The sequence below is a fragment of the Subtercola boreus genome (genome assembly GCF_003399625.1).
GTDB classification, from domain to species: Bacteria; Actinomycetota; Actinomycetes; order Actinomycetales; family Microbacteriaceae; genus Subtercola; species Subtercola boreus_C.
This window is the reverse complement of the sequence record NZ_NBXA01000021.1, coordinates 1-55209: the sequence shown is the minus strand read 5'-3', so window position 1 is coordinate 55209 and position 55209 is coordinate 1. Positions and strand designations below refer to the sequence as shown.

The following is a 55209-nucleotide window of genomic DNA, read 5'->3' as shown; positions in this document are numbered from 1 at the left end:
TGTCGACAGGGTGCGCTCCATCAAGCGCGAGGCCGAGCGTTTCGCGGCCGCCGGGATCGACCTCGTGCACGAAGGTCGAGCGCGCTTCGTCGACGACTCGACGCTCGTTCTCGACAGTGGGCGGCGCATCACGGCGACGTCGATCCTGATCTGCGTCGGTGGGCACTCACGGCGGCTCCCGATCGCGGGCAACGAACTCGCCACGGTGCCCGAGGAGGTGTTGACCCTGCCCGACCTGCCGAGGCGGGTCGCCGTCATCGGTGCGGGAAACACGGGGGCGCAGCTCGTCACGGTCTTCAACTCCTTCGGGTCGGAGGTGACCCTGCTCGACGTCGCGCCGCGGGTGCTGATGGCGTCGGACGCGTCGATCTCGGATGTCGTCGCAGCCTCCTTCGCCGAGCAGGGCGTCGACGTGCGAACCGGGATCGATGGCGTCGACAGTCTCGCCCGCACGGCAGAGGGCGCCATCGCGCTCACCTGGCGGGAAGGCGGCCAGACAGCGACGAGGGATGTCGATGTGGTGATCATGGCCACGGGCTGGCCGGCCGACGTCGAAGACCTGGGTCTCGAGAACGCGGGGATCGAGGTGGTGCGGTCCGCCATTCCCGCCGACCAGTACTTCCGCACCGTCGTTCCGCATGTCTTCGCTGTGGGCGACGCGAACGGGCGGGACATGCTCGTTCAGGCCGCGCAGTTCGAGGGTGAGGCCGCGGCGGAGAACGCAGTTCTCGGAGCCAACCGCCGCACCCCCCACCACCTGCTCCCGGCTGGTGGTTTCACCGACCCCGACTACGCCGGAGTCGGGCTCACCGAGGCCGTGGCCCGGGACCGTGACCCCAGCTGCGTCGTGGCCACGGTGCCCTACTCCCTTGTCGACCGTGCGGTGATCGACGACCGCGAGACCGGCTTCCTGAAACTCATCGCGGACCGCCGCCGCGAACTCATCCTCGGTGCCCACGCGGTGGGTGAGAATGCGATCGAGGTGATCCAGTCGGTCACCACGGCCATGGCCGCCGGAGTGGATGTCTCGACCCTCGCAAACGTGCGGTTCGCCTATCCCACCTACAGTGCCGTGATCGGCATGGCGGCCCGGGCCCTCCTCGCCGAGGACCGAGAGGACTGACGGCGTGTTCGGGTGTCGACTCGCACCATGACATCTGTCATGGCGGGCCGTGACATCAGAGCACTTCTGTCAGTCTTCGGCGTGCGGTGTGCTTGAAGGACATTGCTGCGGACTCCGATCCGCCCCTGCCCGAGACGAGAACCCCATGCGGAAACCCCTCAAGATCACCCTGTTGACGATGGGAGTCATTGTGGCGCTCCCTGTTCTCCTGGTCACCACCACCTCTATCGTCAACGTCGTCGCGACGACGTCGGATCTGGCTGCCATCGCCCCCTACGGCGAGCTGGTCCCCGTCGACGGCAGGCAGATGAACATCGTCGACAGCGGCGCGGGAGCGGAGACGATCGTTCTCCTACCGGGTCTCGGAACCGCTGCTCCGGCACTCGACTTCCAGCCGCTCATCTCGGAGCTCGAGAAGAGCTACCGGGTGATCGCCGTGGAGCCGTTCGGCACCGGACTGAGTGACCAGACCGACGTGCCCCGCACGGCAGAGAACATCTCCCGGGAAGTGCATGAGGCTCTGCAGTACCTCGGCGTCGACCGTTATGTGCTCATGGGTCACTCGATCGCCGGCATCTACGCCCTCCGATACAGCACGAGCTACGCGAACGAGCTCGTCGCGTTCGTCGGAATCGACAGCAGCGTGCCCGATCAGCCCGGCTGGGACGAACCGGTCCAGACCGACGGGCTCGTCGCACTCCGCGACCTCGGCATCCTGCGCGCGCTGTCCGCGATCTCCGGTGACACGTACGACGGGATGCCGTACGACGAACACACGAAGGAGCAGATGCGGCTTCTGACCACGAGGAACTCGACAGAGCCGACCCTGCTCGACGAAGCTGACCGGGCTCCCGCCAATTTCGCGTCCGTCAGCGGTGCCACGTTCCCCCCGACCCTTCCCGTGCTGCTGTTCGTCGCCGCAGACGACCGTGACGTCGCCAGCTGGGTCCCGTTGCACGAGCGCCAAGCGGGAAGCGTGGAGCTCGGCGAGGTCATCTCCGTCGACGGCGAGCACTACCTGCACCACACACAGTCCGGCCTGCTCGCACAGGACACCGCGGCGTTCCTGGAAACACTCCCGGTACGCTGACAACCATGACGGAGGTGCGGGCGGGCAGACCTCGGGCTGCGGCGGACCTGCGGCGCATGCGGGGCTCGACAGCGGTCACGCTCTGGGTGCTCGTCCTCATCGGCGGCTTCCTGCAGATCGTGCTCGGGGTCGACGGGGAGCCTGGACTGCGGATGGGCGTGCTGATCGTCACGTCGATCGTCTCCTGCGTCCTGGCCCTCGCCGTCGTGCCGCTCCTGCTGCGAGCATCCGACGGGGCGTCTGCGCGTCACCCGCTGGTCATCGCGTTGCTTGTCGTGGCCGGCCTGGCCTGGGGCATCGCGCTTCTCCCTCCGTTCGCCGGATGGAGGTGGGGCTTCCTCTTCGCGCTCGGAGGTGGGATGCTCGGCTGTCTCGTGTCCCGCTGGTGGAGTGCCGTCGTTCTCGCCGCGGTGCTGGGGTCGATCGCCGTCGGCTTCCTGTCGGCCCCGACGGGGTCGTCGGGCTCTGCGGGCGGGCCGACAACACCGGGCGAGGGGAGTGACGTGGTCATCGTCGGAACGCTCGCCCTCGTGACCGTCATGCCGCTCAGTGCCGTCTGGGTTCTCCGTGTGGTGCTCCGCCTCGAGGATGCCCGACAGACCGCCTCCGAACTCGCCGTCGCAACGGAAAGACTCCGATTCGCCACCGATCTGCACGATATCCAGGGCCATCACCTGCAGGTGATCGCCCTGAAAGGTGAGCTCGCAGAGCGCCGACTCTTCGCCGACCAACCCGAGCTCGCTGCACAGGAACTCGCAGACATCCGCCGGATCGCGCAGACGGCGCTCGATGACACCCGGGCGGTCGTGAACGATTACCGCACCGTCACGGTGGCCGTCGAAGCCCGCAACGCGGCGGCCGTGCTGCGCTCGGCAGGAATCGACTGCGAAGCGCGAATCGATGTGCCCGAGCTTCCTGTTCAGATCGGCGCGGTCTTCGCTCTGGCTATCCGGGAAGCCGCCACGAACATCCTCCGACACAGCAGAGCGACAGAGGCGTCCCTCGATCTCGTGCGGTCGGGGTCTGACGAATACCGGTTGACCGTCTCGAACAACGGCTCCGGCGCGCTCCGCACGGGAGGGACGGGGCTCCGGGGGATCACCGAACGTGTCGCGGTCTGGGGTGGCACGGTGGAGACCAGACGGCGCGGCGACACGTTCACCCTGGTCATCCGGATCCCCCGGGCGTCGGGCCAGCACCCCGTGGAGGCCGACAGTTGATCCGGATCGTGATCGCCGACGACGAAGAACTCATTCGCGGTGCGCTCGTGGCGCTCCTTTCTCTCGAGACGGACATCGAGGTGGTCGCCGACGTGAGCGACGGCCGCGCCGCTGTCGCCGCGGCGACGACACACCGGCCCGAAGTGGTTCTGCTCGACCTGGAGATGCCGCATCTCGACGGAATCGACGCCGCAGAGCAACTGGGTTCGACCACGGCGTGCAGGACCATCATCGTCACCCGCCATGCGCGGCCGGGCACGTTGAAACGCGCCCTGGCCGCTCAGGTCAGCGGTTTCGTGCCGAAATCGACTCCCGCTTCGAAACTCGCCTCCATCATCCGGTCCGTCGCTTCCGGCGAACGCTACATCGACGTGCAGCTTGCGGCCGCAGCGCTCATGGAGGCAGAGAGCCCCCTGACCGATCGCGAGACCGACGTGCTCCGCCTCACCCGAGCCGGTCTTTCCACCAAGGACATAGCGAGAACCCTCACCCTCGCCCACGGAACAGTCCGCAACCATCTCTCCTCGGCGATGGCGAAACTGCACTCCGAATCACGCATCACCGCTGCGACCGTCGCCCACGACAACGGCTGGATCTGACCCCCACACCGCGGAGGGCGTCGGCGGCTGGCGGCGTGCTGCCTCGGGGGAGGGCCCCCGCACGCAGTCGAGCATCAGGAGGTGTAGTAGCCGGCTTCGAGGTCGTCGAGCAGGGTCGGGCCGGTCGGCTCCCAGCCGACGAGCTGGCGGGTGACCGTGTTGGCCGCGGGCTGGTCGCCGCCGAGCAGGGTACCGAACACGCCCAACTGTTCAGGGTCGACCGCTGCAGCAGGCAGCCCCGTCTTCTGCGAGATGACCTCGGCGACGTCGCGCATCGGCACCCCCTCCTCGCCGACGGCGTGCAGCACCGCCCCGGCGGGTGCCTTCCCGAGCGCCAGGAAGAAGAGCCGCCCGGCGTCGCCGATGTGCACAGCCGGCCAGCGGTTCGACCCGTCGCCGACGTACGCTGCCGTGCCCAGCTGACGGTCGAGCCCGACCAGCGCGGCGATCAGGCCGTTGCGGTCTCCTTCGCCGTGGACGGTTCGGGGCATGCGCACGAGAGCCGAGCGGATGCCGTTCTGAGAGAGCGCCAGGACCGCGTCGGCGGTCTTCGCCCGTGCGCCGGCGGGCCCGGCGGGGTCGAGGTGATCGGCCTCGGTCGCGAGGCGTCCTTCGAGAATCGGTGTTCCGGATGCCGCGATGACGGCCTTGCCGCTTCCTGCGAGGGCGGAGTCGAGTTTGGCGATGAGCCGCAGCTCGTTCTCGACGGTCTCATCGAACGCCGCGAAGTCGAGCGTGAAGGCGAGGTGCGCGGTCGCGTCGGCTTTCGCGGCTTCCGACACGATCAGGTCGTGGTCGTCCATGTCGCCGAGTACGGCGCTGGCGCCGAGTGCCCGGATCTTCCCGGCTGAGGCTTCTGATCGGGCTAGACCGGTCACGGTGTGGCCGGCAGCCACGAGTTCGCGGGTCAGTGCGGTGCCGATCCAGCCTGACGCGCCGGTGATGAAGACGTGCATGGTGTTCTCCCTCTGTTACGTGACTGAGTAACATCACCCTACATCTGATGTGACTGAGTTGCATCAGGTATGATGTGGGCATGGGTCGATGGGAACCGGATGCCCGGGGACGGCTTCTGCGCGCCGCCCTGGAGCTCTTCGCCGAGCACGGTTACGAGGCGACGACGACGGCGCAGATCGCGGACCGTGCGGGGCTCACGAAGACGACCCTCTTCCGCCTCTTCGCCGACAAACGGGAGATCGTGTTCCAGGGGCAGGGCGAACTCCTCGCCCTCGTCACGCGGGGTGTCGATGAAGCACTCAACGACGCGAGCGCGTGGGATCGCATGGTCAACGGCGTACTCGTCCTGTCCGGCGCCCACGCTCACGAGCACCGCACGACGGGGCGGATCCTGGATCCGATCCTCGCCCGAAGCCCCGAACTGAACGAGCGGGCCGTCTTCAAGCGCTCCGCAATCACCTCGGCGCTCGAGGGGTCTCTCATCGGTCACGGGATCGACCGGTGGCAGGCGGGGGCATTGGCCGACCTCGGTATCAGGGCCTACTACAGCGGTTACGACCTCTGGGTGGCGGTCGACGACTCATCGACACTGGCCGACCATGTTCTCGCCCAGATCACTGTGCTGCGGGGTGCGGCGGCGCAGGCGCTCGAAGCCGCCGCTCCGCAACCCCACCCCGCAGGCGTTCGCTCAGCCGACGGGTAGCGGCCACCCGGTGTACCCCTCGGCGAGGTAGGCGCGGCCGGACTCCGACGAGACGACCGAGTGCAGTTCGCCCAGCTGGCGGCGGCGGTCGAAGTCGCTGGCGTCGAGGGCGACGTGCAGCATGCTCGTCATCCACCAGGAGTAGTGCTGGGCCTTCCAGATGCGGTCGAGGGCACGCTCGGCGTAGCCGTCGATGAGCCGTTCATCGCCCGAGACGAGCAGTGCGCGGAGGGCGTCGGCAAGCAGCACGACGTCGGCGATCGCGAGGTTCATCCCCTTCGCGCCGGTGGGCGGCACGGTGTGCGCGGCGTCGCCGACGAGGGCGACGCGATCGCGACGGAGTTCGTGGGCGACGAAGCTCCGGAACCGAAGAACGTCGCGTTGGATGATCGGCCCCTCCGTGAGCGTCGTGCCGGGCACGCGCACCTGCAGGGCTTCCCAGATCTCCGCGTCGCCGAGCGTCGCGGGGTCGGTCGCCGGATCGCACTGGAAGTACATGCGCTGCACGTCGGGGCTCCGCTGGCTGATCAGGGCGAAGCCGTGCTCCGAGTTGCTGTAGATGAGTTCGTCTGAGCTCGGGGGGGCCTCGCAGAGGATCCCGAACCAGGCGAACGGATACTCGCGGAAGTAGCCGCCCCCGCGCGAGCCGGTCACGAATGGGCGCACCACGCTCCGCGACCCGTCGGCCCCGACCACGAAGTCGGCCTCGATCCGGAGCGGTGAGCCGTCGGCGTCGAGAGCGAGCACCGCCGGATGCCCGGAGCCGTCATCCTCCACCCCCTCGACGGTCACCCCGAGACGCAGATCCTGTGCCGCTCCGAGCCGAAGAGCCAGCAGATCCTTGAGCACCTCGTGCTGCGGGTAGAGCCAGACGCTCCGGCCCACGAGCGCCGGGAAGTCGATGCGGTGACCCTCGCCGCCGAAGTGCAGCTCGATGCCGTCGTGGCGGTGGCCGACGGTGTCGACGCGGGTGTCGGGGTCGATGGCGCGGAGGAGGTCGGCCGTGTTCTGCTCCAGGATGCCGGCGCGGATGGTGGACTCGATCTGTTCCCTCGACCGGGAGTCGACGACGATCGACTCGATGCCGGCGTCGGCGAGGAGGTGGGAGAGGATGAGGCCGGCCGGCCCGGCCCCGACGATCGCGACACGGGTGCGGACGGTGGTGGTCATGGCGTCTCCTTCGACGGGGGGTGCTGTGGCGGTGGTGCCATTGTGCGATCGATCGGTGGCCGCCGGTCGGTATCTTCCCGATGATCGGGAATTCCTGTCAGGAGTGGTAGCCGAGTGAGCGGGCGATGTCGGCCGACGCTCGGTGCAGTTCGAGCACGGCGAAATCTGTCTCTGCATCGCGTGGCAGCACCACGGAGAGCGCCGCGATGACCCGCCCCGTCTCGTCGCGCACCGGTGCGGCGATGCCGGTGGAGACCTCCTCGATGTAACCCGGGGCGATCGCGTGCCCGAGCTTTCGCACTTCGGCGAGCTTCCGGCGCACCGCATCGGGGTCGGAGAGGGTCGCACGGGTGAGCGGCGCGAGCCGGGAGGAGAGCACCCGTTCCTGCAGGTCGGGCGGCCCGAAAGCCAGCAGCACGAGGCCCGAACTCGAGGCGTGGAGCGGCAGGCGCCCAGCCACGCGCGTGATGTTCGAGCCCGACTCGGGGCTCGACAGGCGCTCGAGGAAGAGCGCCTCATCCTGCTCCAGGATGGCGAGCTGGGTGTGCTCCCGCACCCGCGACTGCACCCGCTCCATGAAGGGCATGGCCGCCTGCCGCAGCCGGAGGGCCTGCGACGAGCGGGTCGACAGTTCCCACAGCCGCATCCCGATCCGAACCCGTCGCTCCTCGTCGCGTTCGAGCAGGCCGGTGGTGACGAGTTCGTTCACGATGCGGTGGGCGGTCGAGCTCGGGAGGCCGGAGCGGCGACCGATCTCCGTGGCGGTCTGCACAGTGCGCGTCGGCGTGAAGGTGTCGAGGATGCGCACCAGACGCTCGGTCGCAGAGTCGCCGGTGGGGGAGTTGGCCATGCTCCATGCTGCCACGGATCGCTCCACCCTCCCATTCATCGGGAGTGCCTCGCTCTCGGGGGGCGCGGTGTCCGACAATGGATGCACGCCGTTCCGCCCCGTCGAAGGAGACACCGTGACAGCAGAAGCCATCGCCCCTCCCGTGAACTCGCTGGCCGCCCCCGACCGGGCATCCCAGCGTGAGATCACCGCCGAGATCGGGGAACTGCACGCCGCCCTCGAGCAACGGGAGCGCTCCGGTGAGGCGATCCCGTCGACGGTCATCGACTTTCCGGCGTACCGGTCGAGCATCCTGCGGCACCCCACCAAGAACCTCAAGCTGGTCGACCCCGAGACGGTCGAACTGCTCTCGCCGGCGTTCGGGCAGCGCGACGTAGGCGCTGTCGAGAGCGATCTCACGATCCAGCACGCGGGCGAACCGCTGGGTGAGCGGCTGACCGTGCGCGGCCGACTCACCGATTCCTGGGGGCGGCCGGTGCCGAACCAGCTGATCGAGATCTGGCAGGCGAATTCGGCCGGCCGCTACATCCACCAGCGAGACCAGCACCCGGCGCCGCTCGATCCGAACTTCACGGGTGCGGGGCGGGCGATCACAGACGACGCGGGGGAGTATGCGTTCACGACCATCAAGCCCGGCCCCTATCCGTGGAAGAACCACGTCAACGCCTGGCGTCCCGCGCACATCCACTTCTCGGTGTTCGGCAGCTCGTTCACACAGCGGCTGGTGACGCAGATGTACTTTCCGGGGGATCCGCTGTTCGCGCTCGACCCGATCTTCAACACCATCTGGCGGCAGAAGGACCGGGACGCGCTGATCGGCGTCTACGACCACGACCTCACCTCCGAGGAGTGGGCGACCGGGTACCGTTTCGACATCGTCGTCGACGGGCCGGATGCCACGTGGTTCGAGAACGAGGGAGAGTGACGATGACTGTTCCCCCGCGCACCCACCGGGCGACCCCGGGCCAGACGGTCGGCCCGTTCTTCGCCTACGGCGTGGAGTTCGACCGGATGCACCAGGTGGTCGATCCCTACGCTCCCGGCGCCGTGCTGCTCGGCGGCACGATCCGTGACGGGGCGGGCGCACCCGTGCCCGATGCCTTCGTGGAGATCTTCGGCGCCGACTCCGATGGCCGGGTGCCCCAGGCGAGGGGCGCGTTCCGGCGCGACGACCACACGTTCACGGGTTTCGGCCGGGCGTTCACGAACGAGGACGGGCGCTACGAGTTCTTCACCCGCAACCCCGGAGCGCCGATCGGCCGCGCGGCGTTCTTCGCGGCGATCGTCTACGCTCGCGGACTGCCCGACCGGTTGCACACCCGCATCTACCTGCCGGATGATTCGGCCGCGCTCGCCGCTGATACCTTCCTCAGCTCGCTCGTACCTGAAGAGCGCGCTACGCTCGTGGCCACGCGAACACCGGAGGGCCATTTGAGTCACGACATCAGCCTGCAGGGCGAGAGGGAGACGGTGTTCCTTGCCTTCTGACGCGCCGGTTCCGGGTGCGTTCGACCGGGGGCTGCTGGCTCCGGTCGCCGTGGGGCAGGACGCGCTCGTCTCCGATGAGGCGGTGCTCGGTGCGCTGGTGGGGGCCGAGCTGGGGCTGGTGCGGGCGTGGGCTGCGGTGGGGGCGCTGCCCCGGGCCGACGCTGACGAGATGGGGGCGGCGTGGGGCGGGCATCCGGATGCCCGGGCGGCGCGCTCCCGGGCTGCCGGCATCGACGCGGCCGAGCTGGCCGAAGCCGCCGTCGCCGGGGGCAATCCGGTGATACCGCTCGTGGGGCTGCTGAAGCAGACCCTGCCCGAACGGCTCCGGCCGTGGGTGCACCGCGGTGCCACCAGCCAGGACATCCTCGACACCGCGCTGATGCTCGTCGCCCGCGACGCCGTCGACGCCGTGCTCGCCTCGCTGGCCGAGGCCGAGCAGCACCTCGCCGCCTTCGCGGCCGAACACCGGGACACGGTGGCGGCGGCACGCACCCTCGCCCAGCACGCGGTGCCGACCACGGTCGGGCTGCGTGCGGCCGGCTGGCTGTCGGGCCTCGGCCGCGCATCCACCCGCCTGAGGCAGCTGACCCTGCCCGCCCAGCTCGGCGGGGCGGCGGGAACGCGCGCCTCCTTCCGAGAACTCGGGGGCGACGCTGCAGCCGCGCTGCCCGCCCACTACGCCGAGGCGCTGGGCCTTGATGATGCCGGCATGGTCTGGCACACCAGCCGCTGGCCGGTCACCGAGCTGGCCGACGCCCTCGTTCAGGCGACCGACGCGCTCGGCAAGCTGGCCGGCGACGTGGTGACCCTCTCGCGCACGGAGATCGGCGAGCTCAGCGCGGGCGAGGGAGGTGGCTCGTCGGCGATGCCGCAGAAGAACAACCCCGTGGCGGCCGTGCTCATCCGTTCGGCGGCTCTTCGCGCTCCGCAGCTCGCCGCGACCCTCCACCTGTGCGCGGCGCTGGCCGAAGACGAGCGGCCCGCAGGGGCGTGGCACGCCGAATGGCCGACCCTCCGCGAGCTGCTGCGGCTCACGCTCGGGGCGAGTGCCCACGCCGCGGTGCTCAGTGCGGCGCTCCGGGTCGACCTGGCGGCGGTGGCCCGCAACCTTGCTCTCACCCACGGCCTCATCCTCGCCGAGCGTCTCTCGATCGTGCTGACGCCGGTGATCGGAGCCGATCGGGTCGCGGGCCTGGTGGCGGCCGCGGGGGCCGGCGGCGACGTGGCCGGGTTGCTCCGGGACATGCCCGAGACGGCCGGCCTCGACATCGACGGGCTGCTCGACCCCGCAGGCTACACCGGAGACGCGGCAGTTGCTGTCGAACGGATGATCGGAGAGGAACACCCATGAGCATCCCCACCCTGGCCCTCAGGGAGTTCGGCGGCGAGCGAGGCGGCGAGCCCGGGCGGCCGCTTCTGGTGCTCGGGCCCTCGCTCGGTACCTCGAGCATCCTCTGGGAGTCGTGCGCTCCGCTCTTCGGAGAACGGTACCGGGTGCTCGCCTGGGACCTGCCGGGTCACGGCCGAGCGCCCGCCGCGACCGGGCCGTTCACCGTGGCTGAGCTCGCCGACGCCCTCGCCGCAACGGTCGCTGCTGTCACAGACGAGCCCTTCTTCTACGCGGGGGTCTCGCTCGGTGGTGCGACCGGCCTCGAACTGCTGCTGCGGCACGGCGCCCGGGTGCGCGCCGCCGCCATCGTGGCCTCGGGCGCGCAGCTCGGCGAGCCGGGCTCGTGGCGGGACAGGGCCGCGAAGGTGCGAGCCGAGAGCACCTCGAGCATCCTCAGCTCTTCAGCTGAGCGCTGGTTCGCTCCCGGTTCGCCGGCCGCGCATCCCGATCTCAGCGGCCGGCTCCTCCATGCCCTGCAGGACGCCGACGACGAATCGTATGCCCTCTGCTGCGAGGCGCTCGCAGCGTACGACGTGCGCGGGCAGCTCGGCGCCATCACGACACCGGTGCTGGCGCTCTGGGGCCGCCACGATGCCGTCGCGCCGGAATCGAAGGCGGCCGAGATCGCGCGAGGTGTCGCTCACGGGCAGACCGGTGTGATCGAGGGCGCCGCGCACCTGCCGCCCGCCGAACAGCCCGAGGCCACCGCGGCGGCGCTGATCGCGTTCTTCGCCAGCCACTCTGAAGGAGTCCCCTCATGACCAGGCCAGCCGGTGACGGCCTCACCGATGCGGAACGTTTCGAGCAGGGCCTGGCGGTGCGGCGCGCGGTACTCTCCGCTGAGCACGTCGAGCGCGCGACGGCAGGCATCACCCCGCTGACCGCCGACTGGCAGGACTTCATCACGCGTGTCGCCTGGGGCGACGTGTGGTCGCGGCCGGGCCTTGACCGCCGGTCGCGGTCGATCGCGGTGCTCAGCTCGCTCATCGCCCACGGTCACCAGGAGGAGCTGGCGATGCACCTGCGGGCGGCCCTCCGCAACGGCCTGACGGTCGAGGAGGTCGGGGAGGTCATCCTGCAGTCCGCCATCTACTCGGGCGTGCCCGCGGCCAACACGGCCTTCCGCATCGCGAGCGGCGTCTTCGCCGAGGACCCTCTGATGACCCCGCCTGAGGGCTGATCCGCGTCCTACACGGGGTCGCGCGCGAGCGAACTGGGATGGCACGTCTTCTTCAGACGGATGTGAGCTTACTTATGCGCATATAAGACATAAGCGTGCTACGGTTTTCTGTGTCGCACCCCCCACGCAGAAATGAGCAACGATGCTTCTCGAGAGAGACCTGATCCAGTCCGTCGGATTCCGAAACGTCTCCGAGGGTGGCCGTGTGACCGGCTTCCAGCTGAGACTCCGGATGCCCTCCTACCGAGGCATGGCGGCATCGCTCATCGACGGGGTCGCGATCAGGATCCCGGGTCTCGTCGACGTTCCCGCCGAGGTTCCGCTCTGGACGCTGGGCGGCCGGACCCACACGCTCGAGCAGCTCTGGCGAAGCGAGGGCCTCCGCTGGCAGCTCGAGGATGCCGCGGTCGTGACCGTGCCGTTCGAGGGCGGGCTGCCGCAGGGCGTGCACGAGGTGTCGATCGAGCTGCGGCTCCGCATGTCGTACGTGCCCGAGGAGCACCAGCCCTCGGTCTACCGAGTGACGAAGCACGTCACCCTGACGCCGGACGGCGGCGGCGCACCGTTCGAGTACGGCGTCTCGCTCTACAGCTTCATGACCGACTTCGGCACCGTGCTCGACCTCGAGACAGCGCTCGCCGCGGTGGCCGACGTCGGGGCGACCGGAGTCGAGATCCTCGGCGAGGGGCACGTCGCGAACTACCCCGAGCCGAGCACCGCCTGGCGCGACGAGTGGTTCCGCCTGCTCGAGAAGTACAGCCTGGCGCCGACGAACTACGGCTCATGGATCGACACCCGGCTGCACTCCAGTGGCCCGCACGCCCACGCGATGACCGCCGAGGAGGGCGCCGCGACCCTGCAGCGCGACCTCCGCCTCGCCAAGGAGCTCGGCTTCCGATTCGTGCGGCCGAAGATCGGTGTCGTGTCGGGCGACCTCATCCCCGACCCCATCTGGACGGAGTCGGTCGAACGCTCCCTCGACCTCGCGCACGAACTCGACGTGATCATCTGCCCCGAGATCCACTCGCCGACGCCGATCAGGCACCCCGTCGTCGACGACTACATCGGTCTCATCCAGCGCACCGGCACGAAGCACTTCGGGCTGCTCATCGACACCGGCATCTTCCAGGACCGGCCGATCCCCCTCGGTCCCGGTGAGACGCGCGAGACCCGCCCGGCGTTCCTCGACGGCATCGGCGTCGACCCGGCGGACTTCGCGGAGGTCGCCGAGTACGTCGTCTTCGTGCAGGCGAAGTTCCACGACATCGATGAGAACCTCCACGACCAGCAGATTCCGTGGCGGCCCGTTCTGCAGTCGCTGAAGGACTCCGGATACACCGGGTACCTGTCGAGCGAATACGAGGGCGTTCGCGAGCCCTGGCGTTCGATCGAACAGGTGCGCCGGCAGCACTCGCTCATGCGCAGCATCACCGACACCCTCGACTAGACCCGACGCCCGACCATCCCGACCACTCAGACCATCCCGACCGAACCAGGAGAACGACAATGCCCAACGGCCTCATCGACGACGCGAGCCTCCGCACGCACCCCGAGGGGTTCGCGCTCTCCCTCACGATCCCCTGGTACCGGAGCCTCTGGCTCTCATCGGTCGGGGCCCTCCGTCTGAACATCGACGGCCGCGACATCCCCGAGGCCGACCTGGGCCTCGAGCTCGACGGCACCCGGTACGCCGTCGCCGACCTCTCCGCCCAGAGCGAGGTGCTCTGGTACCTGCAACAGCACCCGCTGCTGATCGTGCGGAGCGAGCATCCACTCGCCCTCGGCGAACGACACGAGGTCACCGTCTTCGGCGAACTGCGGCTGCCGTACATGCAGATCGCCCCGGGGGAGGCCGGCGGGCCGGGGATGTACGTCCCGAACGTGGTGCGCCAGACGCTCACCCTCGAGGTGCGGGACACGGATGCTCCCCACCCCGCCCTCGTCTCCGACGTGACGCCGCCACCGCCCGCCACCGAGGCCGACCCGTTCACGCTCGGTCTCACGCTCTACTCGGCCAGCGCCGAGTTCCGGGCCGGCTGGTTCGACTTCGAGGGCCTGCTCGACCGCGTCGCCGAGCTCGGGATCGGCCCGGGCATCGAGATCGTCGCCTCGCAGGTGCTGCCCACCTACCCGGCGGTCTCCGACGAGTTCGAGCGCACCTGGCGTGCGGCCTTCGACAAGCACGGGTTCGATGAGAGCTCGTTCGGGGCGAACCTCGACATGGGCCGCCGGCGCGACCGCGACATGACGCCCGACGAGGAGTTCGCGTTCAGCGAGACGCTCTTCCGCGGGGCGAAGCGGCTCGGCTTCCCGTTGGTGCGCATCCAGAGCGCGAAGCCGGACCTCCTCCGCCGACTGCTGCCGATCGCCGAGGAACTCGAACTGAAGCTCGCCTACGAGATCCACGCGCCGATGGGGCCGAACGCGCCCGAGATCCTGAAGGTGCGGGATGTCTATGCCGAACTCGATTCGCCCCTGCTCGGCTTCGTGGCCGACTTCTCGTCGACGATGCACAGCATGTCGCCGACGCTCCTCCGGGCCGTCGAACGGGCCGGCCTCGACACCGATGCCCGCGACCGGCTGCAGGCCATCTGGGCCACCGACGCCTCGATGCGCGAGCGCCAGCAGGAGTTCATCGGCTACCTGAAGGGCCGCGACTTCGATCCCGGTCGCCTCGGATCCTTCGCACACCTGGCGTTCAACATGCACGGCCACGTCGCGCCGTCGGAATGGTCGGACATCATGCCGCAGATCATGCACGTGCACGCCAAGTTCTACGACATCGACGAGAACGGAAACGAGCCCGCGATCGACTACCCGGAGCTCGTGCGGGTGTTCGTCGAGGGCGGCTACCGCGGCTACTGGTCGAGCGAGTGGGAGGGGCACGCGTTCGCCGAGATCGGCGAGGTCGACCCCCTGCTGCTGGTGCGCCGCCAGCACGACCTCATCCGGCGCACGATGCGCTCGCTCCAGCCCGCCTGAGACGAATCCGGGGATCACTCCCCGTGATGCGCGCCCTGCTCGACGATCTGCCCGGCTTCGACGAACAGTGCGCGGAGCCACGCGTGCTCCGGGTCGGTGCTGTGCGCCGGATGCCACCACAGCGCGTTCACGAGGGGCGTCGCCTCGAACGGCAGCGCCACAGCACGCACGCCGCCCGACTTCAGAAGCAGCGGAGCCAGTGCGGACTGGATGAGCCCGACCCGGTTCGTGCCGGCGATGAAGTAGGGCATCGACAGGAAGCTCTCGACCACGACGGCGATCGTCGGCTCGACCCCGAGCTGCTGCACCTGGCGCGCGGCCGAGGTGTAGGCCGAGCGCGACTGGAAGGTCATCACCCAGGGCAGCGCGTCCATGTCGAGCATGGTCAGTTCGTCGCCGACCCGTTCGTTGTCGTCGGCGACGATGGCCATCCAGCTGTCGTGCCACAGGTCGGCGAACGGCAGGTCGGTGAGGTGGCCGTGCGGGATGACCATGCCATCGACTCCGCGCAGGCGGTTGGCCGCATCCTCCACGATCGTGGGATTGTGCAGCATGAAGCGGAACCGCACTCCCGGTGCGCGTTCGGCGGCGAGCTCGGAGACGACCTTGCCGATGGTGACGAACCCGTAGTCCGATCCGTAGATCGAGAACTCCCGCACGGACTCCGTCGGCGCCCAGGTGGCCTGGCTCTCGAACACCCGCCGGGCCGACTCGAGGGTCGTGGACGTGTGCTCGATGAGCCGGAGTGCGAGCGGGGTCAGTTCATAGGCGTTGCCGCGCCGGGCGAGGATCGGGTCGTTGAAGTGCAGCCGCAGGCGGGAGAGCGACGCGCTGAGCGCGGGCTGGCTGAGGTGCAGGCGCTCTGCTGCGCGCGTGACACTCCGCTCGGTGAGCAGCGCGTCGAGGGAGACCAGGAGGTTCAGGTCGAGACGGGAGAGCGGAGAAGGGTCAGGCACGTCGATGTGTTCCTTCGCGAGACAAGGGTTGCCGAAACTCTATCAATGACGGTGATGCGCGGCGCGGTTCCCATCGGTCTTTCAGATAGCGCGGACCCAGCGCGGGGTTATGTCGGGCATAGCAAAGACTTATGTGCATTTTCGACACATGCCTGTGATACTGAGGCAATAGCCCGGTTGCCCCGCGATCGTGCACCCGACAAAGAAGTCAGAAAGGCTCCTCATGACACAGCACCGTCGCTCTCATGCCCAACGGATCGGCCTGTTCGCCGCCCCTCTCGCCGTGGGCGCTCTTGTTCTCTCCGGCTGCTCCAGCACCTCCGGAACCAGCACCGACGGCTCCCAGTCGTTCTCCCTCTCCTACGCGGTCTCGACGGGCGTCGAGAGCCCGTTCGAGACCCTCGCCAAGGCATACATGGCGGCGACGCCCGGGGTGACCATCACCCTGAATGCGGTGCCGAACGACTCGTTCAGCCAGACCACGAGCACGCAGTTCCAGGCCGGCAACGGCTCGGACGTCATCGAGAGCCAGCCCGGCAGCGGTGCCGGCCAGCGCATCATCACGCTGGCGAAGGCCGGTTTCCTCGAGCCGCTCGACGACGGCGCGACCGCCCTCATTCCGAGCGGGAACGAGAGCCTCTTCCAGATCGACGGCAAGACCTACGGCCAGGCGCTCAGCATCTCGTTCGTCGGCAACATCCTGAACCAGACCGCCGCCACCGCCGCCGGCATCACGTCGTTCCCGACCGACTTCACGGGTGTTCTCGCCGACTGCAAGACCGTCGCCGCAAGCGGTGGCAAGTCGATGTTCGTGCTCGCCGGCGCAGCCGGACCCAACACGGGTGCAACGGCATCCTCGATCGCGGCGACCCGCGTCTACGCCGAAGACCCGACCTGGAACCAGGAGCGCACCGACAAGAAGACCACCTTCGCGGGCACCCAGGGCTGGAAGGACACCCTTCAGGCCATCATCGACATGAAAGACGCGGGCTGCTTCCAGAGCGGTGCCGAGGGTGCGGGCTTCGACGCCATCACCAACGGCATCACCACCGGCACGACACTCACCATGTTCGGGCCGAGCGGCGCGGCGGCAGACCTCGCGAAAGCCGGCGCAGGCAACACCTACACGGTCGAGGCATTCCCCCCGGCGACCTCGAGCGACAAGGCCTTCGGCCTGGCCAGCGCGAACTACTCGCTCTCGCTGAACGCGGCGTCGAAGAACAAGGATGCAGCGAAGAAGTTCCTGGACTGGATGGCAGAGCCCGCCCAGTCGAAGACCTTCGCCGATGCGCAGGGCTCGCTGCCGGTGACCGGCCTGGCCGACCTCGACCTCTCGGGCACGAACTACGCGCCTGTCTCCGAGATCGTGAAGAGCGGCTCGTACGTCGCCTTCCCGAACACCGGCTGGCCGAACTCCGCGGTCTACGATGCTCTCGGAACCGGCGTGCAGGGCCTCCTGACCGGCCAGACCACCGTCGACAGCGTGCTCGCGTCGATGGACGCCGCCTGGGACCAGTAACACCCGGGCCACGGAACACCGAAGAAGCCGCAACACGCTCGAACGACCGATGGGTAGGCAATGACTGCAACGATGCACTCAGGCACTGAAGCGAACACCGTGGCGGGGCAGCAGCACCGCACGCCGGGACCGGATCGGAAGACCCGTTCCCGGCGTGCGCGGGGGGTCGTCGGCTTCGGTCACTGGTGGTGGGCTCTCCCGGGTGTGCTCGTCGTGCTCGCCATCCACTACGTCGCCACGGGCGTGGGTGGCTTCTTCGCCTTCACCAACTGGACGGGCATCGGCTCGTTCCAGCTGGTGGGGCTGGCGAACTTCCAGAAGATCCTCGGGGATCCCTCCAAGATCCTGGCGCTCGGCAACACCCTGTTCCTGGCCTTCGGGTCGGTCGTCATCGTCAACATCGTCGGCCTCGCGATCGCGCTGGCGCTGAACCGCACGCTGAAGAGCCGCTACATCCTCCGGGTTCTGTTCTTCATGCCCGTGGTGCTCAGCCCGCTCGCCGTGTCGTACATCTGGAAGTTCATCTTCGACTTCAACGGTCCGATCAACGCGATCCTGAAGTCCGTGGGCCTCGAGTCGTGGCAGAAGAGCTGGCTCGGCGACCCGACCTTCGCCATCTGGGCGGTACTCATCGTCATCGTCTGGCAGCAGACCGGGTTTGCAATGGTCATCTACCTGGCTGGCCTCGCCGGCGTGCCGACGGAGGTCGAGGAAGCCGCCGCAATCGACGGCACCACGCTCTGGCAGCGCTTCTGGCACGTGACCCTCCCGGCCATCCGCCCGGCCGTCGCCATCTCCACCACCCTCGGAATCGTGAACGGGTTGAGGGTGTTCGACCAGATCATGGCCCTGACAAATGGTGGGCCGGCGGGCGCGACAGAGACGCTCGCGACGCAGGTCTACAAGCAGGCGTTCTCGCTGGCGAACTTCGGCTACGGCGCCGCTCTGGCCCTCATTCTCTCGGCGATCATCCTGGTGTTCGCCGTCATCCAACAGCGCGTCACGCGCGGAACGGAGAGCTGACATGTTCCGCTACACCTCCGGCAGCCTGATCCGTGAGATCGGCGTCTGGATCCTCGCGATCGTCTTCCTCCTGCCGTTCTACTTCCTGATCTCAATGGCGCTGAAGCCCGACGCGGAGGTCTACACGACGTCGTCGCTCGCCCTGCCGCTGAACCCCACGTTCAACAACTTCAGTTCCCTCTTCGTGGCCTCGGGGCAGTCGAACATCCTCCTCGGCCTGATGAACAGCATCATCATTACGGCCGGCAGCATCTTCGGCCTCATCATTCTCGGCTCGCTCACCGGGTACGTCATCGCTCGCAGCACCCGGCGCTGGGGGAAGGCCACCTACTACCTCTTTCTCATCGCCATCGTGCTGCCCGCGCAGCTCGGCGCCGTGCCGCTCTACATCGGGGCCCGTACCATCGGCCTCACCGGCTCGGTCTGGGGGATGATCTTCCTCTACACCGGCATGCTTCTGCCGCTCGCGATCTTCCTCTACGCGGGTTTCCTCCGCGGCCTCGGCACGGAGTACGAGGAGGCGGCATCGATCGACGGTGCGAGCCGCTGGCAGGTCTTCTTCCGCATCGTGTTCCCGCTGCTGGCCCCGGCCACCGGTACGGTGGCGATCCTCTGCGGCCTGATCGTCTGGAACGACTTCTTCACGGCCCTCATCTTCCTGGGCGGCTCGGCGAACCAGACGCTGCCGGTGTCGATGTACTACTTCATCGGCTCGCTGGTCTCGAAGTGGAACGTGATCTTCGCCATCGTGATCGTCTCGATGATCCCGATCCTCGCCTTCTACCTCTTCGCCCAGAAGCGCTTCATCCAGGGCTTCGCCGGCGGGTTGAAGGGCTGAGCCGATGACGTCCAACCGCGCCGCCTTCGAGATGTTCTGCGATCTGTTCTACACACAGAAGCGCGTGCGGGCGGCATTCGACTTCCTGGTCTCGCCGGACTACCTCCAACACAACCCGGGGCTGCCCGACGGGCCGGAGCCGGCGATCGTGGGCCTGACGCCCAAGTTCGACGCCTCGCCCGACTCCCGCTTCGACATCCAGCGCATCATCGTCGACGGCGATCTCGCGATGGTGCATGTGCGGGCCTCCGGGCCCGGGCGCGCCGACATGGCGGTGGCCGACATCTACCGCTTCGAGAACAGTCGGATCGTCGAGCACTGGGATGTTCTGCAGCCCGTGCCCGAATCGCCGGTCAGCGCGCATCCGATGTTCTGATCGTTCCCTTCTTCTCTGCTCGACCTCTGCGTACCCACCCACCCAAGGAGACTTCCGTGTACCAACTTGCCCCGAACATCGAGCTGCTCTTCACCGAAGAGGCCGAGTACCCTGGCCGCGTGCGGGCCGCTGCCGCAGCCGGCTTCACTGCCGTCGAGATGTGGGGCCCGACCGGGATCGATGCTCCGGCGAAGCCGAAGGACATTCCGGCGCTGAAGGCGGCGCTCGAGGAGACCGGGCTGCAGCTGACGGCCCAGCTCTCGGAGCCGCGCACCCAGTCCATGATCCCGCCGTTCGATGACAGCCCCTTCTTCAGCCACCTCGACGAGGGTGTCGCCATTGCCCAGCAACTCGGCTGCCCGCGCCTCGTGGTCGGCAGTGGAACCGGCTTCGGCGGCAGCAAGCGCCAGGTGCAGCTCGACAAGCTGATCGACATCTACACCCGGGCGATCGCGCAGATCGACGGATCGGGTATCACGCTGGTGCTCGAGGCCGTGAACGTGCGGGTCGATCATCCCGGTTCCCTGCTGGATCGCACCGCCGAGGCGGCCTACGTCGCGCGCGGCGTCGCCTCCCCGCACTTCGGAATCCTCTACGACCTCTACCACTCGACCGTCGAGGGCGAGACGGCTGCCGAGGCGCTGGCCGAGGCGGGCGACACGGTGAAGTACGTTCAGATCGCCGACGCACCGGGTCGCGGCGAGCCGGGCTCCGGTTCGATCGACTGGACCGCCCGCCTCGGCGACCTCCGGGCGTCGGGCTACGACGGACCCATCGGGCTCGAGTACTACCCCACCCAGGAGACGGTCGCCTCGACGGCGTTCATCCGCGGGCTGGCCGCGAACGCATGACCGGCCGCTTTCCGGCGTCGGTCGACGTCGCCATCGTGGGCAGCGGTCCGACCGGTGCCGCCTACGCGCGCATCCTGAGCGAATCCGCTCCCGGTGTCCGCATCGCGATGTTCGAGGCCGGGCCGATCGTCTCGGACCCGCCCGGCGCGCATGTGAAGAACATCGCGGACCCGTATGCCCGGGCGAGGGCCCAGCGCGCGTCGCAGGGCCCGAGCGCCGACGCGTCGACGATCAGTTCGCCCGGAGCAGTGACCTCGGGTCAGCGGAGCGGTCGCCCCGGCACCCACCTGCTGCAGGCCGGCTTCCAGGCCGAGGGGGAGGACGGGCTGCCCGTCGCCGCGATGTCGACCAACGTGGGTGGCATGTCCGCGCACTGGACGGGCGCCTGTCCCACCCCGCGGGGCAGCGAGCGGATCACCTTCCTCCCCGACCTCGATGAACTCCTCGGCGAGGCGGCGCGACTGCTCGGGGTCACCACGAACGCGTTCGACGGTTCGCCGTTCGCGGAGATCGTGCGCGAACGCCTCGCCGTGGTGGTCGACGAGGGCCGCGAACCGGGGGAGCGGGTGCAGCGGATGCCGCTGGCCGCCCACCGCCGCGACGACGGCAACCTCGTGTGGTCGGGCTCCGATGTGGTGCTCGGCGAGGCGGCGACGAACAACCCCGACTTCGCGCTGTACCCCGAGGCGCTCGTGACGCGGGTGCTGCTCGACGGGGGCGGGGCGGACGGTGCGGCCGGTGCGGCCGGCACGGGCGGCGCGGGTGCTGCGACCGGCCGCGCGCGCGGCGTCGCCGTGCGCGACCTCCGCACCGGCGAGACGACCGAGGTCGCTGCGAGGTTCGTGATCGTGGCGGGCGACGCTCTCCGGACGCCGCAGCTCCTCTGGGCGTCCGGAATCCGCCCGGAGGCGCTCGGGCGCTGGCTGAACGACCAGGCGCAGATCGTCTTCGCGGCGAGGCTCCGCGGTGTGGAGGGGCTCGATGCCGGGCAGGGGGCGTCGTCGACCGGACTGAGCGAATACAGCGGCGTGACGTGGGTGCCGTTCACCGACGAGCAGCCGTTCCACGGTCAGGTGATGCAACTGGATGCCTCGCCGGTGCCGCTGGCCGAAGACGATCCGGTGACGCCGGGCTCGATCGTCGGGCTCGGGTTGTTCTGCGCCAAAGACCTGCAGGCCTCCGACCGCGTGGAGTTCAGCGAGAGCGACCTCGACGACAACGGGATGCCCGCCCCGAGCATCCGGTACACCCTGACGGAGAAGGATCACGAGACCTTCGCGCGCGCCTCCGAACGCATTGTCGTGCTCGGCCGTGCCGTGGGGGAGCTCCTCAACGACCGCCCGTTCCGGTTGCCGCTCGGGTCGTCGCTGCACTACCAGGGAACGACCCGCATGGGTGTCGCCGATGACGGGGCGAGCGTCTGCGACACGAACAGTGAGGTCTGGGGGGCGCCCGGTGTGCTCGTCGCCGGAAACGGTGTCATCCCCACCTCGACGGCCTGCAACCCGACGCTGACCAGCGTGGCCCTCGCCGTTCGCGGCGCCCGCCACATCGCATCGCTACTTATGTCGTAAAGCGACATTAGTGTGTTAGAATTCAGAAGAAGACGAACAAGGAGGTTCTCATGATCCCCGATCGCATCATCGAGCAGGGCACTCTCACGGCACATGGATCGCGCAGCTCGGTCGAGGTCCGCATCCCGTGGTACCGCGCTCTGCCCGGCTCCTGCATCGCCGGCGCGAAGCTGTCGATCGACGGCATCCCGGCCGCCCCCGAGACGCTCCGCTGGGAGATGAACGGCACGGAGTTCACTTTCGAGGAGCTGCGTGACAACACCGCCGAGTGGTGGTTCCCGCTCGACTCGGCCGTGCTCTCGGGCGAAGTGCCGGTGGCTGCCGATGGTGGCGACCACACGGTCGACGTCGACCTGACGCTCTACATCCCCTACATCGTCATCTCCGACAACGAAGTGCTGCACATCGAAGAGCACGACACCAAGACCATGAAGGCTGTGAACGCATGACCGAGCCGCTCGGCACCCCGATCCAGGGCGTCACGCTCTACAGCTTCACCCGCGCATCCCACCAGCGCGAGTACGACCTCGAAGCGCTCATCCGCAAGGTCGCGGCCGAGGGCTACGGACCCGGGCTCGAGATCATCGGCTTCTCGAGCTTCCGCGGCTTTCCCGAGATCGACGACTCCTTCGCCGGCTGGTTCAAAGACCTCGTCGCCGAGACAGGTCTCGTGCAGACCTCGCTGGCCGTGAACGCTGACATCGGCATCCACCGCGACCGGCTGCTGAACCAGGACGAACTGATCGAGTACATGCGCCGCCAGATCAAGGCCGCGGCCACCCTCGGCTTCCCGATCGCCCGCGTGCAGATCTCGCTGACCCCCGACTCGATGGAACAGCTCGTTCCGATCGCCGAGGAGTACGACGTCACGCTCGCGCTCGAGGTGCACGCCGACCAGTACGCCTCGCACCCGCGCATCCTCGCCCTCAGGGACCGCTACGAGCAGGTCGGCTCGCGACACCTCGCGTTCACGATGGACTGGGGCGCGACGGTGACCGGGTTTGCGCCGTCACTGCTCGAGGCGTACCGGCGCCGCGGAGCATCCGAAGACCTGCTTGCAGCCGTCGTCGAACTCTGGAACGGCTACTACGCCGAGGGGCCGCCCGCCAACCAGCAGGTGCACGGCCAGCGTTTCGGTTCATTCATCGGCCTCGCCGCCCGGAACGGTCGACCGGAGCTCGGGATCGACTTCGCGATCAACGGCACCGGCCTCTTCGGGCCGGCACGCGTCGAGGACTGGCTCGAGATCCTGCCGTGGGTGCGTCACGTGCACGGCAAGTTCTTCGGCATCGACGAGAACCACGAGGAGCCGTCGGTTCCGGTGCGCGAGCTGGTCGCGCTGCTGGTGGAGAACGGATACAACGGCGCGATCTCGAGCGAATACGAGGGGTGGCACTGGAACCACTGGCAGAGCCCCTTCGACATCATCCGCGACGAGCAGGCCGTGCAGCGCTCGGCCGCAGCGAACGCCGGCAGCCGCATGATCACCGACCGTGCAGAGGCCGCCCGGGTGCTCGCCGCCCACTTGGCCGCACCTGTGCCCCACCTGACCTGAGAGACGCCACACCATGACTGAAGACGACGGCATCGCCGGAACGGGCATCAAGCTCGGCATCACCCTCTACTCGCTCACATCGGAGTTCGCGGCCGGGTTGTACACACCTGAGACGCTCATCAAGGCCGCGGCCGAGGAGGGACTCGGGCCGGGCGTCGAATTCAACATCGCGCAGATGCTCCGCACCTACCCCGATGTCGACGACGACTTCATCCGGCTCTGGCGGGACAGCATGGACCGCTACGGCCTCGAGCCCAGCGCCATCGGCACCAACCTCGACATGGGCCGTCGCAAGGAACGCGACATGTCGCCCGACGAGGAGCACGACTTCCTCGCCCGGCAGTTGAAGACCGCGCACCAGCTCGGCTTCAAGAAGGTGGTGATCCGTTCGCACGGCAAGGAACTGCTGCGGAGCCTCCTACCGCTGGCCGAGAAGTACGACCAGTTGCTCGGCTACGAGATCCACGCGCCGTCGGGGCCGAACAACCCGCAGGTGCTGCAGATGCGCGAGATGTACGACGAGTTGCAGAGCGAGCGCCTCGGCTTCACCGCCGACTTCTCCTCGACCATGCACAGTCTCTCGCCGACGCTCCTCCGCACCATGGGGCAGATGGGGATGCCCGAGAAGTACTTCCCCGTGATGGACGAGATCTGGCACGAACCCACCCCGATGTACGTGCGCAACCAGAAGTTCGAGGACTTCCTTGCTTCAGAGAACTTCGACGGCGCCCGGCTCGGGCCGTTCACCCGCCTCGCCTTCAATATGCACGGGCTGGTGCCGCCGGAGGAATGGCTCGACATCATGCCGCAGATCTTCCACGTGCACGCCAAGTTCTACGACATCGATGAGAACGGCGACGAGTCGGCCATGGACATCCCGCGCATCGTGGAGCAGTTCGTGAAGGGCGGTTACCAGGGCTACCTCTCGAGCGAGTGGGAGGGGCACGCGTTCAGCGACCTCGGCGAGAGCGACCCGATCGACCTGGTGAAGAAGCAGCACGCGCTGATGCGCCGCACGATCGAGAACGCTGTCGCAACAACCAGCCAGAAAGCCGAGTGAGGACACCATGGCAACCCACAATTCCCTCTTCGGAGGCGCTGACGTCACGCGGCACCCCGAGGGCATCGCCGTCTCCATCCAGCTGCCCTGGTACCGGAGCCTCTGGCTCTCGTGCGTCGACGACGTTGCCGCAACGGTCGACGGGGTCGTCATCCCGCGCGAGTCGCTGCGCTTCGAGCTCCAGGGCGCCTCGTACTCCATCGCCGAACTCCCCGAGCAGTGGGAGACGCTCTGGTTCGTCGCCGACAAGCCGCAGGTGATCATCCCGCTCGCCCGGGTTCCCGAGGCCGGCGACACCATCGACGTCGACGTCGTGCTGACCCTCCGGCTGCTCTACATGCAGATCGCCCCCATGCGCTACGTCGGCAACCGGGTCGAGGTCGAGCGCCAGGTGGTGCTGGCGTGACCCTCCGGGTGGCCATGATCGGCCACGGGTTCATGGGTGCGGCGCACTCGGTCGGCTGGCGCCAGGCGCCCGCGGCCTTCGACCTGCCCGACAGCGTCGAGATGGCAGTGCTCGTCGGCCGGAACGCAGGCTCCGTCTCAGCTGCCGCGCTGAAGTGGGGCTGGGCCGAGTCGGCCACCGACTGGCGCGCGGTCATCGCCCGGGACGACATCGACATCATCGACATCGTCACGCCCGGCGACTCCCACGCCGAGATCGCGATCGCTGCACTCGATGCAGGCAAGCATGTGCTGTGCGAGAAGCCGCTCGCGAATTCGGTCGAGGAGGCATCCGCGATGGATGCCGCGGCCCAGCTCGCGGCCGACCGGGGGGTCCGGTCGATGGTCGGTTTCACCTACCGGCGTGTTCCGGCGGTCACGCTGCTGCGGGACCTCGTGGCGTCGGGGGCGGTCGGCCGGGTGCGCCAGGTGCGTGCCGCCTACCGGCAGGACTGGCTCGTCGATGAGAACGAGCCGCTCGCCTGGCGGCTGCAGAAGGAGCATGCCGGGTCGGGGGCGCTCGGCGACATCGGGGCGCACATCATCGACATGGCGCAGTTCGTCACCGGGCTGACGGTCGACTCGGTGTCTGGTCTGGTCGAGACCCTCGTGAAGGAGCGACCGCTGCGGGTGGGTGGCGCGTCGGCCGGCTCGTCGCTCGCGGGTGCCGTCGGGGCGGGATCCCCCCTCGGAGACGTCACGGTCGACGACCTCGCCCTGTTCACCGGCCGCCTCTCCTCCGGAGCACTGGCGTCGTTCGAGGCGACCCGCTTCGCCACCGGTCGGAAGAACCAGCTCACCATCGAGGTCTCCGGCGACCGCGGCGCCCTCGCCTTCGACCTCGAAGACCTCAACAGCCTGCAGTTCCACGACCGCACGGCACCGGATGACCGGCAGGGGTTCACGCGCATCCTGGTGACCGAGCCCGTGCATCCGTATGTCTCGGGGTGGTGGCCGGCCGGCCACCTGCTCGGCTACGAACACGGTTTCTCGCACCAGGTGAAGGACTTCGTCGAGGCAGTCAGCTGGGGCCTCGACCCCGCGCCGAGTTTCGCCGACGGGCTCCGGGTGCAGCAGGTGCTCGATGCCGTCGAACAGAGCTCATCGCACGACTCGGCCTGGGTGGCCGTCAACCAACCCGCCCTTCTGACGTAGGAGAATCACCTCATGGCGCGACCGATCATCCTCTTCACCGGCCAGTGGGCCGACCTGCCCTTCGAGGAGGTGGCCCGGCTCGCCGGCGAGTGGGGCTACGACGGCCTCGAGATCGCCTGCTGGGGCGACCACCTCGACCCGTGGCGGTGGGATGACGCCGCCTACGTGCAGGGAAAGCTCGACATCCTCGAGCGCAACGGCCTGCAGGTGTTCACCATCTCGAACCACCTCACGGGCCAGGCGGTCTGCGACGATCCGATCGATCAGCGGCACCACGACATCCTGCGGGACAGGGTCTGGGGCGATGGTGATCCCGAGGGCGTCAGGCAGCGAGCGGCTGAGGAACTGAAGAACACGGCCCGCCTGGCTGCGGCGCTCGGTGTGAAGACCGTGACCGGCTTCACCGGCTCGTCGATCTGGAAGTACGTCGCCATGTTCCCGCCCGTCACCGAGCCGATGGTCGACGCCGGCTACCAGGACTTCGCCGACCGCTGGAACCCGATCCTCGACGTCTTCGACGAAGTCGGTGTGCGGTTCGCCCACGAGGTACACCCCTCGGAGATCGCCTACGACTACTGGACCACCGTGCGCACCCTCGAGGCGATCGGCCACCGCGAGGCGTTCGGCCTCAACTGGGACCCGTCGCACATGGTCTGGCAGGACATCGACCCGGTCGGCTTCCTCTGGGACTTCAAGGACCGGATCTACCACGTGCACTGCAAGGACACGAAGAAGCGTCTCGTGAACGGCCGGAACGGCCGGCTCTCGTCGCATCTCGCCTGGGCGGATCCGCGTCGGGGCTGGGACTTCATCTCGACAGGCCACGGCGACGTGCCGTGGGAGGATGCGTTCCGCATGCTGAACGCGATCGGCTACGCGGGTCCGCTCTCGGTCGAATGGGAGGACGCCGGCATGGACCGCCTCGTGGGCGCCCCCGAGGCGCTCGGCTTCGTGCGGCGGCTCTCGTCGTACGAGCCGTCGGCGGCAGCGTTCGACGCCGCCTTCCAGGCGAAGTAGCCCGCGCTCTCGGATGCTATCTTCGGTGCAGTGAGGAAGTCTCACGAGATCGGAGCAGCTGTGGCAGAGGTGGAACCTGACGGCTACGCCGAGACTCTTGCCCTGCTCAAACGGCAGGTCCATGAGGCCCGCTTCGTGGTGCAGCGAAAAGCGAATTTGGAGGTGCTCCGGCTGTATTGGCGGATCGGAGACACTATTCTCACCCGTCAGCGAACTGAGTCCTGGGGGACGGGAGTTCTGGGCAGGCTCGCCAGGGATCTGAGGGGGGAGTTTCCCTCAATGAAAGGCTTCTCTCTCGCGAATCTTGCCTACATGCGCCGCTTTGCGGAGGGGTGGACCGAAGACGCAATTCTCCAACAGCCTGTTGGAGAATTGCCGTGGGGTCATATCGTGGCGCTTCTGGACAAGCTGGATGAACTCTTGCTGCGCGACTGGTACGCAGCGAAGGATGTTCGACACGGTTGGAGTCGGGCAGTCCTCGTGCACCAGATCGCGACCCGCCTGCACGAACGAGAAGGCTCGGCGAGCAGCAATTTCGTGAACGCTCTGGCCTCACCGGATTCCGAACTTGCGCAACAGATCACCAAAGATCCCTAAGCCCTCGGTTTTCTCGCGGTCGACTCAGACGCTACCGAGCGCCAACTCGAAGACCAGCTCACCGCTCGGATTCTCGACACGCTCAAGGAACTGGGCCAGGGGTTCGCCTTCGTCGGCCGCCAGGTGCACTTCGATGTCGAAGGCGATGACTATTTCGTCGATCTGCTTTTCTTCCACGTTCAGCAATTGCGCTACGTCGTCATCGAACTCAAGACCACCAGATTCGACTCCCGCGATGCTGGACAACTCGGTTTCTATGTTGCGTTAGTGGACAACCGACTTCGAGACAAAGGTATTCACGGGCCAACGCTGGGCATCCTTCTCGTCTCGAGCAAGAACGAGACGGTTGTTCGGTACGCGCTCGGCGGAACCAATCAGCCGGTAGCTGTGTCTCGGTACGAACTCTCGGCGGCAGACGCCGCCACGCTGCCGGCAGAAGAGACCTTGGCTCAGATCGCCACGACGCGAGACGCCGACGGGGCGGGGTAGCGTCGGCGTAGGTCATCACAGGCTGTGGGAGTCTGTGGTCTCGCCCGCGCTCGGCGCTGAGCGCGGGTTGCAGGGGATGCGGGCTTGGGCGCTGACCGTCGTCGCTCGACGACTGCGACTCGGGTGGGGGCTGCCGGCGGTGGTCACCGTCATCGCGGTGCTGTCGTGCACGCTGCTCTCGGCGCTGGTGCTGATGGTGCAGAACGCGGGGCAGGTCGGCGTGCGCGCGTCGCTCGCCGGGCTCTCGGAAGCCGATTCACGCATCAGCGTCAACCTCGACCGGCCGTCGGTGACGCTGGCTGAGGCCCGCGCTGCGGTGGACGGCAGTGTTCAGGCAGCGCTCAATGGCGCGGCCACCTCCTCCCGGTCGGCGGTGGCCGTGTCGGACTTCGGCGCCGTCACCGCCTTCGACAGCGATCTGCCGGCCTACGCCTACTTCACGGCGCCCGACGAGCTGGGGTCTGTGGCGACGCTGGTGTCCGGTGCATGGCCGGTGCCCGGCGCGGCTGGGGCCAGGACCGGGCATCTCGATGCGGCCGTGCCCGAGCAGGCTGCCGCCCAGCACGGTCTTGCCGTCGGCAGTTCGTTTGCTGTGCGCACAGGGTCGACCTCTTCGGCGACGGCCGACGTGGTGGCGATCTACCGCGCAGACACAATCGCCGATCCCGCGGCGGGGCTGTGGGCAACGGACGCCCTCCAGGGCGCCGGTGATGTGCGTGACTTCCCGAGGCCCGACGTGACCTTCTTCGACCCCATCGAGGCGATCGGTCCGCTGCTGGCGACTCCGGATGCTCTGGATGCCGCCCGCGTAACGGTGCGGTCGTTCGCCCTCACCTACCGGCTCGACTTCTCGAACACCGACACGTCGTTGCTCACCGGCGTCTCAGACCGCCTGGCCGATTCCGACCTCACCACTGCGATCGGGGACTCAGCGGCCCAGGTGTCCGTCGAAACCGGCCTTCCCGCGGCCCTCGGGCAGATCTCGACGGCGCTGACGGTCACCCGGTCGACGGTCGTCATCATGGCGGTCCTGCTCACGCTGCTCGCGATCGCCGCGATCGCCGCGATCGCCGCGCTCGGCCAGGCCGCGCGCCTGTTCGCCGCATCCCGGGTCGAGGATGGCGTGCTGGCCCGGGCGCGTGGAGCGTCTGCCTGCCAGCTCTTCAGTGTGGCGAGTGTCGAGGCAGCGCTGATCGGAGTGCTTTCAGCTTTCGCCGGGCCGATCCTGGCGTTCCTCAGAGATCCCCGGGTCTGGCCCTCCGCTCCGGTCTGAGCGTTCTCCGCGCTACTCGCCCTGGTCTTCGTGGGGGTGCTGCTCGCCCCGCTTGTCGGCCCGCAACCGACGGCAGCCGATGCTCCGCGGATGAGGGCGCACCCGACCCACGCGTCGGCGTTCGCCCGCTCGCCCCGCTGACCCAACGCTCATTCAGGCACATCGCGAGGCCGTCGACCGTACAGACGTCGACCGCCGCTGAGCCTGAATCATGTACACAGGTTTTCGCGAAAGGCGGAGGGAGAGTGGGCGTCAGCCCCGCCGCCGGTTCGCCGCCACGATCGCCGTCGCCACGAGCACCCCTGCGCCGGCGGCCGCGGTCGCAGCGATGGCCAGGGCACCCGGGCTCGGTGCGCCGCCCACCGGCACCGTCGCACTTCCGACGGGAGCGGGGGAGAGGAAGCTCACCCCCGTCAGTTTTTCCGCCATCGTCCACAGGTCTGAGGCCGTCCGCAGGTTGCGTGCGGCCGGGGTGGAAAGGGCGGGGCGCGGGAACCCGCGAACCTCGCCCGGGCCACCCGGGCCGTAGTACCGGCCACCCTCCGCATCCGGCGACGTCGCCGCGAACAGCAGAGGCAACGCGCCCATCGAGGCGGACTGGCCGATGCCGGTGAGAGCCGCGATCAGTGTGCTCTGCACCGAATCGGTGTGGGTGTGCAGTTCGGTTCTCGACAGTCCGGGATGCGCCGCGAACGACCGCACGGCCGATCCGGAGGCGTTCAGCCGGCGGTGCAGTTCGTACGCGAATACCAGATCGGCCAGCTTCGACTGCCCGTACGCGGGCCAGCGGCTGTATCGGCGCTGGAGCCAGTTGGGGTCGGTGAAGTCGATCCGGCCCACGATGTGCGCGAGGCTCGACACCGAGACGACCCGCTCGGTGATCTTCGGCAGCAGAAGCCCGGTCAGGGCGAAATGGCCGAGGAAGTTCGTGCCGAACTGCGTCTCGAACCCGTCGGCGGTGCGGCCTTCCGGCGTGGCCATGACACCGGCGTTGTTGATCAGCACGTCGACGTCTTCGGTCTGCTCTGCGAACTGGCGAACGGATGCCAGGTCGGCCACATCGAGGCGCCGGACGATCACGTCACCCGGCATCTTCCTCGCGGCAGCCTCGCCCTTCTCGACGGTGCGGCAGGCCAGCACCACCCGGGCGCCGTGGTCGGCGGCGGCCGTCGCGGCCGCCTCGCCCAGCCCGCTGTTCGCCCCGGTGATCACGAAGGTCTTGCCGGCCAGGTCGGGGATGTCGGCTGCGGTCCAGGAGGATGTCATCCTTCCACCGTACGCAACTTCCCGCTCCGCGGAAGGGGCTGGCTGGGGCCTCGTGGTCATGCAACAGACAACTTGACGGTAATATGAGAGAAAGTAACTTATAAACTTATTGCACTGGATTTATAAGTGAGACCACTTTCTATAAGGCCAAAACGGACAACATGCGCCCCAGCGACTTCACCAGCTCTCGGTTCGGCGTGCTTACGACCAAGGCGCTCAGCTCGTGGCCGCATGCATACTTTCTGCCCGCGTCGTTGCCACGAGAGCTGACGCTTGAGTCTGAGACCGTCGCCGCCATGTCGCGCGCTGACCTGGCGCTCGGGCGGCTCTCGGGTCTCGCGATGGTTATCGACAATCCCGCATTACTACTTGGCCCCGCGCTGGCGCAGGAGGCGCTGGCGAGCTCGCGGATCGAGGGCACCGAAGCGTCCTTGAGCGAGGTGCTGTCGGCTGAGAACGAGGAGGTTCCCATTGAGAACGAGAACCTCCGTGAAGTGGCGAACTACCTCCGCGCAATCGAACAGGGGACTCAGCTCATCAAGACGTGGCCTCTCACAATGCGCTTCTTCTGCGCATTGCACGAGACCCTGTTGACCGATGTGCGTGGTGAAGAGAAGTCGCCGGGTGAGCTGCGGCGGTCTCCCGTATGGATCGGCTCGCCCAGTGCGCGGCCCGAGACCGCTCGCTTCATACCGCCTCACCAGGACGATCTCGGTGAGTTGCTCGCTGATTGGGAACGTTTCGTCAATGATCCGTCAAGCATGCCAACGGTACTGCGAGGGGCATTGATGCATTATCAGTTCGAAACCATTCACCCTTTTCTGGACGGCAACGGGCGTATCGGTCGGCTTCTCATCGGCTTCGAACTGATGCATGACCAGGTGCTGAGCGCGCCGATCCTCCACATTTCGGGGTACTTTGAACGTCATCGAAACGAGTACTATGACCGTCTCCAGGCGGTGCGAGAACGCGGTGAGATCGATGAATGGATCCAGTTCTTCTCCTCGGCTGTCGAGCACCAGGCCAACGAGAGCGCGGGCCGCATCCGGACTCTGCTCGAAATTCGCGAACGCTATCGGGCACAGGTTCGCGGCGACCGGTCGCAGGTCGCTGACCTCATCGACGTGTTGCTCGAGAATCCGGTCATCACCGTCAGCGCCGTCGTACGGGCACTCAGTGTCACTCAGCCGACCGGCTCAACCCTGCTTCGTCGGGCTGAGTCTCTCGGCTGGGTGCGTTCTGCCGGGCGTTGGGGGCGCGGGGGCAAGGAACGGTGGGTGGCCTCTGAGATCTGGAACGCCGTCACGCTTGTCAGCTTCGACAATCCAGCAATTTCGTAATACGACGGTACACACAGTTAGACGGTTGAGGTGAGGGCGGAGCGGGCGAGCGCCAGGTGCGCGCGGGTGATGGCTGTCGCATCCGTGTCGACGAGCCACTCGTGGCCGCCCCACTCGCTCGTGAGGGTTCCTGTGAACGGGTGGGGCGCCGAGCGGAGCAGCCGCCCGAGGTCGGCGAGCGGCGCCGAGACCCGGGCGTCGGCGTCGTCGAGATCCCAGAACTTCAGGTGGAAGGCGCCGACGAGCGGCAGGATTCCGCGGAGATCGTCGACGTGCGACCGGCCGAAGCGGATCAGCAGGTTCATGTAGAGGGTGTGCACGGATGCCGGCACCTTCCCCGAGCGGAGGAACGCCACCACGGCATCGCCCGTCTCCGGGTCGCTCCACTCCGCGCCGAGCCGGTCGAGGAGATCCGGCGGCAGACCGGCCGTGGCGAGGCGCTCGAGATAGCTGACGGGGAGGGCGGGCATGAGCAGGCTGACGTCGACGAGCACCCGCACGCGCTCGCTGCCGAGCGAGTCGATCGTCTCGAGCGCGGCCGCGACCGGCGGCGACGAGGGTGCCTGCTGGCCCTGGATCTCCTCATAGAGCGTCAGGTCGTCCTGTTCGAGCAGCGGCAGAAGATCATCCAGAAGCGGGCGCCCGGCCTGGCCGATCGGCAGCCGCACCCCGCGGGCACCGACCTGGTTCGCCGCGCGCAGCTGCGGCAGGAGAAAGGCGAGCCGCTCGGCGTGGCTGCGGGGCCGAAGGGTCGAGGCGAAGTCGTCGAGGCTGAGGCCCACTGTGCTGACCGAGCCGCCCGCAGCCGCGAGGGACTCACGGAGCGCGTCGACCTCGGCGTCGGACGGCTCGGGGAACGAGCGCCAGACGGATCCCGCCTCGAGTTCGATGGTCGAAGCGACGCCGTCGGCGACGACCGAGCGAACGATCTCGGCCGCCGGTCGGTCGGCCGCGATGATGTCGGGAGTCCAGTTGAAGGTGCTGGCGGCAAACGTCCACTCGGCGTGCTCGGGCGCGTTCACAGCGCACCCACGTCGTGCGACACGGTCGCGATCACGGCGCCGGCTCCCGCCGCGATGCCCGGCACCAGCCGTGCGGCGACGGTGAACGGGAGCGTCAGCGGCGCATCCGGTGCGCCCTGCAGGTACGGCACCATCAGGGTGAACCGCACCTCGACGTCATGTTCGCCGGGTCCCGGATGCTCGTGCCCGGCGAGCACGAGACGGTCCTGGATGAACCACCACCCGGTCTCGGCCACGAGGTCGCCGGGGGTGATCCGGCGCGTGCCGACAACGATGTCGACCACAACCGGAACGCCGTCGAGCCTCACTTCGAGACCGGCGATGCTCGAGAGGGGCATCGATCGGATCCACGGCAGGGAGAGCCGGAGTTCGAATCCGCCCGGCGTCACTGCCAGGGCGTCGGGCCGGAGCGCAGACAGGGTCATATGACCAGAACATACACGCTTATGTCGAATTCCGAAAGAAGTCGAGGAGTCAGGCTGCGGCGCGTACCCCGACGATTGTCGGCCGACCCTCGGCGAACCAGCGCGGGAACGTCGCATCGAAGAGCTGCTCGATCGCGAGCTGCGCACCGCCCCGCAGGGGCTCCTTCTCGTCGCCGACCGACCGCACCAGGCTCAGGTCGCGGGTGGCCAGCGGCAGCGACAGCTCGTACACCTTCCGCCGCACCTCGGCGAGGAAGATCTCACCCGCCGCCGACACCGAGCCCCCGATGACGATCACGTTCGGGTTGAACATGTTGACGAGCGCCGCGATCGACTCGCCGACGAGACCGGCCGAGTGGTGCACGAGCGAGATGGCGAGGGCATCCCCGTCCATCGCGGCGATGGCGATGGCCTCGGGGGTGACGGCCAGCCCATCGGCGACCTGGGCGGCGAGCATCCCGGTCGCTCCGTCTTCGATGGCCCGGTTGGCGCGGCGCACCAGCGCCCAACCGCCCGCCTCGGCTTCGAGGCAGCCCACCTTGCCGCAACGGCACGGTTCGGACGAGTCGCGCACGCGCACGTGCCCGATGTCGCCGGCGGCGCCGTTCGCCCCGCGGTGGAGTCTGCCGCGTGACAGGAGCCCAGCGCCGATACCGCTGCCCACCTTGCAGTAGATGAGGTCGATCGGTTCGTCGCGTCGACGCTGCCGCTCGGCGAGCGTCAGGAGGTTCACGTCGTTGTCGACCCAGACCGGGGCATCGAACCGCTGCTCGAAGCGGCGGCGGATGTCGAAACCGTTCCAGCCCGGCATGATGGGCGGCGCGACGGGCGATCCGCTCTCGAAGTCGACCGGACCGGGCACCCCGACGGAGACAGCCCAGACCGGCCGTTCGGGCTCGCCCGCGAGGAGTTCGTCGATCATGCCGAGCGCCGTGTCGAGGGTGGCTGCGGGTCCGCTGGCGATGTCCCATTCGCGATGGGTCTGGGAGGTCACCGTTCCGTCGAGGCTCGCGATGCCGACCCTGATGTGCAGGGCGCCGAGCGCGCACACGATGATGTGGGCCTGGTCGGAGCGGAATCTCAGCGTGCGGGGAGCACGGCCGCCCGAGGACTGCCCGAATTCGCCGTCTTCGAGAAAGCCGGCTTCGATGGCCGCGTCGACCCGTTGGGTGACGACTCCGCGGCCGAGGCCGGTGAGCCTGCCGATGTCGGGGCGCGTCACGGCTTCCTCAGTGCGCACCAGGTTGATGATGCGCAGCAGACTGGTGATCTCGTCAGTCTGTGCGCCGAAGCGCAGGGATGATTCGCGGGCCATGCTCGATTCTCACACAAGCCACGGGCACAAGTGTCGGCAACTCGCCTGCTATGGACGCAGACGGCAGAACTTAGGCATAATTGCGACAAAAAAGAGCGGGTCGCATCATGGTCTACGCGGTCGGGGTGATCGGAGCGGGCGCCGGCGTCGGTGCCCTCCATCTGCCCACCCTCGCTCTGCTCGATGATCTCTACCGGGTCGTACACCTCTCCGACACCGGCAGCGGTCGCGCCGAGGCGCTCGCCTTCCCCCTGGGCGCCCGCTGGTCGGTCGGCGAAGACGCTCTCGTCGCCGACCCCGAAGTTCAGATCGTGCTGGTCTGCAGCCCTCCCGAGCACCACGCGCGCCAGATCCTCGCCGCCGTGACGGCAGGGAAGCGGGTCGTCTTCTGCGAGAAGCCGCTCGCTCTGGAGCGGGGCGATGTCGACGCGGTGATCGAAGCCTGCCGGTCGACCGGCACCGTGCTTGTCGTCGGCACCAACCACTTCTACGACTCCTCCTGGCAGCGGGCCAAGCATCATCTCCTGGCGACGCGGTCGCCGGTGCAGACGGTGTCCGTGGTCGTGTCGCTTCCGCCGAACGCGCGCTATCACGACGCGGTCGCTGAGCTTGCCGACTTCCGGATGCCGCCGCGAGCCCGCCCCGATCCCCACGACCCCGACGTGCTCGCGACCATGGTGCGCCAACTCGTCTCCGGCCTCGCCGTGCACGATCTGCCCGCGCTGAGAGACCTCGCGCCGGACTTCGAGCAGGTGGTCTTCGCGCGCGCTGCGGCTCCGGTCGGCTACGTTCTCGCGTACCGCGCGAGCGGGGTGCTGGTGCAGCTCACCGCTCTGATGCATCCGGAGGGTGCAGAGGCGCTCTGGCGCATGACGATCGCAACAGGCAACGACCGGATCGAGGTCGAGTTCCCACCCGCGTTCGTGCACGATGGCAGTGCGACGGTCCGGGTGCGGGGGATCGACGGTCGGCGCACGACCTACTCGCGGATGCGCGACGACGGCTACCTGTCGGAGTGGCGCGCGCTGGCCGACCTCCTGGCCGGCACGGAACCGGTGGAGTACGACGAGCTCCGGGCCGATGCCCTCTACGGAATCGCGCTGGCGGATGCGGCAGCAGAACACCTCCGGTACGGAACAGGCCGATGACGACAGCAGTGTTCACCGACCATGCTCCCTATCGGAGGGCGCTCGGTGGTCTCACGGCGAGCACCGCGCGGGCAGTGGATGCCCGGGGTGCGGTCGTGGGCCTCGCGGGTGACGCGGGGTGGATGCAGCGCGTCGAAGCGGCCCGCGCGGGCGGGGCCGTCGCTGCGGTGGTCGACGACCCGGCCACCGCAGCAGACGATTCGCCGGCCCCCCTGTCGTCTTCCGCCTTCCCCGTCATCCTCGAACGCCCGCGACTGCGCCATGATCTCTGCATCGCCGCGGCTCTGGCCCGCGCGGGTGTTCCGGCGCGCGCGGTCGTCGTCGAGTGCGCCGGCAGTGAGGCGGCGAGCGCCGGCCTTCTGGGCGACGGCATCGGCTGGGCGAGGGTACTTGCGGGCGGGGAGCTCGTTCTCCGGTCGGTCGGCCGATCGGCGGGCGGGTTCGTCTGCCTCCTCGCCGGCCCGGGAGACCTCCCCGTGACGGTGGTCTTCACGTGGTCGGGGCCCCAGGACGGTGGCGGACTGCTCCGGGCCAGCGCGCTCGGCGAGACACGCAGCGAAGTGACGGTCGACCTCCTCGCCGGGGCGGTCGAGATCGACACCGTTTCGGCGGCGGGAACCTTCCGCGCACCTCCGCGGCACGAGTCGTCGAACCGCCTGGCCCTCCGCCGGGCCGTGCAGGCTGCCGGGTCGGGGGAACCTGTGGGCGACTTGTTCGACTTCCGGCACGACAGCGCGCTGGCCGACGCGATCCGGCGGGAGGTGCATCAGTTGCAGTGATCTGAAACATCGGCGATATGTGGTTCCCTGATACCCGGGCATCTCGCGAGACTGAGTGCACTGGCTGCCCCCGGGCGTTTCGCCCCTTGAAAGGATCAACGATGATCAAGCTCCTCTCCCATCTCTCCTACGTGGCGATCACGACGCCCGATGTCGAGGCATCCGTCGACTTCTACGTGAACAAGGTCGGCCTCACGGTGGTCGACCGCATCGACGGCGCCGTGTACCTCCGCTGCTGGGGTGACTACTACGCCTACAGCGTGGTCGTCGTTCCCGGCACCGAGGCGTCGCTTCAGACGATGGCGTGGCGCACCTCCAGCGCCGAAGCCCTCGACGAGGCCGCGAAGCGCATCGAGGCCGCAGGCGTCGACGGTGAATGGGTCGAGGTTCCGCAGATCGGCCGCGCCTACCGCTTCACCGGCCCCTACGGCCACAGCATGACCCTGCACTGGGATGTCACCCGGCACCACGACACCACCGGTGCCGCCTCGATCTATCCCGACCGCCCGTCCCGCCGCAGCACGGTCGCCGGCGCCCCCCGCCAACTCGACCACGTCACGGTTGCAGCGAGCGATGTCGACGGTTTCGCGAAGTGGTACAACGACGTGCTGGGCTTTCGCATCATGGCCCGCACCGTTCTCGACGAGGCCCCGATCTCGGTCTTCTCCGTGCTCACGACCAACGAGAAGAGCCACGACCTCGGCGTGGTGCTCGACGGCTCGAGCCGCGCCGGCCGGGTCAACCACTACGCGTTCTGGTCCGACACCCGGGAAGAGGTGCTGATCGCCGCCGACGTGCTGATGGAGCAGGGCTACCCGATCGAGTACGGTCCCTCGATCCACGGCATCGGCGAGCAGGTCTTCCTCTACTACCGCGAGCCTTCGGGCCTCCGTATCGAACTGAACACCGGCGGCTACCGAAACTACGTGCCCGACTGGGAGCCGAACACCTGGAAGCCCTCGCTCGGCTCGAACAACTTCTACCGCAACGGCGCGATGCCGATGTCGATGACCGAGTCGTTCCCGCCCGCCGACGGCCCGAGCGCCACCGAGGAGGGCGTGCCCGACGAGATCAAGCACGCCCTGCTGAACCCGTACGCTGAGCAGGGCAGGGGCTGACCGTGGCTCACATCGACGGACTCACGGCCCCCTATGCCCTGGCCCGCTACCGCGACGGCGAACAGGTGCGCCTCGGCCTGGTGGCGGGTGACCGGATCCGGCCGCTCAGTGCCGACGATCTCGGTGCAGCAGACCTGAACGCCTTCCTCGCAACCGCCGACTGGGCGCGCCTCGAACGTCTGGCTGCCGATGGCGACGCCGGCGGGTGGATGCCCGTGGCCGACGTCATGCTCACCGCCCCCGTCGAGCCCCGCCAGGTGCTGCAGGCCGGTGCGAACTACCGCGAGCACGTCATCCAACTGGTCGCGGCGGGCCTCACCCAGGACGGATCGCGCACCCCGGAGGAGGCCCGCGCCTTCGCGGCCGAGATGATGGACAAGCGGGCCGCCCACGGCGACCCCTACTTCTTCATCGGCCTGCCCGCCTGCGTGGTGGGCGACGACGTCGACCTCGCTCTGCCGCCCTACAGCGCGGTGCACGACTGGGAGCTGGAGCTCGCCATCGTGATCGGTGCGCCCGCCTTCCGGGTGAGCCGCGAAGAGGCACTCGCGCACGTGGCCGGCTACACGATCGTGAACGACATCACGACCCGCGACCTCGTCTTCCGCAAGGACATGAAGGAGATCGGCACCGATTGGTACCGCGCGAAGAATGCGCCGGGATTCCTGCCGACGGGGCCGTTCCTGGTGCCCGCGCAGTTCGTCGACGTCGACGCCGCGACCGTCGAGCTGAAGCTCAACGGCGAGACGAAACAGAACGGCTCGACCAGCGACCTGCTGTTCGGCGTCGCCGCGCTCATCTCCGGTGCATCGGAGACGATGCCGCTCCTGCCCGGCGACATCCTGCTCACCGGCAGCCCCGCAGGCAACGGCCAGCACTGGAAGCGGTTCCTGCAGGATGGCGACGTGATGACCGGCTCGATCACGGGCCTCGGCACGCAGACCGTGCGGTGCATCGCAGAACAGGATGCCTCGTGACGGCCCCTGCCGAGCATCCGGAGGCCCTCGACCGCTCCGACCCCGAGGCGGAGATCAACGCGCGGGCCGAGGCCTACCGCAACTGGGGCCGCTGGGGCGAGGACGACGTTCTCGGCACCCTGAACTACGTCGACGCCGCCAAGCGCCGGCAGGCCGCGGCCCTCGTCACTGACGGCACGGTCGTCTCGCTGACCCAGTCGTTCGACATGAACGGACCGCAGAAGGGCTGGCGCCGACGTACCAATCCGGTGCACACGATGCTCGACACGGGAACGGATGCCGAGCGGGGCAACCAGGGATTCCCGCACGGCATCGGGGGAGCCGACGACATCGTCGCGATGCCCCTGCAGTGCTCGACCCAGTGGGACGGCCTCGGTCACATCTTCGACCACGGTTTCGCCTGGAACGGGCGACGGGCGGGCGATGTGGTGACGAGCGACGGCGACCTGGTGACCGGCATCGAGCACGCGACCGCGGCCGGTGTCTCGCGCGGGGTGCTGCTCGACCTCGGCCGCCACCTGTTCCCCGCAACCGGCGAGCTGCCCGACGGCTATGCGATCACCGCTGCCGACCTCGACGCGTGCATCGCTTCGCAGGGTGCGACGAGTGCCGTCGGCACGGGCGACATGATCGTGGTGCGAACCGGGCAGCTGGCGCGGGCGAAGCGCGACGGCTGGGGCGACTACGCCGGAGGGCCCGCGCCCGGGCTCTCGCTCACGACGGCGGGCTGGATCCACCGCACCGAGGTCGCGGCGATCGCGACCGACACGTGGGGGTTCGAGGTGCGGCCCAACGAATTCGATGTGGCGGCGTTCCAGCCGCTGCACCAGGTGGCGATACCGAACATCGGGCTCACGATCGGGGAGCTGTGGGACCTCGACGAACTCGCTGAGTCGTGCCTCGCGCGGGGCCGGTACGAGTTCCTCCTCGTGGCTTCGCCGCTCGCGATCACCGGGGCCGTCGGTTCGCCGATCAACCCGGTCGCGATCTTCTGAACCAACCGCGAATGACGTTTCACAGAACAGAGAGGTTCTGACATGACAGCAGTGCAAAAAGTGGCCATCGCCGGGAGTGGGGCGGCCGCGCTCGCGACCGCCATCCAGCTCGCGAAGGCGGGAGTCGAGGTCGACGTCTTCGAGCTGAAGCCCGAACTCAGCACGGTCGGATCGGGCATCACGCTGCAGGGCAACGCGCTCCGTGTGTTCGATGCGCTGGGAGTCTGGTCGCGCATCCGGGAGATCGGCTACCCGTTCGACGGGCTGAGCATCCGCGCGCCCGGCCCGGGAGCGCCGGTGATCGCCGACCTGCCCGAGGTGCAGACGGGTGGCCCCGACTACCCGGCCGCGATGGGCATGTACCGGCCCGACCTCAACCGGGTGCTGCTCGAACGGGCCGAGGAGGTCGGGGTGAGCATCCACTTCGCCTCGGCGGTGACCGCTGCGGAGGCCCTCGGCGACGACGCGGTCGAGGTGTGGGTGAATGGCGAGTCGGCCGGACGCTACGACCTGCTGGTGGGAGCCGACGGTGTGCACTCCAGCGTGCGCGACCTGATCGGCATCGACACGGGTCCGGTGCGCACCGGCATGGGGATCTGGCGCGCCCAGGTGTCGCGGCCTCCCGAGGTCGAACACAGCGAGCTGTACTACGGCGGCCCGGCCTACATTGCCGGCTACACGCCCACCGGCGAGGACTCGATGTACGCCTTCCTCGTCGAGGCGTCGCACGACCGCGCCGGCATCACGAGCGGCGAGGCAGCCCGCCTCATGATCGAACAGTCGCTGGCCTACCAGGGGCCGTGGGAGTCCATCCGCCGCGATCTCGAGGGGTCGGACGCGCGGGTCAACTACACCTGGTTCACCTCCCACATCGTGCCGGACGCCTGGAACCGCGGGTGCATCGTCATCATCGGCGACGCGGCGCACAGCTGCCCGCCGACGATCGCCCAGGGTGCGGCCCAGGCCCTCGAAGACGCCTTCGTGCTGAGCGAACTCCTTGTTGCGGCCGACGTGCTCGACGAGTCGCTGTGGGAGGCGTTCCACCGGCGCCGGTTGCCGCGAGCAACGGCGGTGGTCGAGGCCTCCGTGCAGCTCGGCAGATGGCAGCTCGAACACGACAGGGACGCGGATGCCCCCGGCCTCATCTTCGGGATCGCCCGTCAGATGGCGGAACTCGCATGAGCGCCGGGAGTGCGACCGGGGACACCACCGGCAGAGTCGCCGACGTGCCAACCGGCATCACCACCGACGTGCACGCGCACGTGCTGCTCCCCTCCCTCCAGGGCGCGGTCCAGGGCCGGGCGCCCGAAGGCTTCGCCGAAGCCCAGGCGCTCGAAGTCCGGCGGAACGGGCCGGAGAGTCTCGCGGCATCCGGTGCCATGATCCGCGAGCGGTTCGGCCGGCTCACCGACCTCGGTGCGCGGCTGGCGGCGATGTATGCCCAGCGCGTCGACCGACAGTGGGTGAGCGCCTCGCCCAGCCACTTCTACCCGTGGGCCGAGGAGGGTCTGGCCGTCTGGACCGCGCTCGAGACCAACCGGCTCGTCGCCGAGCACGTTGCGGGCGCCCCCGAGCGGCTCACCGGTCTCGGGGTGGTGCCGTTGCAGCATCCGTCCCGCCTCGTGGAGTGCCTCGACGACGCCATGCTCGGCCGGGGACTCGCGGGTGTGGAGATCTCGTCGTTCGCCGGCGATGTCGAGCTGTCGGATGAGCGGCTCGAGCCGTTCTGGTCACGTGCCGAAGAGCTGGGTGCGATCATCTTCCTCCACCCGTTCGGCTGCAGTCTCGACGAGAGGCTCGACCGTTTCTACCTCTCGAACACCGTCGGCCAGCCGACCGAGAACGCTGTGGCGCTCTCGCACCTGATCTTCTCGGGGGTGCTCGACCGGCACCCGGGACTGACCATCGTGGCGGCTCACGGCGGCGGCTACCTGCCGACCGCGATCGGCCGCTCCGACCACGCCTGGCGGGTGCGCCCCGAGGCGCACGGCTGCGCCGACGAGCCGTCGAGCTACCTCAGCCGCATCTTCTTCGACACGGTGGTGCACGATCCGCGTCAGCTCCGGCACCTCGTCGAGATCGTCGGCGAGTCGCAGGTGCTGCTCGGCAGCGACTTCCCGTTCGACATGGGGCCGGAGGATCCGGTGTCATTCGTCAGATCGGCAGGTCTCGGCCATGCAGTCGAGCAGCGCATCCTGGGCGGCAACGCGGATGCCCTGCTCGGAGCGCGGGTGACGCCGTGAGGATCGCCCGCTGGTCGGTCGCCGGGCAGCCGGGTGTCGTGGGCGAGGGGTTCGTCACCGGATCGCGCGTGGTGGAGTTCCCCCGCGGGCTGACGGTGGCGGCGGTGCTCCGCGGCGGGTTGGGGCTGGCGGCGGAACTGCAGGCCGAGCTCGCTGCGCAACAGGGCGATGACGCGGGCCGGCCCCTGGCCGAGGTGCAGCTGCTGGCGCCGCTGGTGCCGGCGAGCATCCGCGACTTCGTGGCGTTCGAGGAGCACGTCGAAGGGGTCAGCGCCTCGGTCGACGGCAAGAGTGAGGTCGTAACCGAGTGGTATGAAGCACCCACCTTCTACTTCACGAACCCGCACACCGTGCTCGGGCCGGAGGCAGCCGTGAGCCCTCCGATCTGCGAACGGCTCGACTTCGAGCTCGAAGTCGCCGCGGTGATCGGCGGCGCCGGCGGCTCGAACCTCACGCCGGGCGAGGCCCACAGCGTCATCTTCGGCTACACCGTGATGAACGACTGGTCGGCGCGCGACCTGCAGTCCCGCGAGATGAAGGTGCGCCTCGGCCCCGCCAAGGGCAAGGACTTCGGCACGAGCCTCGGCCCGTGGATCGTGACGGCCGATGAGCTCGAACCGTCTCTCGACGGCGACGGGTTCCTCGCGGTGCACGCCGAGGTGCGCGTCAACGACGAACTGATCGGCGAGGATCTGGTGTCGAACATGGGCTGGCCGTTCGGCGAACTGGTGGCCTACGCGTCCCGCAACTCGCTGGTGGTGGCCGGAGACGTTCTGGGGTCGGGCACGACCGGCAACGGCGGATGCCTCGCCGAACTCTGGGGTCGACGGGGCGAGCTGACACCACCGCCGCTCGGCGAGGGCGATGTGGTGCGCATGAGCGTCGAGGGCATCGGCGAGCTGGTGTCGGTGGTCGGGCCGGCGGTGCCCGCGCCGTCTCTCTCGCGGGCCCGTGAGCGGACCCGGGCGCGCACGAGGTCTGCCGAACCGTCCGCAGAGCCGCGATGATTCAGCCGGGCCTCGCGGGCCGGATGGTCGTGGTCACCGGTGCCGCCGGGGGGCAGGGCGCCGCCGAGGCACTGCTGCTCGCGGCATCCGGAGCCCGTGTGGTCGCGGTGGATCTGCCCGACCAGGCGCCCGCGGCGTTCGCGGGCAGCGGCGTGACCTACCGCCACCTCGACGTCACCTCCGAAGCGGACTGGCAGCAGCTGGCGAATGACCTCACCACCGAGCTGCAGGGCGCCACGCTCGGCGCGCTCATCAACAATGCCGGCATCACGCACCGCGCCCGGCTCGGCGAGACCCTGCTCAGCGACTGGGAGCGTGTGCTCGCGGTGAACCTGACGGGCCCGATGCTCGGCATCCAGGCGCTCGCGCCGCTGATGGGGCCCGGGTCGTCGATCCTGAACGTCGGGTCGTCGGCCGCGCTGACGGCGCACTACACCGCGGCCTATACGGCGTCGAAGTGGGGTCTCCGCGGCCTCACCCACGTTGCGGCGGCGGAATACGGCCCCCGCGGCATCCGCGTCAACGCCGTGCATCCCGGTTTCATCGAGACCGACATGACCCGAGGCGCCCCGTCGGCGATGCGCGATGCGCAGCTCGCGCTGACCCCGCTCGAACGTCTGGGCCAGTCCGTCGAGGTGGCCGAACTCGCCGTCTTCCTCTGCTCGGATGCGGCGTCGTACATTTCGGGCGCCGAGATCCCCGTCGACGGTGGGTTCACCTCGGCCGGCGGATCGAAGTTCATGAGCGACAGCATCCGCGACGCGGCCACCAGTGCCGCTTTGCGACCTACTTTAGTTGCAATGCTACATAAGACCACATAGGATGATCTCGACGCAGGGGCTTCGCGCCCGTTCTTCGTGGTGACGATGCCTCGGGGGCACAAAGGGTCGCGTCGATGGCCCGATCTCTCGGGTGATGCGAACACCTATGGCACTCTCACCGCTCCGACTCCGCTTTCTCGTCGTCTCCCTGCTCACCGTCTCCTTCATCGGCGCCCTCGACAACACTGTCGTCTCCACCTCGCTCGCCACCATCGCGGGGGACCTCGGCGCCCTGCAGCACCTCGGCTGGGTGATCGTCGGCTACACCCTCGCGAGCACCGTCACCCTGCCGATCATCGGCAAGCTCGGCGACCTCTTCGGTCCGCGCACGGTCTTCCTGTCGTCGTTGGTCGTCTTCCTCGCGGCCTCGCTCGCCTGCGGGCTCGCGTCGAGCATGGCATGGCTCATCGTGGCGAGGGTGGTGCAGGGTATGAGTTCCGCGGGCCTGCAGCTCATGTCGCAGACCATCATCGCTCGCGTGACCTCGCCCCGCGAGCGGCCGCGCCTGATGTCGATCATCGGTGCTGCCTTCCCGATCGCGATCCTCGTCGGGCCGGTGCTCGGCGGGCTCATCGCCGACAACTGGGGCTGGCCGTGGATCTTCTGGATCAACATCCCGATCGGTATCGCGGCCTTCGCGCTCGCGGTGTTCGCCGTTCCACACATCGCGCCCGGCCTCAGGGCGCGCTTCGACTTCGCCGGTGCGGCCTCGCTCACAGTGGCACTCACCGCCCTGGTTCTCGCCGTGACCTGGATCGGAGATCCTGCTCTCGGTGCGTCGGCCGCACTGGCGTTCGCGGTCTCGGCGGTGGCCTTCTTCGTCTTCTTCGTCGTCGAGTTCCGGGTGGCGGAGCCGCTCGTGCCGCTCCGCGTCTTCGCGAACCGAACGGTCGCCGCCGGCACCGCCATCTCGGCCATCATCGGCGTGGGGCTGTTCTCGATCACCTCCTACCTGCCGACCTATTTCCAGATGACCTCTGGTCTGAGCGCGACGGAATCCGGGCTCGTGCCCCTCGCGACAGTGTTCGGGATGCTCGTCAGCAACCTGTTCACCGGCGCTCTCGCCAGCCGCACCGGCCACTACCGGCCGTTCCCGATCATCGGCACAGCGCTCGGCGCCGGCGGTCTCTTCGTGATGTCTGTACTGCCCGGCGGGGTTCCGCTCTGGGTGCCCATGGTGGTGATGGCCGTCGTGGGCGTGGGCACCGGAGCCTTCATGAGCCTGATCGTCGCGGTGGTGCAGAGCGCCGTCTCCGACCGCGAGACCGGATCCATCACCTCGACCGTCAACCTGGTGCGCCAGGTCGGCTCGACCGTCGCGACCGCGGTGATCGGCGGCGTGATCGGGTTCGGGGTCGCCGCCCTGCTGCCCGTGGGCCTCGACGCCTCCACCCTCACGCCGCACCTCGTGCAGGGGTCTTCGCCTGCCGTGCAGGCCGACGTCGCCGCCATCTACCACGATGTCTTCTCTCCGATCTTCCTCGCGCTGGCCATCACCTACGGGGTCGGTATCGTCGCCAGCGTGCTGCTGCCGAAGGGCCGTCTCTCGGCGGAGCGGGTCGCCGAACCCGAACCGCTCGCTGTCTGAATCCGAACGAACCACCCGCATGAACCCGAAGGAGCACTCATGACGCACCAGCCCACCACCACCATCGCCGTCGTCGGCAGTGGCCCGATCGGTGCCGCCTACGCGCGGGTGCTGCTCGAGAACCTGCCGGGCGCGCACGTCACCATGTTCGAGGCCGGCCCGCAGCTGAGCGCCGTTCCGGGCGAGAGTGTGCGGAACATCCCCGATCCCGACGAGAAGAAGCGCGCCCGGGAACTCTCCCAGGGCCCGCAGGCCGGCAGCCTCCGCGAGGAGCTCGGCCTCTCCCTCGCGCCGGTGGTCGAGGGCATGTTCACGGCGCGCGAGGGCACCCACCTGCTCGATTTCGGAGGCCCCGGATCGGCGCACTCCAAGACATTCCCGGCCGGAGCCGCCTCGACCAACGTGGGTGGCATGGCCGCGCACTGGACGTGCGCCACCCCGCGGCCGGCCTTCAGCGAGAAGATCCCGTTCATCGGCGACGCCGAGTGGAGCGACCTGATCGACGTCGCCGAGCAGCTCCTGCACGTGCAGAGCGCAGCGTTCGCCGATTCTGCGGTGGGGGGCGCGATCCGGAGCCTGCTCACCGACGAATTCGGGGCCGAGCTCCCCGAGGGCTACGGCCCCAGCACCCTGCCTGTCGCGGGCGACCCGCAGCCCGACGGTTCGATGCGCTGGGCCGGATCGGATGTCGTGCTCGGGGAACTCATCGAGCCGGGGTCGCCCCTCTCCCAGCGCTTCACGCTGCGCGATCTCTCGCTGGTTCGTCGCATCGACCATGACGGCACGCGGGTCACGGGTCTCACCGTCGAAGACCTCCGAACGGGCCAGACCTCGTCCTTCGAGGCGGATCTGGTCGTGGTGGCCGCAGACGCCTTCCGTTCGCCCCAGCTGCTGTGGGCATCCGGAATCCGCCCCCGCGCGCTCGGCCACTACCTCACCGAGCACCCGGTCGTCATCTCCACGGTGGCGCTCGACGCAGAGCGGATGGCACGTCTCGCCACCGAGGAGCAGCTCGACGAGGAGCTCGCCCGCCGGGCCGTCAACCCGGTCGACCCCGTGGCGGCGGTCAACCGCATCCCGTTCTCGGAGCCGGACCACCCGTTCTCGCTGCAGGTGATGTACTCGGAGACCACACCGTTCCCGATGCAGCCGGGCACGCCGTACTCGGAGAACCGCTGGGGGTACGTGAACATGGGGTACGGAATGCGCAAGCAGCCCCGCTTCGAAGACGGCGTCGCCTTCGACGACGACGAGCTCGACTACCGGGGATTTCCCAACTTGACCGTGCGCTACGCGCTGACCCCGTCGGAGGAGGCCGAGATCGCCGAGGGCACCGCACTTCTGCGGCGTGCCGGCGGGGCGCTCGGGCACTTCGTCGCCGAACCGCGGCTGCTGCCGGCCGGATCGAGCCTGCACTACATGGGGACGATGCGGATGGGTGCCACCGACGACGGTTCATCCGTGGCCGACCCGTGGTCGAGGGTCTGGGGATTCGACAACCTCGTCGTGGGGGGCAATGCGCTGATCCCGACGGCCACGGCGATGAACCCGACGCTGATGAGTGTCGCCATCGCTGTGCGCGGGGCGCGGGCGGCGGCTTCCCGGCTCGCTGCCGAGTCCGCTGGCGCAGCGGATGCCGCCGACGCCGTTGCCGGGGACGCAGTGCGGGCCTGAGGCGGCGGCGACAGTGTCCGGGGTCAGCGAGCTCCGCGCGCTGGCGGCCATCGCGCTGGCCGTCTCGTTGCCGGTCGCCTTCGTTCTGCTGGCGATCCTACGCGTGACGCGCGAGCGATCGCCGGTGCCCGGCAGGCTCTTCGCGTGGGCTGGCGGGCTGAGCCTCGCTTCGACGGCAGTACTGCTGCTTCTCGCCTGAGCCGTACGATCGGCTTCGTGGCCGTGGTCGTGGTCGTGGCCAGGCTCAGGTGGCCGCGCGAAGTCGGGTGATGCGCGAGCGAATCCGCTCGTCGAGGTCGTCGAACTCGTCAAGCACATCGGTGACGGCGTAGACGCGATCGCGCTTGCGATTCGTCACCTCGGTGATGATCCGTGACTCCTGGAGCTGCTCGATCGCCCGGTACACCGCCCGCTCTCGAAGCCCCGTATGCGCTGTCAGCTGCTCGGCCGTGAACACCGGCAGGCCCACCAGTACGTCGAGGATGCTCTCCGTGGCGCTGCCGGCGCGGAGGCCGACAACATGCCGCCACGCGTCGGAATACCTGATGAACGACCTGGCCGTTCTGCGGGCCTCACGTGCAGCGACCTCCACGCACAGGGCGACATCGGTGACGATCGCATCGGCATCGCCTCGCCGGTAGGCGGTGAGAAGTCCGAAATAGTGGTCAGTGTCGGCGGCGAGCGCCGACGCGACCGGCAGGACCGTTGCCGGAGTCACGTCGCGCCTGCGCAGCACCGCGCCGATCAGCGCGCGGCCGATCCGGCCGTTGCCGTCTGTGAACGGGTGGATGCTCTCGAACTGCGCGTGCACGATCGCGGCCTGCGCAACGGGGTCGACGTCGTCTCGGTTGGCGAACAGCAACAGGTCGGTGAGGTAGTCCGGCACGAGCTCAGGTGGCGGTGGCAGGTACAGCGCGTTGCGAGGCGAGAAGTGCGACCCGCCGATCCAGTTCTGCACGTCGCGCACTCGGCCGGCATAGCTGCGTTCGTCGGGATCATCACGCATGAGCAGCTCATGGGCGTGCAGGATCTCGTCGAGGTCGATGCTGGTCTCGGATGCGCTGATGAGTGCTGTGATGGCGCGGCCCGCAGAGACCATCGACACTGCGGAGGAGTTCTCCTTCAGGCCGCCCAGGGCGCGTGCGAACGCGGTGGTGCTGGCGTCGAGATGCTCGATGCGCGAGGAAGCGACGGACTCCATACGGATCAGAAAACCCGCGAGGGGCCCGAGAATATCGCCTGCTACGTGCTCGAGTTCCTCGGTTTCGTAGCGTGCACGGAGGATCTCACGCGGTGGTGGCGGGGGGACGTCGAGGCTGGCGATGTGGGGAGGCAGCGAGACCGTGATCTCCGAGAGGGTTCGATCGTCGCGGTTGCCGCGTCGGCTGGTGCTCCGCCATGCGACCTTCTGGTGTTCGTGCTCCGGCCAGTCGGTCATCGTGTCACTCCTGTCATCATCCGTCGTTTACCGACACTTATGGTGTTTATCTGACAATAACAGACGCTTTGCCGACATCGCGAGGCTCTTCGGCGCGGGCTGGGCTCGGGCGCAAGGGGTCGGCAGAGGGCGCTGGAAGGTCTACCGTCGAGGCTATGGAATACAGAACCCTCGGGAATTCAGGCGCGATCGTGTCGGAGCTGGCACTCGGAACGATGACCTTCGGCGCCGAGGCCGACGAAGCGACATCGCACGCGATCCTCGACACGTATGTCGAACGCGGCGGCACCTTCGTCGACACCGCAGACGTCTACAGCGCCGGAGAGTCGGAGGCGATCATCGGGCGATGGGTCGCAAAGAACCCCCAGAAGGCCGAGCAGGTGGTGTTGGCATCCAAGGGCCGGTTCCCGATGGGAGAGGGGCCGAACGATCTCGGGCTCTCGCGGCGACACCTCCGCACGGCGCTCGATGCTTCACTCACGCGGCTCGGTGTCGACCACATCGATCTCTACCAGATGCACGCGTGGGATGCCCTGACCCCGCTCGACGAGACGCTGAAGTTCCTCGACGACGCGGTCGCGGCCGGCAAGATCGGCTACTACGGATTCTCGAACTACCTCGGCTGGCAGCTCACCAAGGCCGTGCACCGTGCGGCGGCGCTCGACCTGGCGCCACCGGTCACGCTTCAGCCGCAGTACAGCCTGCTCGTGCGCGACATCGAACACGAGGTCGTGCCCGCCGCCCTCGATGCGCACATCGGGCTGCTTCCCTGGTCGCCCCTCGGCGGCGGCTGGCTGACCGGCAAGTACACCCGCGACGTTCCGCCGACCGGCGCGTCGCGTCTCGGGGAGAACCCGCAGCGCGGCATGGAGGCGTGGGAGGCGCGGAACGGCGACGAGCGCACCTGGAACATCCTCGGTGCCGTCGAGAGCATCGCGAGAAGCCACGATGCCACAGCCTCCCAGGTCGCCCTGGCGTGGCTGCTGGCGCAGCCCGCGGTCACCAGCGTGATCCTCGGGGCCCGCACGGTCGGGCAGCTTCTCGACAACCTGGGGGCATCCGCGCTGGAGCTGAGCGATGCAGAGATCACCCGGCTGTCGGATGCCAGCGCGCCGCACGTCGACGACTACCCCTACGGTGCGGCGGGTGTCGCGCAGCGAAACCGCAGCCTCCCGGGCGGGCGCTGACCCGGCGCCCGAGCGCCCCCGGGACACCCGAGGGCGACTCGCCGTGGGCGGCGCAGGCAACCCTTGGTGGATGGATCCCATCACGCTGCCTGCCCGCCATCGACGCATCAGAGTCGTCACGTCTTTCGCGGTGGCCGGGATGCTCGTGCTCGGACTCGCAGGGTGCGGTGCCGCGCCCAGCACCGCGCCGCCCGCGGACGCAGCTACGGGTACGTCCCCGGCGACGGCCAGCAGTGCCGCGCCCGACGCCATGCCGACCCCGCCGGACCAGACCGCGGCGCTCGCCGGCCTCGAGCAGAAGTTCGGCGCCCGCGTCGGCGTGAGCGCCGTCGACACGGTCACGGGGAAGCAACTCTCCTACCGCGATCGGCGGGCCGGCAGCGCTCGATGCGGCACTCCGCGACCAGGGCGACGACGTGTCCGAGGCCGTCAACTCCGAGCCGGCGCTCAACGTGATCGAACCCGGCAGCACCGACGACACCAGCACCCCGGCCGCGTTCACCGCGAACCTGTCCCGCCTCATCGCCGGCTCGTACCTGGCGATGGATGACCGCATGCTCCTCCTCGAGTGGATGACCGGCAACGCCACCGGCGACACGCTCATCCGCGCCGGCGCTCCGTCGGGCTGGAACGTGGCCGACAAGTCGGGCGGAGCCGGAGGCATCCGCAACGACATCGCCGTCGTCACCCCTCCGGGTGGGCATCCGATCGTCCTCACGATCTTCACGAACACCCTCGATCCCGACGCCGCTTACGACGACGCCCTCGTGGCCGACGTGGCCCGCGCCGTGCTCCCGGGTCTGGATTGACTCCGAACCGCGCAGAGCGTCATTAGGCTTTCGGTATGACCGACCACGCGGTGCCGAACCTGCCGTCTCGCGATTTCGATGACACCATCGCCTTCTACGGCGGTTTCGGATTCGACCTGGCGTATCGGGCTGATGACTGGCTGATTCTTCGTCGGCGGGAGCTCCAGCTGGAATTCTTTCCGTATCCGGATCTCGTGCCAGAGCAGAGTTCCTTCATGTGCAGCATCCGTGTCGACGACGCCGATCAGCTGTATCGGCAGATCAGGGACTCCGGGGTCGGTGAGAAGTCCGCCGGCAGACCGCGGTTGCATCCGGTGCGGTTGCAGCCCTGGGGGCAGCGGGCGGGATTCCTGATCGACCCCGACGGGACGCAGCTGCATCTGATCCAGAACGACGCCCCGGACACCGACGTCTCGACCTGAACGACGGGCAAAGAACACAGACCGACCCGTTGCAAGATATAATAAAACACGTCTTATATTGGTTAGGACATGTTTTAAGGAGGTCGAGCATGGCCAAACGAACAGTTCCTCTTCGCCCGCATGTACAAGACGCGCTCACCATCTGGGGGCAGCTGATTCGGCAGGGTCGAATCGACAGGGAATGGACGGCCAAGGACCTCGCCTCGCGTGCCAACCTCTCCGAACAGACGGTGCTCTCGGCCGAGTCGGGTACACGCGGTACGGCCGTCGGTACGATGATGGATCTCGCCGACCTTGTCGGCGTCCCGGTGTTCGGGTTGGACGATCGCGCAGAAATCGCCATTCGACGTCGGCGCGGCGAAGAGATGCTCGCCCTGCTCCCGACCCGCGTCCGGAAGACCCAGGTCGGAACCGACGATGACGACTTCTGACGAGCTCTACGTCTGGACCTGGCTATCGGGGCAGACCGAACCGGTGCTCGCAGGGCGCGTGAACCAGGTCGGTCCGCTCGCCACTTTCACCTACGCGATGAGGTACCGAACGCGGCCTGACGCGATCAGTCTGTTCGAGCCTGAGCTTCCTCTGCGGCCCGGCCTGCAGGACCCACTGGACGGATTGGACATCGCTGGCGTGCTCCGGGACGGGAGCCCCGATCGCTGGGGCCGTGGTGTGATCGAGAGTCGGCGACGCGCCGCTCCGAACTCGCTCAGCGCGATCGACTACATGCTGGGTTCCGGTTCGAACCGCTTCGGGGCGCTGGACTTCCAGGTCGATCGAGACGCGTACGTGCCCCGAGACGAGTCGGCGACGCTCGACGAACTGCACAGGGCGGCGATCATCCTGGGTGAACACGGCGAACTGTCGCCGTCGCTGGATGCCGCACTCCTGCATGGCACGACTCTGGGAGGCGCGCGTCCGAAGGCCACGCTCACCGACTCCGTCGGAGGGGAGTGGCTCGCAAAGTTCGCGTCGTCAGACGACCGTATCTTCTCGGTGGTGAATGCTGAAGGAGCGATGCTCGAGCTCGCCCGGGCGTGCGGGATGGACGTCCCTGAGAGCCGGGTCGTTCCGTCTCTCGGTAAGGAGGTGCTTCTCGTTCGGCGCTTCGATCGAGACGGTTCCGGTGGCAGGCGACACGCGGTGTCGGGCCTGACGATGGCCCAGACGGACGAGATGTACGCCCGGTATGTGTCGTACCCGCAGATTCTCGATGTGCTCCGCGAATACGCGAAAGATGCGACTCGGCCGGGCCCCGAGCTGTTCCGCCGTATTGCTCTGAACATCGCCATCAGCAACAACGACGACCACGCCCGGAACCACGCCGCGTTCTGGGACGGGAAGCACCTCGAACTGACTCCGGTCTACGACCTCGCGCCGGGGCAGAGGTCCGGTGACTCGTTCGATCAGGCCATGGCGTACGGCCGAGGTGATCGCGGGGCCAGGGTCTCCAACTTCACCGCGCTCGTCGGTGAGTCCGAGACCTACGGGCTGAGCGCCGCCGAGGCACGAGACGTCATCGATCGTCTCGTTTCGAGCATCGAGGAGAACTGGGATGGCGCAGCCGAGATGGCTCGGCTGAGCGCTGCAGACAAGCGGAAGCTCCGCGAGAAGCAGGTGCTGCCGAGAGCGGCCTTCTTCGGATACTCACGGGAATGGCTGTGACGGTCTGACGAGCGACGCGCACCGCGCGTAACGTTGACGGCATGATCACCCCCCGCACCGGCATCGACCTCGGCCCGCCGCCCATCGGCGCGGTGCCGCTCGAGATGCTCTGAGGCCGGCGCATGGACCTCGTCGTGTCACCCGCCCTGACGATTCCGTCGTCGGAGCTCGGCTGGCGGTTCTCCCGCTCGTCGGGCCCGGGCGGCCAGCACGTGAACACCTCCGACAGCCGGGTCGAGCTGATCTGGGACATCGCCGGTTCGACGGCTGTGTCCGAGAGCCAACGGGCGATCATCCTGTCGCGGCTCGAACGGCGTCTTGTCGCTGGCTCGCTGACCGTGATGGCTTCGGAGCGCCGGTCCCAGTTGCGGAACCGCGAGATGGCGTCGGCGAGGCTGGCGGAGATCATCGCTGCTGCGTTGGCTCCGGATGCCGCCCCCCGCCGCCCGACCAGGGCGACTCGCGGGTCGAAGCTCCGCCGGTTGAGCGCCAAGGGGCAGCGCGCCCAGACGAAGCAGCAGCGGCGGCGCCCCTCCGAGGAGTGACGGCCGGCTCCCTAGTCGTCTGCCCCGGGCTTCGCGATGAGACGTGCCTTGACGAAGATCATGCTGTCACCGATGCCTTCTGCCGCGGCCGCAGCCTTGAGCGCCGTCGCGGCGGCCGTGAGGGTCTCGGGGGTCGGCGCTCCGGCTGAGGTTCCGATGTGGGCGGTCACTGTCACGACGTCTTCCGAGCGGTTCACGTCGACAAGCACGTCTGGCGCCGGGAGGTCCAGGGCGCCGGCGATCCCCTCGGTCGCGGCGTGCAGGATCGCCTTTACCGGGAACACGGCGGTGACGCCGCTCGTTGCCGCGACGGCAGCGGTGAGGCTCTGTGCGAGATCCGAATCCGTGGTCATGGCCGGTCCTCCCGTGCGCGGTACACGTCTTCGACGGTGATGCCGATGGTGACGATCATCAGCTCCGTGTGCTCGGCGAGAGCGCGCGCGACCTCGTGCCGCAGGCGTTCGGTGACGGAGACGAGGTTGTGGCCGTATTCGGCGGCTACGGTCATCCGTACCTCCACGGGTTCGCCCGGCAGGGTGACGTCGCCGACCAGCACGGTGCGGCCGAGGATGATGCCGTCGAGGGAGTCGGCCACGTCACGGATGAGGCCCTGCACGGCAGCCTCGGTGACCGTCAACCGGATGGTCGGATCCGGGTGCCGGATCGGGATGTCGCGGCCGGCCCGCACCTCGTTCTTGATCGTGTCGAGCAGGCTGGTGATCCACAGCTCGTCGCGGTCGGGTTCGCCGGCGGCCTCGCGGGTGAGGGCCCGCCAGGACCTGTTGCGCAGGCGCGCCAGGGCGGAGAGGTACAGCAGGCAGCTGGCCGAGTTCTCGATGCTCGGGTTGTAGGGCTTCCGGCCGGCAGAGAGGTAGTCGTCGAGCTCGTCGACGGAGTGGCCGTCGATCAGCTCCTCGGCGCTCTGGCGCACGGGTGTGTCGTCGTGTTCGGTCATCGCCATGCCTCCAGTTCTGTGAGGAGGAACTTCCGGGTGCGGGCCAGAAGGCCTCGCACGGTCGCGGGGGGCAGATCGAGCGCCTCAGCGATCTCGTTGTACGTGAATCCGGCGGTCTCCCGCAGCAGCCAGCTCTGTCTCTGGACTGTGGGCAGTTTATCGAGTGCAACCCAGACGGCGTCCAGCTGGAGCCTGTTCTCGACGATACGGCTTGGATCGCTGGAGGGGGGTGCTGCGGGATCCCAGTCGGCGACATCGTCGTGTTCACGCCGCACGCGGATGCGGTCGATGGCCTTGTTCGAGACGATGCGCATGAGCCAGTTGCGCACGCGGGCAGGGTCGTCGAGATCGTCGAGGCTTCGCCATCCGGTGAGGAAGGCCTCCTGCACGACGTCGTCGGATTCGATGTCCGAACCGAGCAGTTTCGAGGCGAAGACACGCATCAGCGGCCCGTGGCGGCGGGCGAGCCATTCGAAAGCGGCGACATCGCCGTCCATCGCGCGGGAGGCGAGCGTCGCGTCGGCGGCGTTGCCCAGCCGCTCGGTGTCGTTCGTGTCGCTCACTCGCCTTGATCCGTTCCGGTTCCCGCATCTGTCACTCCGGGCGAGCCCGTGCCAGTGAATATAGCCGTATCTCCGACCGGTTGCGAAGCCCTTGCGGCGACCCTCCGACTGCGCCTGTTCGTCGCTCTGCCCCTTCTTCTGGGGGATCTGCATCACCAATCCGACACAACTATACGAACGAATATTCAGAGATCTGTGACGAATTCCTGTGTGGGCTCGTCTCAATTGTGTAGCCGACACCATCCCGAACCGGGCTGGGGCGGCATCCGAAATCCGGCCGCCTGGTCGGTTTCCCTTTGAAGAGTCCCTGGAGTTTTATCATGACGAACATCACCCCTACTTCCGTTCCGAAGAGCCCGGCGCACAGCAGCTCGTCGACGGGTAAGAACACGATCGCTGATGGTGTTGTCGAGAAGGTCGCTGGTATCGCG

57 protein-coding genes and 1 pseudogene (1 of these 58 only partly in view) are annotated in these 55209 nt (G+C 68.4%); 46 read left to right on the top strand and 12 right to left on the bottom strand.

From position 1 onward, the window contains the following. The 4 genes from B7R21_RS09825 to B7R21_RS09810 form a co-directional block, all read left to right on the top strand. Positions 1-1123, top strand: the 3' portion of a protein-coding gene (locus B7R21_RS09825) for a dihydrolipoyl dehydrogenase family protein (protein WP_116283077.1). It extends 278 nt beyond the left edge of the window; the window shows 1123 of its 1401 coding nt (coding positions 279-1401); its start codon lies off the left edge, out of view; the stop codon is at positions 1121-1123. 145 nt (positions 1124-1268) lie between these two features. Further along, complete coding sequence (locus B7R21_RS09820) at positions 1269-2213, top strand: alpha/beta fold hydrolase (RefSeq protein ID WP_116283076.1); 945 nt, start codon at positions 1269-1271, stop codon at positions 2211-2213. A gap of 5 nt (positions 2214-2218) precedes the next feature. Continuing rightward, a complete protein-coding gene (locus tag B7R21_RS09815) occupies positions 2219-3433 on the top strand; it encodes a sensor histidine kinase (protein WP_116283075.1) in 1215 nt (404 codons plus the stop codon). After that, positions 3430-4032, top strand: a complete 603-nt coding sequence (locus tag B7R21_RS09810) for a response regulator transcription factor (RefSeq protein ID WP_116283074.1) — start codon at positions 3430-3432, stop codon at positions 4030-4032. The genes B7R21_RS09815 and B7R21_RS09810 overlap by 4 nt, the downstream gene beginning before the upstream one ends. A 74-nt stretch (positions 4033-4106) precedes the next feature. Here the strand turns inward: B7R21_RS09810 and B7R21_RS09805 are convergent, their stop codons facing one another. After that, positions 4107-4988, bottom strand: coding sequence for an NAD-dependent epimerase/dehydratase family protein (locus B7R21_RS09805; RefSeq protein WP_116283073.1), 882 nt, complete (start codon positions 4986-4988; stop codon positions 4107-4109). A gap of 80 nt (positions 4989-5068) precedes the next feature. Here B7R21_RS09805 and B7R21_RS09800 point away from each other — a divergent pair, with 80 nt between their 5' ends. Beyond that, on the top strand, positions 5069-5692 hold the full coding sequence (locus tag B7R21_RS09800) for a TetR/AcrR family transcriptional regulator (RefSeq protein ID WP_116283072.1): 624 nt from the start codon (positions 5069-5071) through the stop codon (positions 5690-5692). Here B7R21_RS09800 and B7R21_RS09795 read toward each other — a convergent pair. Both B7R21_RS09795 and B7R21_RS09790 read right to left on the bottom strand, forming a co-directional pair. Continuing rightward, positions 5678-6862, bottom strand: a complete 1185-nt coding sequence (locus B7R21_RS09795; protein WP_116283071.1) for a 4-hydroxybenzoate 3-monooxygenase — start codon at positions 6860-6862, stop codon at positions 5678-5680. The two genes, B7R21_RS09800 and B7R21_RS09795, sit on opposite strands and share 15 nt — an antisense overlap. 97 nt (positions 6863-6959) lie before the next feature. After that, positions 6960-7727, bottom strand: a complete 768-nt coding sequence (locus B7R21_RS09790; RefSeq protein WP_253259741.1) for an IclR family transcriptional regulator — start codon at positions 7725-7727, stop codon at positions 6960-6962. Between the two features lie 100 nt (positions 7728-7827). On the opposite strand from B7R21_RS09790, the gene pcaH reads away from it, so the two are divergent. The 7 genes from pcaH (at position 7828) to B7R21_RS09755 (ending at position 14752) form a co-directional block, all read left to right on the top strand. Beyond that, positions 7828-8637 (top strand): protocatechuate 3,4-dioxygenase subunit beta, encoded by an 810-nt coding sequence (gene pcaH / locus B7R21_RS09785; protein ID WP_253259740.1) that lies wholly within the window; start codon positions 7828-7830, stop codon positions 8635-8637. A 2-nt stretch (positions 8638-8639) separates the two neighbouring features. Continuing rightward, the gene (pcaG, locus tag B7R21_RS09780) at positions 8640-9200 is read left to right on the top strand and encodes a protocatechuate 3,4-dioxygenase subunit alpha (protein ID WP_116283068.1); all 561 of its coding nucleotides are present in this window, start codon (positions 8640-8642) and stop codon (positions 9198-9200) included. Continuing rightward, positions 9190-10551, top strand: coding sequence for a lyase family protein (locus B7R21_RS09775; protein ID WP_116283067.1), 1362 nt, complete (start codon positions 9190-9192; stop codon positions 10549-10551). The genes pcaG and B7R21_RS09775 overlap by 11 nt, the downstream gene beginning before the upstream one ends. Beyond that, the gene (locus tag B7R21_RS09770; RefSeq protein ID WP_116283066.1) at positions 10548-11351 is read left to right on the top strand and encodes an alpha/beta fold hydrolase; all 804 of its coding nucleotides are present in this window, start codon (positions 10548-10550) and stop codon (positions 11349-11351) included. The genes B7R21_RS09775 and B7R21_RS09770 overlap by 4 nt, the downstream gene beginning before the upstream one ends. Beyond that, positions 11348-11770, top strand: a complete 423-nt coding sequence (pcaC, locus tag B7R21_RS09765; RefSeq protein ID WP_116283065.1) for a 4-carboxymuconolactone decarboxylase — start codon at positions 11348-11350, stop codon at positions 11768-11770. The genes B7R21_RS09770 and pcaC overlap by 4 nt, the downstream gene beginning before the upstream one ends. A gap of 142 nt (positions 11771-11912) precedes the next feature. Next, positions 11913-13217, top strand: a complete 1305-nt coding sequence (locus tag B7R21_RS09760; protein ID WP_116283064.1) for a C-glycoside deglycosidase beta subunit domain-containing protein — start codon at positions 11913-11915, stop codon at positions 13215-13217. A gap of 59 nt (positions 13218-13276) precedes the next feature. After that, a complete protein-coding gene (locus B7R21_RS09755; RefSeq protein WP_116283063.1) occupies positions 13277-14752 on the top strand; it encodes a C-glycoside deglycosidase beta subunit domain-containing protein in 1476 nt (491 codons plus the stop codon). 14 nt (positions 14753-14766) lie between these two features. On the opposite strand, the gene B7R21_RS09750 is transcribed toward B7R21_RS09755, so the two are convergent. After that, positions 14767-15708: a LysR family transcriptional regulator gene (locus B7R21_RS09750; protein WP_116283062.1), complete on the bottom strand. Its 942-nt coding sequence runs from the start codon at positions 15706-15708 to the stop codon at positions 14767-14769. Between the two features lie 223 nt (positions 15709-15931). Here B7R21_RS09750 and B7R21_RS09745 point away from each other — a divergent pair, with 223 nt between their 5' ends. The 15 genes and pseudogenes from B7R21_RS09745 (at position 15932) to B7R21_RS09680 (ending at position 29479) form a co-directional block, all read left to right on the top strand. Further along, complete coding sequence (locus B7R21_RS09745) at positions 15932-17227, top strand: ABC transporter substrate-binding protein (RefSeq protein ID WP_116283061.1); 1296 nt, start codon at positions 15932-15934, stop codon at positions 17225-17227. A 72-nt stretch (positions 17228-17299) separates the two neighbouring features. Continuing rightward, the gene (locus B7R21_RS09740) at positions 17300-18250 is read left to right on the top strand and encodes a carbohydrate ABC transporter permease (protein ID WP_253259739.1); all 951 of its coding nucleotides are present in this window, start codon (positions 17300-17302) and stop codon (positions 18248-18250) included. Position 18251: 1 nt separating this feature from the next. Beyond that, on the top strand, positions 18252-19088 hold the full coding sequence (locus B7R21_RS09735) for a carbohydrate ABC transporter permease (RefSeq protein WP_116283059.1): 837 nt from the start codon (positions 18252-18254) through the stop codon (positions 19086-19088). A gap of 4 nt (positions 19089-19092) precedes the next feature. After that, positions 19093-19464: a nuclear transport factor 2 family protein gene (locus tag B7R21_RS09730; protein WP_116283058.1), complete on the top strand. Its 372-nt coding sequence runs from the start codon at positions 19093-19095 to the stop codon at positions 19462-19464. A 56-nt stretch (positions 19465-19520) separates the two neighbouring features. After that, entirely contained in the window at positions 19521-20315 is a 795-nt protein-coding gene (locus tag B7R21_RS09725) for a TIM barrel protein (RefSeq protein ID WP_116283057.1), read from the top strand. After that, a complete protein-coding gene (locus tag B7R21_RS09720; RefSeq protein ID WP_116283056.1) occupies positions 20312-21889 on the top strand; it encodes a GMC oxidoreductase in 1578 nt (525 codons plus the stop codon). The genes B7R21_RS09725 and B7R21_RS09720 overlap by 4 nt, the downstream gene beginning before the upstream one ends. Positions 21890-21939: 50 nt before the next feature. Further along, on the top strand, positions 21940-22338 hold the full coding sequence (locus tag B7R21_RS09715) for a C-glycoside deglycosidase beta subunit domain-containing protein (protein WP_116283055.1): 399 nt from the start codon (positions 21940-21942) through the stop codon (positions 22336-22338). Further along, a complete protein-coding gene (locus B7R21_RS09710; protein WP_116283054.1) occupies positions 22335-23444 on the top strand; it encodes a sugar phosphate isomerase/epimerase family protein in 1110 nt (369 codons plus the stop codon). The genes B7R21_RS09715 and B7R21_RS09710 overlap by 4 nt, the downstream gene beginning before the upstream one ends. Positions 23445-23457: 13 nt before the next feature. Next, positions 23458-24504 (top strand): sugar phosphate isomerase/epimerase family protein, encoded by a 1047-nt coding sequence (locus B7R21_RS09705; protein ID WP_116283053.1) that lies wholly within the window; start codon positions 23458-23460, stop codon positions 24502-24504. Between the two features lie 7 nt (positions 24505-24511). After that, the gene (locus tag B7R21_RS09700) at positions 24512-24910 is read left to right on the top strand and encodes a C-glycoside deglycosidase beta subunit domain-containing protein (protein WP_116283052.1); all 399 of its coding nucleotides are present in this window, start codon (positions 24512-24514) and stop codon (positions 24908-24910) included. Positions 24911-24924: 14 nt separating this feature from the next. Further along, positions 24925-26103 carry a Gfo/Idh/MocA family protein gene (locus tag B7R21_RS09695; RefSeq protein WP_116283262.1) on the top strand — a complete coding sequence of 393 codons (1179 nt, stop codon included), beginning with the start codon at positions 24925-24927 and terminating at the stop codon, positions 26101-26103. Between the two features lie 12 nt (positions 26104-26115). Beyond that, positions 26116-27120, top strand: a complete 1005-nt coding sequence (locus B7R21_RS09690; protein ID WP_116283051.1) for a sugar phosphate isomerase/epimerase family protein — start codon at positions 26116-26118, stop codon at positions 27118-27120. 60 nt (positions 27121-27180) lie between these two features. Further along, positions 27181-27717, top strand: coding sequence for a DUF1016 N-terminal domain-containing protein (locus B7R21_RS20965; protein WP_367379399.1), 537 nt, complete (start codon positions 27181-27183; stop codon positions 27715-27717). A gap of 63 nt (positions 27718-27780) precedes the next feature. Beyond that, a pseudogene (locus B7R21_RS20960) lies at positions 27781-28206 on the top strand (PDDEXK nuclease domain-containing protein); the annotation flags it as partial. A 34-nt stretch (positions 28207-28240) separates the two neighbouring features. Further along, positions 28241-29479 carry a hypothetical protein gene (locus tag B7R21_RS09680; RefSeq protein ID WP_147305862.1) on the top strand — a complete coding sequence of 413 codons (1239 nt, stop codon included), beginning with the start codon at positions 28241-28243 and terminating at the stop codon, positions 29477-29479. 252 nt (positions 29480-29731) lie between these two features. Here the strand turns inward: B7R21_RS09680 and B7R21_RS09675 are convergent, their stop codons facing one another. Next, on the bottom strand, positions 29732-30745 hold the full coding sequence (locus B7R21_RS09675) for an oxidoreductase (RefSeq protein WP_116283049.1): 1014 nt from the start codon (positions 30743-30745) through the stop codon (positions 29732-29734). A 161-nt stretch (positions 30746-30906) separates the two neighbouring features. Between B7R21_RS09675 and B7R21_RS09670 the strand changes: the two genes are divergently transcribed. Continuing rightward, positions 30907-32085 (top strand): Fic family protein, encoded by a 1179-nt coding sequence (locus B7R21_RS09670; RefSeq protein WP_116283048.1) that lies wholly within the window; start codon positions 30907-30909, stop codon positions 32083-32085. A gap of 17 nt (positions 32086-32102) precedes the next feature. On the opposite strand, the gene B7R21_RS09665 is transcribed toward B7R21_RS09670, so the two are convergent. The 3 genes from B7R21_RS09665 to B7R21_RS09655 are packed head-to-tail and all read right to left on the bottom strand — an operon-like array spanning position 32103 to position 34847. Beyond that, positions 32103-33107, bottom strand: coding sequence for a restriction endonuclease subunit R (locus B7R21_RS09665; RefSeq protein ID WP_116283047.1), 1005 nt, complete (start codon positions 33105-33107; stop codon positions 32103-32105). Continuing rightward, on the bottom strand, positions 33104-33532 hold the full coding sequence (locus B7R21_RS09660; RefSeq protein WP_216364195.1) for a hypothetical protein: 429 nt from the start codon (positions 33530-33532) through the stop codon (positions 33104-33106). Before B7R21_RS09660 ends, B7R21_RS09665 begins: the two co-directional genes overlap by 4 nt. A 49-nt stretch (positions 33533-33581) precedes the next feature. Then, positions 33582-34847 carry an ROK family protein gene (locus tag B7R21_RS09655; protein ID WP_116283046.1) on the bottom strand — a complete coding sequence of 422 codons (1266 nt, stop codon included), beginning with the start codon at positions 34845-34847 and terminating at the stop codon, positions 33582-33584. 107 nt (positions 34848-34954) lie between these two features. On the opposite strand from B7R21_RS09655, the gene B7R21_RS09650 reads away from it, so the two are divergent. The 12 genes from B7R21_RS09650 to B7R21_RS09595 all read left to right on the top strand — a co-directional run bounded on the left by B7R21_RS09650 (position 34955) and on the right by B7R21_RS09595 (position 47396). Beyond that, positions 34955-35995, top strand: coding sequence for a Gfo/Idh/MocA family protein (locus B7R21_RS09650; protein WP_116283045.1), 1041 nt, complete (start codon positions 34955-34957; stop codon positions 35993-35995). Next, positions 35992-36774 (top strand): hypothetical protein, encoded by a 783-nt coding sequence (locus tag B7R21_RS09645; RefSeq protein ID WP_116283044.1) that lies wholly within the window; start codon positions 35992-35994, stop codon positions 36772-36774. The genes B7R21_RS09650 and B7R21_RS09645 overlap by 4 nt, the downstream gene beginning before the upstream one ends. 101 nt (positions 36775-36875) lie before the next feature. Then, complete coding sequence (locus B7R21_RS09640) at positions 36876-37892, top strand: VOC family protein (protein WP_116283043.1); 1017 nt, start codon at positions 36876-36878, stop codon at positions 37890-37892. Positions 37893-37894: 2 nt separating this feature from the next. After that, positions 37895-38869 (top strand): fumarylacetoacetate hydrolase family protein, encoded by a 975-nt coding sequence (locus B7R21_RS09635; RefSeq protein WP_253259738.1) that lies wholly within the window; start codon positions 37895-37897, stop codon positions 38867-38869. Continuing rightward, positions 38866-39864 (top strand): cyclase family protein, encoded by a 999-nt coding sequence (locus tag B7R21_RS09630; protein ID WP_116283041.1) that lies wholly within the window; start codon positions 38866-38868, stop codon positions 39862-39864. The genes B7R21_RS09635 and B7R21_RS09630 overlap by 4 nt, the downstream gene beginning before the upstream one ends. Before the next feature lie 42 nt (positions 39865-39906). After that, on the top strand, positions 39907-41046 hold the full coding sequence (locus tag B7R21_RS09625) for an FAD-dependent monooxygenase (protein ID WP_116283040.1): 1140 nt from the start codon (positions 39907-39909) through the stop codon (positions 41044-41046). Continuing rightward, positions 41043-42107: an amidohydrolase family protein gene (locus tag B7R21_RS09620; protein WP_116283039.1), complete on the top strand. Its 1065-nt coding sequence runs from the start codon at positions 41043-41045 to the stop codon at positions 42105-42107. Before B7R21_RS09625 ends, B7R21_RS09620 begins: the two co-directional genes overlap by 4 nt. Continuing rightward, positions 42104-43114: a fumarylacetoacetate hydrolase family protein gene (locus B7R21_RS09615; RefSeq protein ID WP_116283038.1), complete on the top strand. Its 1011-nt coding sequence runs from the start codon at positions 42104-42106 to the stop codon at positions 43112-43114. The genes B7R21_RS09620 and B7R21_RS09615 overlap by 4 nt, the downstream gene beginning before the upstream one ends. Next, on the top strand, positions 43111-43935 hold the full coding sequence (locus B7R21_RS09610; protein WP_116283037.1) for an SDR family NAD(P)-dependent oxidoreductase: 825 nt from the start codon (positions 43111-43113) through the stop codon (positions 43933-43935). Before B7R21_RS09615 ends, B7R21_RS09610 begins: the two co-directional genes overlap by 4 nt. Positions 43936-44041: 106 nt before the next feature. Next, a complete protein-coding gene (locus B7R21_RS09605; protein ID WP_116283036.1) occupies positions 44042-45523 on the top strand; it encodes an MFS transporter in 1482 nt (493 codons plus the stop codon). Between the two features lie 39 nt (positions 45524-45562). Continuing rightward, positions 45563-47197, top strand: coding sequence for a GMC oxidoreductase (locus B7R21_RS09600; protein ID WP_116283035.1), 1635 nt, complete (start codon positions 45563-45565; stop codon positions 47195-47197). Between the two features lie 13 nt (positions 47198-47210). Further along, positions 47211-47396: a hypothetical protein gene (locus B7R21_RS09595; RefSeq protein WP_116283034.1), complete on the top strand. Its 186-nt coding sequence runs from the start codon at positions 47211-47213 to the stop codon at positions 47394-47396. Between the two features lie 45 nt (positions 47397-47441). Here the strand turns inward: B7R21_RS09595 and B7R21_RS09590 are convergent, their stop codons facing one another. Next, a complete protein-coding gene (locus tag B7R21_RS09590) occupies positions 47442-48635 on the bottom strand; it encodes a Fic family protein (protein ID WP_116283033.1) in 1194 nt (397 codons plus the stop codon). Between the two features lie 155 nt (positions 48636-48790). Between B7R21_RS09590 and B7R21_RS09585 the strand changes: the two genes are divergently transcribed. The 6 genes from B7R21_RS09585 (at position 48791) to arfB (ending at position 53260) form a co-directional block, all read left to right on the top strand. Then, positions 48791-49822: an aldo/keto reductase gene (locus B7R21_RS09585; protein WP_116283032.1), complete on the top strand. Its 1032-nt coding sequence runs from the start codon at positions 48791-48793 to the stop codon at positions 49820-49822. Between the two features lie 416 nt (positions 49823-50238). Beyond that, positions 50239-50631 carry a serine hydrolase gene (locus B7R21_RS20700; RefSeq protein WP_253259737.1) on the top strand — a complete coding sequence of 131 codons (393 nt, stop codon included), beginning with the start codon at positions 50239-50241 and terminating at the stop codon, positions 50629-50631. A gap of 35 nt (positions 50632-50666) precedes the next feature. After that, complete coding sequence (locus tag B7R21_RS09575; protein ID WP_116283030.1) at positions 50667-51053, top strand: bleomycin resistance protein; 387 nt, start codon at positions 50667-50669, stop codon at positions 51051-51053. Between the two features lie 89 nt (positions 51054-51142). After that, the gene (locus B7R21_RS09570; protein WP_116283029.1) at positions 51143-51484 is read left to right on the top strand and encodes a helix-turn-helix transcriptional regulator; all 342 of its coding nucleotides are present in this window, start codon (positions 51143-51145) and stop codon (positions 51482-51484) included. Then, positions 51471-52715: a type II toxin-antitoxin system HipA family toxin gene (locus B7R21_RS09565; RefSeq protein WP_116283028.1), complete on the top strand. Its 1245-nt coding sequence runs from the start codon at positions 51471-51473 to the stop codon at positions 52713-52715. The genes B7R21_RS09570 and B7R21_RS09565 overlap by 14 nt, the downstream gene beginning before the upstream one ends. 122 nt (positions 52716-52837) lie before the next feature. After that, on the top strand, positions 52838-53260 hold the full coding sequence (arfB, locus tag B7R21_RS09560; protein WP_116283027.1) for an alternative ribosome rescue aminoacyl-tRNA hydrolase ArfB: 423 nt from the start codon (positions 52838-52840) through the stop codon (positions 53258-53260). Positions 53261-53271: 11 nt separating this feature from the next. Here arfB and B7R21_RS09555 read toward each other — a convergent pair whose 3' ends face one another. Genes B7R21_RS09555 through B7R21_RS09545 form a run of 3 tightly spaced genes read right to left on the bottom strand, consistent with a single transcriptional unit; the run spans position 53272 to position 54778 of the window. Beyond that, positions 53272-53613, bottom strand: a complete 342-nt coding sequence (locus B7R21_RS09555) for a hypothetical protein (RefSeq protein WP_116283026.1) — start codon at positions 53611-53613, stop codon at positions 53272-53274. Further along, positions 53610-54221, bottom strand: a complete 612-nt coding sequence (locus B7R21_RS09550) for an Asp23/Gls24 family envelope stress response protein (protein ID WP_116283025.1) — start codon at positions 54219-54221, stop codon at positions 53610-53612. The genes B7R21_RS09555 and B7R21_RS09550 overlap by 4 nt, the downstream gene beginning before the upstream one ends. Continuing rightward, on the bottom strand, positions 54212-54778 hold the full coding sequence (locus tag B7R21_RS09545; RefSeq protein ID WP_253259736.1) for an RNA polymerase sigma factor: 567 nt from the start codon (positions 54776-54778) through the stop codon (positions 54212-54214). Before B7R21_RS09545 ends, B7R21_RS09550 begins: the two co-directional genes overlap by 10 nt. Between the last annotated feature and the right edge of the window lie 431 nt (positions 54779-55209).

What these genes read in the sequence shown, in the direction of transcription:
- B7R21_RS09555 (WP_116283026.1), bottom strand. Translation starts at nt 53,613, where the DNA reads ATGACCACGGATTCGGATCTCGCACAGAGCCTCACCGCTGCCGTCGCG.
- B7R21_RS09795 (WP_116283071.1), bottom strand. Translation starts at nt 6,862, where the DNA reads ATGACCACCACCGTCCGCACCCGTGTCGCGATCGTCGGGGCCGGGCCG.
- B7R21_RS09710 (WP_116283054.1), top strand. Translation starts at nt 22,335, where the DNA reads ATGACCGAGCCGCTCGGCACCCCGATCCAGGGCGTCACGCTCTACAGC.
- B7R21_RS09805 (WP_116283073.1), bottom strand. Translation starts at nt 4,988, where the DNA reads ATGCACGTCTTCATCACCGGCGCGTCAGGCTGGATCGGCACCGCACTG.
- B7R21_RS09670 (WP_116283048.1), top strand. Translation starts at nt 30,907, where the DNA reads ATGCGCCCCAGCGACTTCACCAGCTCTCGGTTCGGCGTGCTTACGACC.
- B7R21_RS09695 (WP_116283262.1), top strand. Translation starts at nt 24,925, where the DNA reads ATGATCGGCCACGGGTTCATGGGTGCGGCGCACTCGGTCGGCTGGCGC.
- B7R21_RS09745 (WP_116283061.1), top strand. Translation starts at nt 15,932, where the DNA reads ATGACACAGCACCGTCGCTCTCATGCCCAACGGATCGGCCTGTTCGCC.
- pcaC (WP_116283065.1), top strand. Translation starts at nt 11,348, where the DNA reads ATGACCAGGCCAGCCGGTGACGGCCTCACCGATGCGGAACGTTTCGAG.
- B7R21_RS09655 (WP_116283046.1), bottom strand. Translation starts at nt 34,847, where the DNA reads ATGGCCCGCGAATCATCCCTGCGCTTCGGCGCACAGACTGACGAGATC.
- B7R21_RS09660 (WP_216364195.1), bottom strand. Translation starts at nt 33,532, where the DNA reads ATGACCCTGTCTGCGCTCCGGCCCGACGCCCTGGCAGTGACGCCGGGC.
- B7R21_RS09735 (WP_116283059.1), top strand. Translation starts at nt 18,252, where the DNA reads ATGTTCCGCTACACCTCCGGCAGCCTGATCCGTGAGATCGGCGTCTGG.
- B7R21_RS09565 (WP_116283028.1), top strand. Translation starts at nt 51,471, where the DNA reads ATGACGACTTCTGACGAGCTCTACGTCTGGACCTGGCTATCGGGGCAG.
- B7R21_RS09770 (WP_116283066.1), top strand. Translation starts at nt 10,548, where the DNA reads ATGAGCATCCCCACCCTGGCCCTCAGGGAGTTCGGCGGCGAGCGAGGC.
- B7R21_RS09550 (WP_116283025.1), bottom strand. Translation starts at nt 54,221, where the DNA reads ATGGCGATGACCGAACACGACGACACACCCGTGCGCCAGAGCGCCGAG.
- arfB (WP_116283027.1), top strand. Translation starts at nt 52,838, where the DNA reads ATGGACCTCGTCGTGTCACCCGCCCTGACGATTCCGTCGTCGGAGCTC.
- B7R21_RS09605 (WP_116283036.1), top strand. Translation starts at nt 44,042, where the DNA reads ATGGCACTCTCACCGCTCCGACTCCGCTTTCTCGTCGTCTCCCTGCTC.
- B7R21_RS09760 (WP_116283064.1), top strand. Translation starts at nt 11,913, where the DNA reads ATGCTTCTCGAGAGAGACCTGATCCAGTCCGTCGGATTCCGAAACGTC.
- B7R21_RS09645 (WP_116283044.1), top strand. Translation starts at nt 35,992, where the DNA reads ATGACGACAGCAGTGTTCACCGACCATGCTCCCTATCGGAGGGCGCTC.
- B7R21_RS09600 (WP_116283035.1), top strand. Translation starts at nt 45,563, where the DNA reads ATGACGCACCAGCCCACCACCACCATCGCCGTCGTCGGCAGTGGCCCG.
- B7R21_RS09675 (WP_116283049.1), bottom strand. Translation starts at nt 30,745, where the DNA reads ATGACATCCTCCTGGACCGCAGCCGACATCCCCGACCTGGCCGGCAAG.
- B7R21_RS09590 (WP_116283033.1), bottom strand. Translation starts at nt 48,635, where the DNA reads ATGACCGACTGGCCGGAGCACGAACACCAGAAGGTCGCATGGCGGAGC.
- B7R21_RS09800 (WP_116283072.1), top strand. Translation starts at nt 5,069, where the DNA reads ATGGGTCGATGGGAACCGGATGCCCGGGGACGGCTTCTGCGCGCCGCC.
- B7R21_RS09815 (WP_116283075.1), top strand. Translation starts at nt 2,219, where the DNA reads ATGACGGAGGTGCGGGCGGGCAGACCTCGGGCTGCGGCGGACCTGCGG.
- B7R21_RS09575 (WP_116283030.1), top strand. Translation starts at nt 50,667, where the DNA reads ATGACCGACCACGCGGTGCCGAACCTGCCGTCTCGCGATTTCGATGAC.
- B7R21_RS09730 (WP_116283058.1), top strand. Translation starts at nt 19,093, where the DNA reads ATGACGTCCAACCGCGCCGCCTTCGAGATGTTCTGCGATCTGTTCTAC.
- B7R21_RS09570 (WP_116283029.1), top strand. Translation starts at nt 51,143, where the DNA reads ATGGCCAAACGAACAGTTCCTCTTCGCCCGCATGTACAAGACGCGCTC.
- B7R21_RS09755 (WP_116283063.1), top strand. Translation starts at nt 13,277, where the DNA reads ATGCCCAACGGCCTCATCGACGACGCGAGCCTCCGCACGCACCCCGAG.
- B7R21_RS09700 (WP_116283052.1), top strand. Translation starts at nt 24,512, where the DNA reads ATGGCAACCCACAATTCCCTCTTCGGAGGCGCTGACGTCACGCGGCAC.
- B7R21_RS09820 (WP_116283076.1), top strand. Translation starts at nt 1,269, where the DNA reads ATGCGGAAACCCCTCAAGATCACCCTGTTGACGATGGGAGTCATTGTG.
- B7R21_RS09640 (WP_116283043.1), top strand. Translation starts at nt 36,876, where the DNA reads ATGATCAAGCTCCTCTCCCATCTCTCCTACGTGGCGATCACGACGCCC.
- B7R21_RS09610 (WP_116283037.1), top strand. Translation starts at nt 43,111, where the DNA reads ATGATTCAGCCGGGCCTCGCGGGCCGGATGGTCGTGGTCACCGGTGCC.
- pcaG (WP_116283068.1), top strand. Translation starts at nt 8,640, where the DNA reads ATGACTGTTCCCCCGCGCACCCACCGGGCGACCCCGGGCCAGACGGTC.
- B7R21_RS09585 (WP_116283032.1), top strand. Translation starts at nt 48,791, where the DNA reads ATGGAATACAGAACCCTCGGGAATTCAGGCGCGATCGTGTCGGAGCTG.
- B7R21_RS09620 (WP_116283039.1), top strand. Translation starts at nt 41,043, where the DNA reads ATGAGCGCCGGGAGTGCGACCGGGGACACCACCGGCAGAGTCGCCGAC.
- B7R21_RS09690 (WP_116283051.1), top strand. Translation starts at nt 26,116, where the DNA reads ATGGCGCGACCGATCATCCTCTTCACCGGCCAGTGGGCCGACCTGCCC.
- B7R21_RS09625 (WP_116283040.1), top strand. Translation starts at nt 39,907, where the DNA reads ATGACAGCAGTGCAAAAAGTGGCCATCGCCGGGAGTGGGGCGGCCGCG.
- B7R21_RS09720 (WP_116283056.1), top strand. Translation starts at nt 20,312, where the DNA reads ATGACCGGCCGCTTTCCGGCGTCGGTCGACGTCGCCATCGTGGGCAGC.
- B7R21_RS09650 (WP_116283045.1), top strand. Translation starts at nt 34,955, where the DNA reads ATGGTCTACGCGGTCGGGGTGATCGGAGCGGGCGCCGGCGTCGGTGCC.
- B7R21_RS09740 (WP_253259739.1), top strand. Translation starts at nt 17,300, where the DNA reads ATGCACTCAGGCACTGAAGCGAACACCGTGGCGGGGCAGCAGCACCGC.
- B7R21_RS09705 (WP_116283053.1), top strand. Translation starts at nt 23,458, where the DNA reads ATGACTGAAGACGACGGCATCGCCGGAACGGGCATCAAGCTCGGCATC.
- B7R21_RS09715 (WP_116283055.1), top strand. Translation starts at nt 21,940, where the DNA reads ATGATCCCCGATCGCATCATCGAGCAGGGCACTCTCACGGCACATGGA.